General features: G+C 74.2%; 52 protein-coding genes (2 of these 52 only partly in view). 29 read left to right on the forward strand and 23 right to left on the reverse strand.

Features of this window, described 5'->3' with window-relative positions; all coding sequences use genetic code 11:
• On the reverse strand, positions 1–787 hold the 5' portion of the coding sequence (locus tag ACWDXC_RS21665; RefSeq protein ID WP_449984634.1) for a LysR family transcriptional regulator. 215 nt of this gene lie to the left of the window's left edge; 787 of the gene's 1,002 nt are visible here — the first part of the coding sequence; the start codon lies at positions 785–787; its stop codon lies off the left edge, out of view.
• A gap of 63 nt (positions 788–850) precedes the next feature.
• Here ACWDXC_RS21665 and ACWDXC_RS21670 point away from each other — a divergent pair, with 63 nt between their 5' ends.
• Genes ACWDXC_RS21670 through ACWDXC_RS21680 form a run of 3 tightly spaced genes read left to right on the forward strand, consistent with a single transcriptional unit; the run spans position 851 to position 4,017 of the window.
• A complete protein-coding gene (locus tag ACWDXC_RS21670; protein WP_449984637.1) occupies positions 851–2,071 on the forward strand; it encodes an MFS transporter in 1,221 nt (406 codons plus the stop codon).
• 10 nt (positions 2,072–2,081) lie between these two features.
• Positions 2,082–3,185 (forward strand): glycerophosphodiester phosphodiesterase, encoded by a 1,104-nt coding sequence (locus tag ACWDXC_RS21675; RefSeq protein ID WP_449984640.1) that lies wholly within the window; start codon positions 2,082–2,084, stop codon positions 3,183–3,185.
• Between the two features lie 10 nt (positions 3,186–3,195).
• On the forward strand, positions 3,196–4,017 hold the full coding sequence (locus ACWDXC_RS21680; RefSeq protein WP_364179700.1) for a PIG-L family deacetylase: 822 nt from the start codon (positions 3,196–3,198) through the stop codon (positions 4,015–4,017).
• On the opposite strand, the gene ACWDXC_RS21685 is transcribed toward ACWDXC_RS21680, so the two are convergent.
• Positions 3,998–6,343: a DEAD/DEAH box helicase gene (locus tag ACWDXC_RS21685; RefSeq protein ID WP_449984644.1), complete on the reverse strand. Its 2,346-nt coding sequence runs from the start codon at positions 6,341–6,343 to the stop codon at positions 3,998–4,000. The genes ACWDXC_RS21680 and ACWDXC_RS21685 overlap by 20 nt on opposite strands.
• Before the next feature lie 232 nt (positions 6,344–6,575).
• Between ACWDXC_RS21685 and ACWDXC_RS21690 the strand changes: the two genes are divergently transcribed.
• A complete protein-coding gene (locus ACWDXC_RS21690) occupies positions 6,576–7,004 on the forward strand; it encodes an SRPBCC family protein (RefSeq protein ID WP_449984646.1) in 429 nt (142 codons plus the stop codon).
• A gap of 23 nt (positions 7,005–7,027) precedes the next feature.
• Here ACWDXC_RS21690 and ACWDXC_RS21695 read toward each other — a convergent pair whose 3' ends face one another.
• Complete coding sequence (locus ACWDXC_RS21695; RefSeq protein WP_219510041.1) at positions 7,028–7,396, reverse strand: hypothetical protein; 369 nt, start codon at positions 7,394–7,396, stop codon at positions 7,028–7,030.
• 162 nt (positions 7,397–7,558) lie between these two features.
• Here ACWDXC_RS21695 and ACWDXC_RS21700 point away from each other — a divergent pair, with 162 nt between their 5' ends.
• Genes ACWDXC_RS21700 through ACWDXC_RS21725 form a run of 6 tightly spaced genes read left to right on the forward strand, consistent with a single transcriptional unit; the run spans position 7,559 to position 13,601 of the window.
• A complete protein-coding gene (locus ACWDXC_RS21700) occupies positions 7,559–10,345 on the forward strand; it encodes a Na+/H+ antiporter subunit A (RefSeq protein WP_449984649.1) in 2,787 nt (928 codons plus the stop codon).
• Positions 10,342–10,911 carry a Na(+)/H(+) antiporter subunit C gene (locus ACWDXC_RS21705; protein WP_219510043.1) on the forward strand — a complete coding sequence of 190 codons (570 nt, stop codon included), beginning with the start codon at positions 10,342–10,344 and terminating at the stop codon, positions 10,909–10,911. The genes ACWDXC_RS21700 and ACWDXC_RS21705 overlap by 4 nt, the downstream gene beginning before the upstream one ends.
• Positions 10,911–12,461, forward strand: a complete 1,551-nt coding sequence (locus ACWDXC_RS21710) for a Na+/H+ antiporter subunit D (RefSeq protein ID WP_449984653.1) — start codon at positions 10,911–10,913, stop codon at positions 12,459–12,461. Before ACWDXC_RS21705 ends, ACWDXC_RS21710 begins: the two co-directional genes overlap by 1 nt.
• Complete coding sequence (locus ACWDXC_RS21715) at positions 12,458–12,997, forward strand: Na+/H+ antiporter subunit E (RefSeq protein ID WP_449984656.1); 540 nt, start codon at positions 12,458–12,460, stop codon at positions 12,995–12,997. The genes ACWDXC_RS21710 and ACWDXC_RS21715 overlap by 4 nt, the downstream gene beginning before the upstream one ends.
• Positions 12,994–13,254: a monovalent cation/H+ antiporter complex subunit F gene (locus ACWDXC_RS21720; RefSeq protein WP_449984658.1), complete on the forward strand. Its 261-nt coding sequence runs from the start codon at positions 12,994–12,996 to the stop codon at positions 13,252–13,254. The genes ACWDXC_RS21715 and ACWDXC_RS21720 overlap by 4 nt, the downstream gene beginning before the upstream one ends.
• Positions 13,251–13,601, forward strand: a complete 351-nt coding sequence (locus ACWDXC_RS21725) for a cation:proton antiporter (RefSeq protein ID WP_219510047.1) — start codon at positions 13,251–13,253, stop codon at positions 13,599–13,601. Before ACWDXC_RS21720 ends, ACWDXC_RS21725 begins: the two co-directional genes overlap by 4 nt.
• Here ACWDXC_RS21725 and ACWDXC_RS21730 read toward each other — a convergent pair.
• From ACWDXC_RS21730 to ACWDXC_RS21750, 5 genes are read right to left on the reverse strand one after another with little or no spacing between them, the layout of a single operon-like run.
• Positions 13,568–14,089, reverse strand: a complete 522-nt coding sequence (locus tag ACWDXC_RS21730; RefSeq protein WP_364179712.1) for a DUF6328 family protein — start codon at positions 14,087–14,089, stop codon at positions 13,568–13,570. The two genes, ACWDXC_RS21725 and ACWDXC_RS21730, sit on opposite strands and share 34 nt — an antisense overlap.
• Before the next feature lie 57 nt (positions 14,090–14,146).
• Positions 14,147–16,171 carry a xanthine dehydrogenase family protein molybdopterin-binding subunit gene (locus ACWDXC_RS21735; RefSeq protein ID WP_449984663.1) on the reverse strand — a complete coding sequence of 675 codons (2,025 nt, stop codon included), beginning with the start codon at positions 16,169–16,171 and terminating at the stop codon, positions 14,147–14,149.
• Positions 16,168–17,139, reverse strand: a complete 972-nt coding sequence (locus tag ACWDXC_RS21740) for an FAD binding domain-containing protein (RefSeq protein ID WP_449984665.1) — start codon at positions 17,137–17,139, stop codon at positions 16,168–16,170. Before ACWDXC_RS21740 ends, ACWDXC_RS21735 begins: the two co-directional genes overlap by 4 nt.
• Positions 17,136–17,624, reverse strand: a complete 489-nt coding sequence (locus ACWDXC_RS21745; RefSeq protein ID WP_449984668.1) for a (2Fe-2S)-binding protein — start codon at positions 17,622–17,624, stop codon at positions 17,136–17,138. The genes ACWDXC_RS21740 and ACWDXC_RS21745 overlap by 4 nt, the downstream gene beginning before the upstream one ends.
• 35 nt (positions 17,625–17,659) lie before the next feature.
• Positions 17,660–18,439, reverse strand: a complete 780-nt coding sequence (locus tag ACWDXC_RS21750) for an alpha/beta fold hydrolase (RefSeq protein ID WP_449984670.1) — start codon at positions 18,437–18,439, stop codon at positions 17,660–17,662.
• A 115-nt stretch (positions 18,440–18,554) separates the two neighbouring features.
• Here ACWDXC_RS21750 and ACWDXC_RS21755 point away from each other — a divergent pair, with 115 nt between their 5' ends.
• Positions 18,555–19,718 carry an acetate/propionate family kinase gene (locus tag ACWDXC_RS21755; protein ID WP_449984672.1) on the forward strand — a complete coding sequence of 388 codons (1,164 nt, stop codon included), beginning with the start codon at positions 18,555–18,557 and terminating at the stop codon, positions 19,716–19,718.
• Positions 19,719–19,727: 9 nt separating this feature from the next.
• Here ACWDXC_RS21755 and ACWDXC_RS21760 read toward each other — a convergent pair whose 3' ends face one another.
• Positions 19,728–20,585, reverse strand: a complete 858-nt coding sequence (locus ACWDXC_RS21760; RefSeq protein WP_449984674.1) for a tetratricopeptide repeat protein — start codon at positions 20,583–20,585, stop codon at positions 19,728–19,730.
• 178 nt (positions 20,586–20,763) lie between these two features.
• Here ACWDXC_RS21760 and ACWDXC_RS21765 point away from each other — a divergent pair, with 178 nt between their 5' ends.
• A complete protein-coding gene (locus ACWDXC_RS21765) occupies positions 20,764–22,497 on the forward strand; it encodes an ABC-F family ATP-binding cassette domain-containing protein (protein WP_449984677.1) in 1,734 nt (577 codons plus the stop codon).
• Positions 22,498–22,651: 154 nt separating this feature from the next.
• Here the strand turns inward: ACWDXC_RS21765 and ACWDXC_RS21770 are convergent, their stop codons facing one another.
• Entirely contained in the window at positions 22,652–23,665 is a 1,014-nt protein-coding gene (locus ACWDXC_RS21770) for a hypothetical protein (protein WP_449984679.1), read from the reverse strand.
• A gap of 73 nt (positions 23,666–23,738) precedes the next feature.
• Between ACWDXC_RS21770 and ACWDXC_RS21775 the strand changes: the two genes are divergently transcribed.
• Positions 23,739–25,445, forward strand: a complete 1,707-nt coding sequence (locus ACWDXC_RS21775; protein ID WP_449984682.1) for a GNAT family N-acetyltransferase — start codon at positions 23,739–23,741, stop codon at positions 25,443–25,445.
• Here the strand turns inward: ACWDXC_RS21775 and ACWDXC_RS21780 are convergent.
• The gene (locus tag ACWDXC_RS21780; RefSeq protein WP_449984685.1) at positions 25,387–26,100 is read right to left on the reverse strand and encodes an AMP-binding enzyme; all 714 of its coding nucleotides are present in this window, start codon (positions 26,098–26,100) and stop codon (positions 25,387–25,389) included. The genes ACWDXC_RS21775 and ACWDXC_RS21780 overlap by 59 nt on opposite strands.
• 17 nt (positions 26,101–26,117) lie before the next feature.
• Here ACWDXC_RS21780 and ACWDXC_RS21785 point away from each other — a divergent pair, with 17 nt between their 5' ends.
• Entirely contained in the window at positions 26,118–27,095 is a 978-nt protein-coding gene (locus ACWDXC_RS21785; protein WP_364179734.1) for an aldo/keto reductase, read from the forward strand.
• Positions 27,096–27,110: 15 nt separating this feature from the next.
• Here the strand turns inward: ACWDXC_RS21785 and ACWDXC_RS21790 are convergent, their stop codons facing one another.
• Positions 27,111–28,496, reverse strand: coding sequence for an MFS transporter (locus ACWDXC_RS21790; RefSeq protein ID WP_219510062.1), 1,386 nt, complete (start codon positions 28,494–28,496; stop codon positions 27,111–27,113).
• Positions 28,497–28,679: 183 nt separating this feature from the next.
• Positions 28,680–29,345 (reverse strand): TetR/AcrR family transcriptional regulator, encoded by a 666-nt coding sequence (locus ACWDXC_RS21795; protein ID WP_449984689.1) that lies wholly within the window; start codon positions 29,343–29,345, stop codon positions 28,680–28,682.
• A gap of 113 nt (positions 29,346–29,458) precedes the next feature.
• Here ACWDXC_RS21795 and ACWDXC_RS21800 point away from each other — a divergent pair, with 113 nt between their 5' ends.
• Positions 29,459–30,253: an SDR family oxidoreductase gene (locus ACWDXC_RS21800; RefSeq protein WP_449984692.1), complete on the forward strand. Its 795-nt coding sequence runs from the start codon at positions 29,459–29,461 to the stop codon at positions 30,251–30,253.
• Between the two features lie 5 nt (positions 30,254–30,258).
• Here ACWDXC_RS21800 and ACWDXC_RS21805 read toward each other — a convergent pair whose 3' ends face one another.
• Both ACWDXC_RS21805 and ACWDXC_RS21810 read right to left on the reverse strand, forming a co-directional pair.
• Positions 30,259–30,669 carry a hypothetical protein gene (locus ACWDXC_RS21805; protein WP_449984695.1) on the reverse strand — a complete coding sequence of 137 codons (411 nt, stop codon included), beginning with the start codon at positions 30,667–30,669 and terminating at the stop codon, positions 30,259–30,261.
• 379 nt (positions 30,670–31,048) lie between these two features.
• On the reverse strand, positions 31,049–32,302 hold the full coding sequence (locus ACWDXC_RS21810) for a serine hydrolase domain-containing protein (protein ID WP_449984697.1): 1,254 nt from the start codon (positions 32,300–32,302) through the stop codon (positions 31,049–31,051).
• 319 nt (positions 32,303–32,621) lie between these two features.
• Here ACWDXC_RS21810 and ACWDXC_RS21815 point away from each other — a divergent pair, with 319 nt between their 5' ends.
• On the forward strand, positions 32,622–34,181 hold the full coding sequence (locus ACWDXC_RS21815) for a carbohydrate binding domain-containing protein (protein WP_219510069.1): 1,560 nt from the start codon (positions 32,622–32,624) through the stop codon (positions 34,179–34,181).
• Positions 34,182–34,195: 14 nt separating this feature from the next.
• Here ACWDXC_RS21815 and ACWDXC_RS21820 read toward each other — a convergent pair whose 3' ends face one another.
• Positions 34,196–35,506 carry a hypothetical protein gene (locus ACWDXC_RS21820; protein WP_449984700.1) on the reverse strand — a complete coding sequence of 437 codons (1,311 nt, stop codon included), beginning with the start codon at positions 35,504–35,506 and terminating at the stop codon, positions 34,196–34,198.
• A gap of 47 nt (positions 35,507–35,553) precedes the next feature.
• On the opposite strand from ACWDXC_RS21820, the gene ACWDXC_RS21825 reads away from it, so the two are divergent.
• From ACWDXC_RS21825 to ACWDXC_RS21865, 9 genes are all read left to right on the forward strand, one after another.
• Positions 35,554–36,273, forward strand: a complete 720-nt coding sequence (locus tag ACWDXC_RS21825) for an ABC transporter ATP-binding protein (RefSeq protein WP_449984703.1) — start codon at positions 35,554–35,556, stop codon at positions 36,271–36,273.
• Positions 36,270–36,992: an ABC transporter permease gene (locus ACWDXC_RS21830; RefSeq protein WP_364179749.1), complete on the forward strand. Its 723-nt coding sequence runs from the start codon at positions 36,270–36,272 to the stop codon at positions 36,990–36,992. Before ACWDXC_RS21825 ends, ACWDXC_RS21830 begins: the two co-directional genes overlap by 4 nt.
• Complete coding sequence (locus ACWDXC_RS21835; RefSeq protein WP_449984706.1) at positions 36,989–38,179, forward strand: sensor histidine kinase; 1,191 nt, start codon at positions 36,989–36,991, stop codon at positions 38,177–38,179. Before ACWDXC_RS21830 ends, ACWDXC_RS21835 begins: the two co-directional genes overlap by 4 nt.
• Positions 38,179–38,817, forward strand: coding sequence for a response regulator transcription factor (locus tag ACWDXC_RS21840; protein ID WP_449984709.1), 639 nt, complete (start codon positions 38,179–38,181; stop codon positions 38,815–38,817). Before ACWDXC_RS21835 ends, ACWDXC_RS21840 begins: the two co-directional genes overlap by 1 nt.
• A gap of 130 nt (positions 38,818–38,947) precedes the next feature.
• Positions 38,948–39,595, forward strand: a complete 648-nt coding sequence (locus ACWDXC_RS21845; RefSeq protein WP_449984711.1) for an urease subunit gamma — start codon at positions 38,948–38,950, stop codon at positions 39,593–39,595.
• The gene (locus tag ACWDXC_RS21850) at positions 39,588–41,474 is read left to right on the forward strand and encodes an urease subunit alpha (protein WP_449984714.1); all 1,887 of its coding nucleotides are present in this window, start codon (positions 39,588–39,590) and stop codon (positions 41,472–41,474) included. The genes ACWDXC_RS21845 and ACWDXC_RS21850 overlap by 8 nt, the downstream gene beginning before the upstream one ends.
• A gap of 60 nt (positions 41,475–41,534) precedes the next feature.
• The gene (locus ACWDXC_RS21855; protein ID WP_449984717.1) at positions 41,535–42,212 is read left to right on the forward strand and encodes an urease accessory protein UreF; all 678 of its coding nucleotides are present in this window, start codon (positions 41,535–41,537) and stop codon (positions 42,210–42,212) included.
• Between the two features lie 23 nt (positions 42,213–42,235).
• Entirely contained in the window at positions 42,236–42,937 is a 702-nt protein-coding gene (gene ureG, locus ACWDXC_RS21860) for an urease accessory protein UreG (RefSeq protein WP_449984720.1), read from the forward strand.
• Complete coding sequence (locus tag ACWDXC_RS21865) at positions 42,934–43,734, forward strand: urease accessory protein UreD (protein ID WP_449984723.1); 801 nt, start codon at positions 42,934–42,936, stop codon at positions 43,732–43,734. The genes ureG and ACWDXC_RS21865 overlap by 4 nt, the downstream gene beginning before the upstream one ends.
• 28 nt (positions 43,735–43,762) lie before the next feature.
• Here ACWDXC_RS21865 and ACWDXC_RS21870 read toward each other — a convergent pair whose 3' ends face one another.
• Positions 43,763–45,154, reverse strand: a complete 1,392-nt coding sequence (locus ACWDXC_RS21870) for a hypothetical protein (RefSeq protein ID WP_449984726.1) — start codon at positions 45,152–45,154, stop codon at positions 43,763–43,765.
• Positions 45,155–45,199: 45 nt separating this feature from the next.
• A complete protein-coding gene (locus ACWDXC_RS21875) occupies positions 45,200–46,390 on the reverse strand; it encodes an MFS transporter (protein ID WP_449984728.1) in 1,191 nt (396 codons plus the stop codon).
• Between the two features lie 69 nt (positions 46,391–46,459).
• On the opposite strand from ACWDXC_RS21875, the gene ACWDXC_RS21880 reads away from it, so the two are divergent.
• Positions 46,460–47,053, forward strand: a complete 594-nt coding sequence (locus tag ACWDXC_RS21880; protein ID WP_375073465.1) for a TetR/AcrR family transcriptional regulator — start codon at positions 46,460–46,462, stop codon at positions 47,051–47,053.
• Here the strand turns inward: ACWDXC_RS21880 and ACWDXC_RS21885 are convergent.
• Both ACWDXC_RS21885 and ACWDXC_RS21890 read right to left on the reverse strand, forming a co-directional pair.
• Positions 47,042–47,977, reverse strand: a complete 936-nt coding sequence (locus ACWDXC_RS21885; protein ID WP_357592013.1) for a glucosyl-3-phosphoglycerate synthase — start codon at positions 47,975–47,977, stop codon at positions 47,042–47,044. The two genes, ACWDXC_RS21880 and ACWDXC_RS21885, sit on opposite strands and share 12 nt — an antisense overlap.
• Positions 47,978–48,020: 43 nt before the next feature.
• Positions 48,021–49,493: a helix-turn-helix domain-containing protein gene (locus ACWDXC_RS21890; RefSeq protein ID WP_449984733.1), complete on the reverse strand. Its 1,473-nt coding sequence runs from the start codon at positions 49,491–49,493 to the stop codon at positions 48,021–48,023.
• Between the two features lie 226 nt (positions 49,494–49,719).
• On the opposite strand from ACWDXC_RS21890, the gene aceA reads away from it, so the two are divergent.
• From aceA to ACWDXC_RS21905, 3 genes are all read left to right on the forward strand, one after another.
• Positions 49,720–51,006: an isocitrate lyase gene (aceA, locus tag ACWDXC_RS21895; protein WP_219518162.1), complete on the forward strand. Its 1,287-nt coding sequence runs from the start codon at positions 49,720–49,722 to the stop codon at positions 51,004–51,006.
• Between the two features lie 161 nt (positions 51,007–51,167).
• Positions 51,168–51,665: a SigE family RNA polymerase sigma factor gene (locus ACWDXC_RS21900; RefSeq protein ID WP_449984735.1), complete on the forward strand. Its 498-nt coding sequence runs from the start codon at positions 51,168–51,170 to the stop codon at positions 51,663–51,665.
• Positions 51,662–52,975, forward strand: coding sequence for a TolB family protein (locus ACWDXC_RS21905; RefSeq protein WP_449984738.1), 1,314 nt, complete (start codon positions 51,662–51,664; stop codon positions 52,973–52,975). Before ACWDXC_RS21900 ends, ACWDXC_RS21905 begins: the two co-directional genes overlap by 4 nt.
• A 35-nt stretch (positions 52,976–53,010) precedes the next feature.
• On the opposite strand, the gene ACWDXC_RS21910 is transcribed toward ACWDXC_RS21905, so the two are convergent.
• The 3 genes from ACWDXC_RS21910 to ACWDXC_RS21920 form a co-directional block, all read right to left on the reverse strand.
• Entirely contained in the window at positions 53,011–53,829 is an 819-nt protein-coding gene (locus tag ACWDXC_RS21910; protein ID WP_449984741.1) for a siderophore-interacting protein, read from the reverse strand.
• Between the two features lie 61 nt (positions 53,830–53,890).
• Positions 53,891–54,853 carry an alpha/beta hydrolase fold domain-containing protein gene (locus tag ACWDXC_RS21915; protein ID WP_449984744.1) on the reverse strand — a complete coding sequence of 321 codons (963 nt, stop codon included), beginning with the start codon at positions 54,851–54,853 and terminating at the stop codon, positions 53,891–53,893.
• Between the two features lie 95 nt (positions 54,854–54,948).
• Positions 54,949–55,288, reverse strand: the 3' portion of a protein-coding gene (locus ACWDXC_RS21920) for a hypothetical protein (protein ID WP_449984747.1). The gene runs 113 nt beyond the window's last position; 340 of the gene's 453 nt are visible here — the last part of the coding sequence; the start codon falls outside the window, past its right edge — the gene reads right to left on this strand; the stop codon is at positions 54,949–54,951.

A 55,288-nucleotide genomic window follows, 5' to 3' on the forward strand; every position in this document is an offset into this window, starting at 1 on the left:
GCAGGCCGGTGCTGGGCAGGATCGCGACGCCGAGCCCGGCCGCCACCAGCCCGCGCACGGTCTCGGACTCCTGGCCTTCGAAGGCGATCCGGGGCTCGAACCCGGCGGCGGCGCACAGGTCGTCGACGATCCGGCGCAGCCCGTACCCGTGCTCCAGCATGATCTGCTCCTCCCCCGCCAGCTCGGCGGCCCGGACGCTGGAGCGCCCGGCGAGCGGGTGGGCCCGCGGCACCGACAGGACGAGCTCCTGGTCGGTGAGCGCCCGGCAGGCCAGGGCGGGGTCGCCGTCGGGCAGCGGCGCGACGAACACCAGGTCGACGTCGCCTTCGCGGAGCCCGTGCAGCATGTCCTGGCGTGAGCCCTGGACGAGGCTGAACCGCACGCGGGGATGGCGGCGGCGGAAGCTCCGGATGAGGCCCGGCACGAGGGAGCGGCCGAGCAGGTGCAGGAAGCCGAGCCTGACGTGGCCGCTGCCGGGGTCGGCCTCCTCGCGCACCTCCCGCACCCCGGCGGCGACGGTGGCGAGCGCGCGGGCGGCGGAGGCGGCCAGGGTGCGCCCGGCGGCGGTGAGGCGGATGCCGCGCCCGGCGGGGACGACGAGGGGCGCGCCGACGGCGTCGGCGAGGGCGGAGAGGCGTCTGCTGGCGGTGGGCTGGGGGATGCCGAGGAGTTCGGCGGCCCGGGTGACGTGGCCGGTCTCGGCGACGGCGGCGAGCAGCGCGAGGGCCGGGGCGAGCGTGGCGGCGAGCCGGGCGTCGGCGGATTCGTCCATCAATTCATCCAGCACAGTATGAATTATGGCTCATTCCGGTATTAGACGTATTTGTTAGCTTTGCTTAGCGTCGGATGAGTGGTTACCGATCTCCGCGCCCCCGTGAGCACCGGGCGGGTCAGCGCCGCCGTCGCCGCGGCGGGCGTCTCGTCCTTCGCCCTGCTGTACGCGCCCCAGGCGGTGCTGCCGCAGCTCGCCGGGGCGTACGGGCTGGATCCCGGCAGCGCCTCGCTGACGGTGGGGGTGGCCACGACGGCGCTCGCGCTGGCGGTGCTGCCGCTGGCCGCGCTGTCGGAGGTGGTGGACCGCCGGAAGATCATCATCTGGTCGGTGATCGGCTCGGCGGTGCTCGGGCTGCTGCTGCCGCTGGCTCCCGACTACCGGGTGCTGCTGGTCATGCGGGTGTTGCAGGGGGTGGCGATCGCCGGGTTCCCCGGGGTGGCGGCGGCGTACCTGGCCGACCAGGTGGGGGCGGCCAGGCTGCCCGCGGCCGTCGGGGCGATGATCGCGGGCAACTCGGTGGGCGGCATGCTGGGGCGGCTCGGCGCGGGCTTCACGGCCGAGCCGCTGGGCTGGCACGGGGCGCTGCTCGTGGTGGCGGGCGTGTCCGCGGCCTGCGCGGTCTTCGCCGCCGTCACGCTCCCCCGCACCGTGCGGCCCGCGCCCGCCCCCGCGCGGAGCGGGCCGGCGCCGGACCGGGGGTGGATACGGCGCATGGCCGTGCCGTGCGCGGCGGGCTCGCTGGGGATGGGGGCGTTCGTCGCCGTCTACAACGCCGCCGGGTTCCGGCTGACCGCGCCCCCGCTCGACCTGGCCCCGGCGGTGGCGTCGCTGGTGTTCCTGGCGTACGCGACGGGAACCGTCTCGTCGGCGGCGGCCGGGCGGCTGGTGGACCGGCTGGGACGCGGGCCCGCGCTCGTCGCGGCGCTGGCCACGACGGTCGCCGGGACCCTCCTGACGCTGCCGGACGCGGTGCCCGTGGTGGCCGCCGGGTTCGCGATCCTGACCGCCGGGTTCTTCGCCGCCCACACCGTGGCCAGCGCCTGGGTCGCCGCCGAGGCGCCGCCGAGGGCGCGCGGCCGGGCGGCGGGCCTCTACACGCTCTGCTACTACCTGGGCAGCGGCGCCGGAGGCACGGCCGGGACGGCGGTGTACGGGCACGCGGGCTGGCCGGCGCTGGTGGCGCTGATCGCGGGCTGGCTCCTGCTGGCGCTCGTCACCGTCCTGGTGACGCGCCGCCCGCCGCACGGGCGCCGGGGTTCGCCGGCGCGTAACCCGGAGGCCACTTCGGCGCTCTAACGTCGCGCGCATGACGATGCGCGCGTTGATCGCCGGTGTGCTGGCGATGCTGTGCGGCGGTACGGTCGCCGTCGTGGTGTTCCAGACGACTCCCGCCGCCGCCGAGCGCCGCGGCCACGACCCCCTTGTCATCGCCCACCGGGGCGCCAGCGCCCTGCGCCCCGAGCACACGCTGCTCTCCTACGAGACGGCCATCGCCCTGGGCGCCGACTACATCGAGCCCGACCTGGTCTCCACCAAGGACCACGTCCTGGTGGCCCGGCACGAGAACGAGATCTCCGGCACGACCGACGTGGCGTCCAGGCCCGAGTTCGCCTCCCGGCGGGCCACCAAGACGATCGACGGCCGCCCGGTGACCGGCTGGTTCACCGAGGACTTCACGCTGGCCGAGCTGAAGACCCTGCGCGCCAAGGAGCGGGTGCCCGACCTGCGCCCGGGCAACACGGCGTTCGACGGGCTGGCGGAGATCCCCACGTTCGAGGAGGTCGTCCGACTCGCGCGGCGGCACGGCGTCGGCGTCTACCCCGAGACCAAGCACCCGAGCTACTTCGACTCCATCGGCCTGTCGCTGGAGGAGCCGCTGCTCGACGTGCTGGAGCGCCACCGGGTGCGCAAGGCGTACATCCAGTCGTTCGAGACCGCGAACCTGCGCGAGCTGAGCGGCCGCACGCGGCTGCCGCTCATCCAGCTCATCACGTACGGCGGCGCGCCGTACGACTGGGTGGCGGCGGGCGACGGGCGCACCTACGACGACATGGTGACGCCCGAGGGGCTGCGCGAGGTGGCCCGCTACGCCGACGGGATCGGCGTCGACACCCGCCGCGTCATCCCCGTCGGCCCCGACGGCAGGCTCCAGCAGCCCACGACGCTGGTCGCCGACGCCCACCGCAGGCGGCTGGACGTGCACGTGTGGACCGTCCGCAACGAGAACTCCCAGCTTCCCGCCGATCACCGGCTCGGCGATCCGGCCAGCCCGGTGTACGGGCGCGCGACGGGCGACGTGACAGGCTGGCTGTCGCGGCTGCTCGACGCGGGCGTGGACGGCGCGTTCTGCGACGATCCGGGCATCGGCCGGGCGGTGGTGGCGCGCCGTTCTGTCAGGGCCGGCGAGTAGGGTCTCAGGCATGGATCAGCAGCTCACCCTCATGGTCGTGCACGCCCACCCCGACGACGAATGCCTCAGCACCGGCGGCGTCCTGGCCCGCTACGGCGAGGAGGGCGTCCGCACGGTGCTGGTGACCTGCACCAACGGCGAGCAGGGCGACGGCCCCGGCGGCGTCAAGCCCGGCGACCCCGGCCACGACGCCGACGAGGTCGCCGAGCGCCGCCTGGCCGAGCTGCGCGAGTCGGTCGAGCACCTCGGGGTGGAGCACCTGGAGCTGCTCGGCTACCGCGACTCCGGCATGCAGGGCTGGGAGACCAACGAGCACCCCGAGGCGTTCGCCAACGTCGCGGTCGACGTGGCGGCGGCCCGGCTGGGCGAGCTGATGGAGCGCTACCGGCCGCAGGTCGTGGTCACCTACGACGAGACCGGCGGCAGCGGCTACTTCCACCCCGACCACGTGCAGACGCACCGCGTCACGATGGCGGCGGCCGAGGCGACCGGCATCCCGGCCAAGCTCTACCACACGGCCATCCCCCGGGCGGCGATCCAGCGCATGTTCGAGCTGATGCGCGACAGCGGCGTGGAGACCGACTTCGAGCCGTCCGACGACTTCGGCACCCCCGACGAGCTGGTGACGACCGTCGTCGACGTCACCGCGTTCACCGAGCGCAAGCTCAAGGCGCTGCGCTCGCACGAGAGCCAGGGCGAGAACATCTTCCTGCTGAAGATGCCTCAGGAGGCGCAGCAGCAGGCGTTCTCGCACGAGGCGTTCACCCGGGTGTTCAGCCGCGTCAGCGCGCCGTCGCACGAGGAGGACCTGTTCACGGGCCTGCGTCCGTAGCGGCCGGCCCGCCGGTGGCCAGGCGGAGCTGCTCCTCCTCGACGATGCGGCGGGCCAGCTCGCGCTCCGACACGTCGAGCGCCTCGGGCGTCGACTCGGCCAGCTCGCTGCGACGGGCGTAGGCGTCGAAGAGCGCCGTCTTGGCGTGCAGCAGCCGCAGCATGCGCTCGTCCACGCTGTCGGGCGACAGCAGGCGGTGGGCCTGCACGCGGCGGGCCTGGCCCATCCGGTGGGCGCGGGCCACGGCCTGGCTCTCCAGCGTGGGCTTGATCTGCGGCTCGCAGAGGATCACCACGGAGGCGGCCTGGAGGTTGAGGCCGACGCCGCCGGCCTGGATCTGGCTGAGCAGCACCGCGTGGCCGGGCGCCGCCGCGAACGCGTCGACGATCTCCTGGCGGCGCTCGGCCGGGACGCTGCCGGAGATCGGCCCGAAGCAGCCGCCGAGCTCCCCCTCCACGGCGGCGAGCACGTCGCGGAAGTAGGAGAAGACGACGACCTTGTGCCCGCCGCCGGCGGCCTCGCCGACGAGCTCGCGCAGCCGTTCGAGCTTGGCCGACTTCTCCGGCACCGCGTAGGCGGCGCGGCGCATGGCCATGAACCTGCCCGCCTCGACGGCCTCCCGATAGGCGGCGGCGTCGGCGGCGCTGAACTCCTCCCACTCGTCCACATGGACCAGGTCGGGCAGCTCGGTGAGCACGTCCTCCTGGTTGCGCCGCAGATAGACGGGGGCGACCGCGCGCCTGAACGCCCGGGCGCCCGCCACCGCGTCGCTCTCCCGCAGCCCGGCCAGCGCGCCCGGCTGCAGATAGCCGACAAGCGTGCGGAACTCCTCCACCCGGTTCTCCATGGGCGTCCCCGTGACGAACAGCACCCGCTCCACGCGGGCGCACCAGGCGGCGACGGCCAGCGAGCGCCGGGCCTCCGGGTTCTTCACGTAGTGGGCCTCGTCGACGACGAGCATGCCGACCTGCGGCCCGCCGCCGGCCCGCTCGCCGTCGAGCCGCCGCAGCCCCTCGAACGTCGTCACCGCGACGCCGCCGTGCTCGGCCCACTCCGCCTCGGCCAGGGCGCGCTCGCCGCCGTGCAGCCGGTAGGCGCGCAACGTGCTGCGCGTCTCCACCTCGCGCACCCAGTTGACCAGGACGCTCGCCGGGCAGACGACGAGGAAGCGCGTCTCCCCCCGGGCGGCCAGGTGCGCGAGCGCCGCGATGGCCTGGACGGTCTTGCCGAGCCCCATCTCGTCGCCCAGGATGACCCGCCGCTGCGCGAGCGCGAACCGGGCGCCGAACGCCTGGTAGCCGCGGAGCGAGACGCGCAGCAGGGTGTCGTCGAGCTCCTGCCCGCGCACGCGCGCCGACAGGTCGTCGGGCAGGAACCCCTCGGCGGCGGCGCGGTCGCGCGGCTCCACGGCGGCGAGCTCGGCCAGCAGGTTGTGATACTCGGCGGCGCGCAGCTCGTAGTCGATCCACGCCTCCATGCCGCCGGGCGCGGGGCGGAGCAGGTCGGCGGTGGCCTGGTTGATCAGCAGCCGCGTCTCGGTCTCGCCCTCCAGCAGCCCGCCGATCCTCCGCACGGCCTCCGCGGCCGCCGCCCGCCGCCGCCCGCCCGCGACCAGCCCCCGCCACCAGCTCGCGGCCGGCCGCGCCACCGAGACCAGCTCCCCGAGCCCTCCGGCGACACCAGAGGAGGCGCCGGTGCCGCCGGCCGCGACCCCGGGACCGGCGGGCCTCCCAGGGCCGACGGTGGAGGGGGCGGGCCCCGCAGCATCGGCCGGACCGGTGCCGGTGGTGGTAGGGCTGGAGGGCCCGGTGGGGGTGCCGGTGAGGGCGTCGGCGGTGCGGCGGGCGCGGGGGAGGTCGGGGCCGGCGGCGACGAGCCGGTGGAGGGCCGTGAGCAGCGCGGTGGTCTCGGGGTCCTGCCGCTCGACGTCGATGTGGACGGTCTCGGCCGCCTCCGCCGCGCGGGCGATCTCGCGGGCGGCGGCGTGCGCCTGCGCCTGCGTGCGGGGGCCGATGCCGGGGACGCGCTGGAGCTCGTACGGGGTCGCGTCCAGCACGTCGAGGACCGTGGCGTAACCGGCGGCCTCCAGGGCGCCGAGCCGCAGCCGGCCGCCGGTCGCGTCCCTGAGCCTGGTGATCGGGATGGCGGCGAGCCCCGTCCTGGCCTGGCGCCCGCGCAGCACCGACAGGGCGGCGTGCACGGCTTCGCGGGCGGCGTCGTGCTCCTGCCGCAGCGCGCCGGCCTCGTCGAGCAGCCGTGCGGCGCGGCGCAGCAGCTCGCGCACCTCGGCGCGGCCCGGCGCGATCGGGGGAAGGGGGTCGGGCATGGCCTCACTGTGCCACGCCGCCCCCACCCCCCGCGCCGCCGCCCGTGTCGCGCCCCCCTGCCCCACCCGCACCGCGCGCCTCATGGCCGCTCGTGCCGCGCACCTCGCCCGGGCCCTGGCCGGACGCTGCCCGTACGGAGCGTCCCGGGTAGGTCGGGCCCGTGGGCGGGCGGTTTGGGGACGGGGCGGGCGGGCAGGCGGTCGGGCACGGGATGGGGAACGGGGGTCGGTCATGGCGGAGTACGAGGCCACGCGGGGGATGCCGGCGGACAGCACGCTGGTGTACGGGATCGCGTCGGACGTCTCGATGGTGAACCGGTGGCTGCCGCACGGCCTGTGGGTGCGCGACAGCGGGCCGAACACGCTGGAGGCGGGCGGCGAGGTGGTGCCCGGCGAGGGCAGGCACGAGGGCCTGTTCAGCGCCTCGCCGGACCAGCTGCGGGTGGAGTGGGGCGGCCGGGACCACCCTGGTTACGCCGGCTGGCTGCAGGTGGCCGACGGGCAGAGCGGCGCCAGTGAGGTGACCGTGCACATCTCGCTCATGGACGAGCCGGGCGAGAAGACCTCGCGTGACCGGGCCGACGAGGTGCAGGCCATGCTGGAGGACGCGCTGCGCCGGCTGGCGGACGAGGTGAGCCGCCGGGTCACCGACGCGGGCTGAGGCGCGTCGGCCAGGCGCAGCGGTCAGGCGTCCTCGCGGCCGGGGTTCTCCAGCCGGAAGAAGTTGCTCTGCTTGCCGTCCTTCTTGTGCTCCTGGTAGATGAAGTTGAGCCCGCGCTCGTCGAAGGTGCGGAACCAGTCGTCCCAGGAGATCTCCTCCAGGTCGTCGCCGCCGTAGCCGGGGAAGTCGAACCGGAGAACCCCGGCCCGCCCGTCGTGCTCGGTGCCGGGGACGGTGGCGGGGCGGGCGCCGCGCTCGTCGGCCCACTTGCGGATCACGTCGTGGTCGGTGGTGATGAGGCTGCGGCCGGGCCGTTCCTCGTGCTCTCCGGTGGAGCCGATCTCCTGCTCGTACTTGTGCTCGCCCTCGACGGGGCGGTTCTGCTCGGACATGGCGCTTCTCCCCCTGTTGTCGTGCCCCTCCCGATACCCGTGGCTGTGGGCGGCATGTTCATGGGCTGGTGAGGTTCCGGTCAACCCGGGCCGCGCCTGCTCCGTGCCGGGTCCGGCAGGCGGGAGATTGGGGGAAGTGCCCACGCCTGTCCCGAGGAGACCATGGAGTCGCTGCTCATCCTGCACGCGGCAGCCGCCCTCTGCGCTCCATGGCTGACCCGGCTGCTGGGGAGGGACGCGTTCCCGCTGCTCGCGCTGGCTCCGGCGGCCGGCTTCTGCTATTCGCTGTGGGTGCTGGCCTCGGGGGTGCCGGAGGTGTCGAGCTCGTCGTGGGCGCCGGCGCTGGGGCTGTCGCTGTCGTTCCGCGCCGACGAGCCGGGCCTGCTGATGATGGCGCTGGTGACGGGGGTGGGGCTGCTGGTCATGGTCTACAGCTCGCGCTACTTCCCGGCGGGCGACGCGGGGCTGGCCAGGTTCGGCGGGTTCATGCTGGCGTTCGCGGGGGCGATGCTGGGGCTGGTCATGGCCGACGACCTGTTCCTGCTGTACGTGTTCTGGGAGCTGACGACGGTCTTCTCGTGGCTGCTGATCGGCTACGACCCGGAGAGCCGGGCGAGCAGGCGGGCGGCGATGAAGGCGCTGACGCTGACGACGCTGGGCGGGCTGGCGATGCTGGCCGGGTTCGTGGTGATCGGGCAGGCGGCGGGCACGTACCGGCTCTCGGCGATCGTGGCGGACCCGCCGCAGGGCGGGCCGGTGGCGGCGGGCCTGGTCCTGGTGCTGGCGGGGGCGCTGGCGAAGTCGGCGATCTTCCCGTTCAGCACGTGGCTGCCGGCGGCGATGGCGGCGCCGACGCCGGTCTCGGCGTATCTGCACGCGGCGGCGATGGTCAAGGCGGGCGTCTACCTGCTGGCCAGGCTGGCGCCCGCGTTCGGGGACGTGCCGGTGTGGCGGGCGGTGGCGGTGCCGCTGGGCGTGCTGACGATGGTGCTGGGCGGCTGGCGGGCGCTGCGGGAGACGGATCTGAAGCGGCTGCTCGCGTACGGGACGGTGAGCCAGCTCGGCTTCCTGACGATCCTGTTCGGGATGGGCACCCGGGACGCGGCGTTGGCCGGGGTGGCGATGCTGCTGGCGCACGCGCTGTTCAAGGCGGCGCTGTTCCTGGTGGTGGGCGCGGTGGACCACGCGGCGGGCACGCGGGACCTGAACCGGCTGAGCGGGCTGTGGCGGTCGGCGCCGTGGCTGTGCGCGGCGGCGGTGCTGGCGGGCGCGTCGATGGCGGGGGTGCCGCCGCTGGTGGGGTTCGTGGCGAAGGAGGCGGCGCTGGAGTCGCTGCTGACGTGGGAGACCTTCGACACGCTGGCGCTGGCGGGGGTGGTGGCCGGCTCGGCGCTGACCGTCGCGTACACGCTGCGGTTCCTGTGGGGGGCGTTCGGCACGAAGCGGGGGCTGCGGCCGTCGCCGGCGCATCGCACGCCGGCGGCGATGTTCGCGCCGGCGGCGCTGCTGTCGGCGCTGGGGCTGGCGCTGGCGCCGCTGGCGGGCGTGTACGACGCGGCCATGTCGGGTTACACGGGCTCCTTCCGTGACGCGGGGCACGGCACGCATCTGGCGCTGTGGACGGGCGCGGCGGTGCCGCTGCTGCTGTCGCTGCTGATCTTCGCCGTGGGCGGGCTGCTGTTCTGGGCGCGGCGGCCGGTGGCGCGGATCGGCGCGGCGTTGCAGTTCGCCGACTCGGCGACGCTGTTCTGGACGGTGATGCGGCGGCTGGACCTGTTCGCGATCCAGACGACCGGCATCGTCCAGCGCGGCTCGGTGCCGGACTACCTGCTGATCACGCTGGCGTCGGTGGCGGCGCTCGGCCTGTTCTCCTTCCTGTACGTGACGCCGCCGGACCTGGATCTGCGGATCGTCGCCTGGCAGCAGCCGGAGCAGCCGTTCGTCGTGGTGCTGATGGTCGCGGCGGCCGCGCTGGCGCTGGCCGCGCGCGCGTACGTGCTGCTCGCGGTGGTGACCGGGCTGACCGGGTACGGGACGGCGCTGCTGTTCCTGGCGCACGGCTCCCCCGACCTGGCGCTGACGCAGTTCCTGGCCGAGACGCTGAGCCTGGTGGTGTTCGCGCTGGTGCTGCGGCGGCTGCCGATCGAGCCGGTCCAGGCGCGGCTGCGCTTCCCGTTCCGGCTGGCGATCGGGCTGGTGGTGGGGACGGTGACGGCGGGCGCGGGGATGCTGGCGATGGAGGCGCGGCAGGCCGAGCCCGTCGGCGCGCTGATGGCGGGGGCGGCCGAGCGGGCCGGGGCGCACAACATCGTCAGCGCGCTGCTGCTGGACATCCGCGCCTGGGACACGCTGGGCGAGAGCACCGTGCTCGTCGTGCTCACGCTGGGCGTCACGAGCCTGGTGTTCCTGCGGCGCACCTCGTACACGATCGAGCGGGACGAGGGCGGCACGGCCCGGCCGCCGGGGCGGCCGCACTGGCTGAGCTCGGCGCTGCCCCGGGGGGAGCGGGCGCTGGCGTTCGAGGTGGCGGCGCGGCTGACGTTCCACACGGTGCTGCTGCTCTCGGTCTACCTGCTGCTCGTCGGGCACAGCCTGGTGGGCGGCGGGTTCGCGGGCGGCATCGTGGCCGGGCTGGCGATCACCGTGCGCTACCTGGCGGGCGGCCGGTACGAGCTGGCGGCGGCGGTGCCGGTGCACGCGGGCGTGCTGCTGGGCGCGGGGCTGACGCTGACGACCGGCACCGCGCTGGCAGGGCTGCTGTCGAGCGGCGCGGCGCTGACGATGCTGGCCGCCGACGTGACGGTGCCGCTGCTCGGCACCCTGCACCTGTCCACGGGCCTGCTGTTCGACCTCGGCGTGTACGTGACCGTGATCGGGATGGTGCAGGACGTGCTGCGCGCGCTGGGCGCCGAGCTCGACCGTCAGATCGAGAAGGAGGACGCCTCGTGACGATCCCGCTGCTGCCGTTCGCCGCCTCCGGGGTGCTGATCGCCACCGGGGTGACGCTGATGCTGGAGCGGAGCCTGGTCCGGCTGCTGGCCGGGGTGGTGATGCTGGGCAACGGGGTGAACCTGCTCATCGTCACCTCCAGCGGCAGCCCGGGCAGCCCGCCGATCCTGGGCCGGTTCCCGCAGGAGGGGATGGCCGACCCGCTCCCGCAGGCGATGGTGCTGACCGCGATCGTCATCACGCTGGGCGTGACCGCGTTCCTGCTGGCGATGGTGCACCGGTCGTGGCAGCTCACCGGCAGCGACGAGGTGCAGGACGACACCGAGGACCGGCGGGTGCGGCTGCGCGCGCGGGCGGGCGAGCTGAGCGAGGCGGTGCGGCGCAGGCAGGAGGAGTACCGGCGGCTGCTGGCCGAGGAGCGGGTGCAGCGGCCCACGGAGAAGGAGGCCCGGCGGCGGCTGCGGCTGCGGCGGCGCGAGGCGCTGCGGCTGATGCGGCACGCCATCCGGCAGGAGCGGGCGCGGCAGGCGCTGGCGCTGGACCCGGAGCTGGAGGGCGACGACTGATGGAGAGCCTCGTCGCGGTGCCGGTGCTGCTGCCGCTGCTGGCGGCCGGGGTGAAGCTGGCGATCGGCGCGCGGCTGCGCCATCTGCAGTCGCTCATCAGCATCGTGACGCTGACGATCACGGCCGTGGTGTCGCTGGTGCTGCTCGTGGAGGTGGACGCGCACGGGCCGGTGGTCACCGAGCTGGGCGGCTGGGAGTCGCCGGTGGGCATCTGCCTGGTGGCCGACCGGCTGTCGACGCTGATGCTGGTGGTCTCGACGCTGGTGACGCTGTGCGTGATGGTGTACGCGGTGGGCGGCGCGTACGCCGACCAGGAGCACGACGCGCCCATGGCGATCTTCAATCCGGCGTTCCTGGTGATGGTGGCGGGGGTGGCGGACGCGTTCCTGTCGGGTGACCTGTTCAACCTGTTCGTGGCGTTCGAGATGCTGCTGAGCGGCTCGTACGTGCTGCTGACGTTCGGCGGCACCCAGTCGCGCATCCGGGCCGGGGCCACGTACACGGTGATGGGGCTGGCCTCGTCGATGCTGTTCCTCATCGCGCTGGCCGTCACGTACGCGGCGACGGGGACGCTGTCGTTCGCGCAGCTCGCCGAGCGGTTCGGGCCGCTGGACACGCACGTGAAGCTGCTGATCGAGCTGACGCTGCTGCTCGCGTTCGCGATCAAGGCGGCGATCTTCCCGCTGTCGGCGTGGCTGCCGGACTCCTATCCGACGGCGCCCGCCCCGGCGACCGCGGTGTTCGCCGGGCTGCTCACCAAGGTCGGCGTGTACGCGATCATCCGGCTGGAGGCGCTGCTGTTCCCCGGCGGGCCGGTGGCGACGCTGCTGATGTGGGTGGCGCTGGCGACGATGCTGGTGGGAGTGCTGGGCGCGGTCGCGCAGACCGACATCAAGCGGGTGTTCTCCTTCACGCTGGTCAGCCACATCGGCTACATGGTGTTCGGGGTGGCGCTGTCGACCGTGCAGGGGCTCAGCGGGGCGATCTTCTACGTGGTGCACCACATCACGGTCACGACCGGGCTGTTCCTGGTGGCGGGGCTGATCGAGCGGCGGGCCGGCACCACGCGGGTGGAGCGGCTGGGCGGGCTGATGACGGCCACGCCGCTGATCGCGCTGCTGTATCTGATCCCGGCGCTGAACCTGTCGGGCATCCCGCCCATGTCGGGCTTCCTGGGCAAGCTGGCGCTCATCCAGGCCGGGCTCGCCGACGGCAGCCCGCTGGCGCTGCTGCTGGTCGCGGGCAGCCTGGCGACGAGCCTGCTCACCCTGTACGCGGTGGCCAAGGTGTGGGGCAAGGCGTTCTGGCGGGCGCCGGAGCCGTCGGTCACCGGGACGGTGGTGGAGAGCGACGAGTCCACCGGCGAGGACCCGGTGGTGACCACGACCACGATGCCGCTGACGCTCGTCGGGTCCACGGCGGCGCTGGTGGTGCTCGGGCTGTCGTACACGCTGCTCGCCGGGCCGCTGTCGGCGCTGACCGACCGGGCCGCCGCCGAGCTCATGTCCCGGGGGCCGTACGTCTCCGCCGTGCTGGGGAGGGGCGAGTGACGTCGAGGCTGCTCACGCCGAGGGTGTTCGGCAGGCCGGTGCCGGTGCCGCTGGTGGCGTGGCTGACGCTGATCTGGGTGCTGCTGTGGGGCAGCGTGTCGCCGCTCACGCTGGTGGGCGGGGTGGTGGCGGGGGCGCTGGTGGTGTGGCTGCTGCCGCTGCCCGTGCTCGACCCGGGCATCAGGCTGTGGCCGGTCGCGTTCGTGCGGTTCGCGGCGTGGTTCGGGCTGGACCTGGTGACCTCGACGGTGCGGGTGGTGTTCTGGGTGCTGCATCCGGGGCCGCCGCCGACGGGCGTGGTCCGGGCGCCGCTGCGCACCTCGTCCGAGTCGATGATCATGATGGTGATGGTGGCGGTGTCGACCGTGCCGGGGAGCCTGGTGCTGGAGTACCTGCCGGAGCGGCGTGAGCTGGTGCTGCACCTGCTGGGGCGGCGCGGGGACCTGGACGAGATCGGCCGGGCGGAGGTGGCCGGGCTGGAGTCGCGCATCGTCCGGGCGTTCGGCACCTCGGCCGACCGGGAGGAGCTGGGATGACCACGGTTTATCTGGTGACGCTGGCGCTGCTCGCCTGCGGGGCGGCGGCGGCGCTCTACCGGGTGGCGCGGGGGCCGTCGATGCTGGACCGGGCGGTGTCGCTGGACGTGCTGACGTCGCTGGCGATGTGCGGGCTGGGCGCGTTCGCGGCGGTCACGGACGACTATTCGGACGTCCCGATCCTGCTGGTGCTGTCGCTGCTCGGGTTCGTCGGGTCGGTGTCGATCGCCCGCTTCTTCCCCGGCCGGTCGCGGTGAGCGTGCTGGACGTGGCGGCGGCCGCGTGCCTGCTCACCGGGGCGGTGCTGGCGCTGTCGGCGGGGGCCGGGCTGATGCGCTTCCGCAACACCCTCGACCGCATGCACGCCGGCACCAAGCCGCAGGTGCTGAGCGTGCTGCTGGTGCTGCTGGCGATGTGGCTGCGCGAGCCCACCCTGTGGCTCGCCGGGCCGCTGCTGATCGTCGGCGTCTCCCAGGTGATCACGGTGTCGGTGGCCGCGTACGTGATCGCCAGGGCGGCCCACCGCCGCCGCGCCCCCGAGGACGACGACGGCACCGCGCTGCCGCCCGATCACTCCCCCGCGCCGGGCCGCGAGCGGCGCTGAGACCCGCCGTCGTCCCCGTTGGAGTTGTGCCGGTCGATGGCCGGCTGGGCGAACCACGCCCACGCCGCCAGCGCCGCCACGACCCCCGCCGTGCCCCAGGCGAGCGCCGAGTCGAACAGGAAGTCCACGACCAGCATCGTCGCCGCCGTCATCGACATGGCCAGCGCCAGCGCCCCGGCGATCCCGTAGAAGTTGGAGCGCCGCACCAGCCGCTCCTTCAGGCCCTGCCGGAACAGCACCCGGTGCTGGTTGGCCGGCGCGATGTAGCAGATCGACGCGATCGCCGCGCTGACCAGCGCCACGTAGAACAGCCACCGGTCGAACGCGCTCAGCCGGACGAACCCCTGCGAGAACGGCACCGTCAACAGGAACGCGAACAGCACCTGCACCCCGGTGACCGCCACGCGGGCGCCCTGCAGCAGCTCGACGAAATTACGGTCGGCCCGCTCCTGCCGGGTCTCCCTGTCCTGCTCCGGCACCTGTTCCATACCCGCCCTCCCTGACCTCGCGCCTGCCGGGGATCTCCTCTTCCTTGAGGAAGCGGGTCAAAACCCCGCCAGCAGCTTGGCCGGGGTGATCGGCAGGTCACGAACCCGGAGGCCGGTGGCGTGGTGGACGGCGTTGCCGATCGCGGCGGCCGTGCCGACGATGCCGATCTCGCCGATGCCCTTGGCGCCCATCGGGTTGAGGTGCGGGTCGTCCTCGTCGATCCAGTACGCGCGCACGTCCGGCACGTCGGCGCACGCCGGGACGTGATACTGGGCCAGGTCGTGGTTGCCGAACCCGCCGAACTCCGCGTCGGTGACGCTCTCCTCCATGAGCGCCATGCCGAGCCCCATCGTCATGCCGCCGACGAACTGGGAGCGGGCCAGGTCGGGGTCGATGATCCGGCCGGCGGCGAACACGCCGAGCAGCCTCGGCACCCGCACCTCGCCGGTGTCCGGGTCGACGCGCACCTCGGCGAACTGCGCGCCGAACGCGTGCCTGGCGTAGTCGCCGCCCCTCCCCGCCTCCCCGGCGGTGTCGGCGGCGCCGTGCTTCCCGTCGCGCAGCAGCTCCTCGCACGCCCGTACGACGGCAGAGCCCCACGAGGCCAGGCCCATCGAGCCGCCGGCGAGCGGCGCGGCGGGCAGGTCGCTGTCGCCAAGCTCGACCCGCACCCGGCCGGCGGGCACGTCGAGGGCGCGGGCGGCGATGGCGGTGAGCGCCGTGCGGGCGCCGGTGCCGATGTCGGCGGCGGCGATCCTGATCACGAAGGCGTCGTCCTCGGCGGTGGCGGTGGCCTGGGAGGGCCGGGTCATGGCCGGGTAGGTGGAGGCGGCGACGCCGGTGCCGACCAGCCAGCGGCCGTCGCGCCGGACCCCGGGCGCCGGGTCGCGCCCCTCCCAGCCGAACCGGCGGGCGCCCTCGCGCAGGCAGGCCACCAGGTTGCGGGAGCTGAACGGCAGCCCGCCCTCCGGCTCGGCGTCCGGCTCGTTGATCACGCGCAGCTCGATCGGGTCGATCCCGGCGGCCACGGCCAGCTCGTCCATCGCCGACTCCAGCGCGTACATGCCGGGGCACTCGCCGGGGGCGCGCATCCAGGAGGGGCTGGCGACGTCCAGGCGGGCCAGCCGGTGCGCGGTGCGCAGCGCCGGCGTGGCGTACATGGTGCGGGCGGGCACGGCGGCCTGCTCGGCGAACTCGACGAGCGTCGAGCTCTGCACGCGCACCTCGTGGTCGAGCGCGGTCAGCCGGCCGGTCGCGTCGCAGCCGAGGCGCAGCCGGTGGATGGTGGGCGTGCGGTAGCCGGTGACGTCGAAGAGCTGCTGCCGGGTGAGCGCGATCTTGACCGGGCGGCCGGTGGCGCGGGCGGCGAGCGCGGCGAGTATCGCGTGCGGCCGGGTGGTGCCCTTGGAGCCGAAGCCGCCGCCGACGTGCCGCGACACGACGCGCACGCGTTCCGGCGGCAGGCCGAGCGTGCGCGCGATGGTGTCGCGGTCGGCGGCGGCGCCCTGGGTGGAGTCGTAGACGGTCAGCCGGTCGCCGTCCAGGACGGCCAGGGCGGCGTGCGGCTCCATCGGGTTGTTGTGCAGCGGCGGCGTGCTGTAGGTGACGTCCACGGTGACGGCGGCGCCGTCGAGCCCGGCGGTCACGTCGCCCTTCACGGTGTCGGCGGGGAAGGCCGGGTTGACCTTCTCCGGCCGGTAGAGGCCGGGGTGGTCGGCGCGCAGCAGCACGTCGTGCGGCTCGGCCGCGTAGGTGACGCGGACGGCGCGGGCGGCGGCGCGGGCGTTCTCGTAGGTGTCGGCGACGACGGCGGCGACGATCTGCCCCCGGTAGGCGACGTCCCGGCTGCTGAACAGGCGCAGCTCGGGGTCGGCGTCGCCGGCCAGGTCCGGCGGGTCGTCGCTGGACAGCACGGCCAGCACGCCGGGCATCGCGCGGGCCGCCTCGGCGTCGATCGCGGTGACGCGGCCCTTGGCGATCCCGGACTGGACGGCGTAGGCGTGGGCGACGCCGTCCACGGGGTACTCGGCGGCGTACAGGGCTCGGCCGGTGACCTTGTCCCGGCCTTCGACACGGTTCACGGGGTCAGCTCCTTCAGCGCGCGCACGATCACGTTGCGGGCCATCGGCACCTTGTAGGCGTTGCGCGGCAGCGGCCTGGCCTGGCCGAGCTCGGTCTCGGCGGCGCGGGCGTAGGACTCCTCGCCGGCGGGGGCGCCGAGCAGCGCGGCCTCGGCGCGGGCGGCGCGCCAGGGCGCGTGGGCGACGCCGCCGAGCGCGAGCCGGACGCCGGTGACGGTCCCGTCGGCGCCGACGTCGAGCGCGGCGGCGACCGACACCAGCGCGAACGCGAACGAGGCGCGCTCGCGCACCTTGAGGTAGGCCGAGCGGCCGGGCGGCGGGGGCGGCAGCTCCACGGCGGTGATCAGCTCGCCGGGCTCCAACACGGTGTCGCGCTCGGGCTCGTCGCCGGGCAGCCGGTGCAGGCCGGGCATCGGCAGCACGCGCGAGCCGGCCGGGCCGGTCACGTGCACGCGGGCGTCGAGCGCGGCCAGCGCCACCGCCATGTCCGACGGGTGCGTGGCCACGCACGCCTCCGAGTGGCCGAGCACGGCCAGGTGGGAGTGGTCGCCGGGGATGGCCGGGCAGCCGGAGCCCGGCCGCCGCTTGTTGCACGGCTTGGAGACGTCCTGGAAGTACGGGCAGCGGGTGCGCTGCAGCAGGTTGCCGCCGACGGTCGCCAGGTTGCGGATCTGCCCGGACGCGCCCGACAGCACGGCCCTGGCCAGCATCGGGTAGCGGGCCAGCACCAGCGGGTGCGTGCCGAGGTCGCTGTTGCGCACGGCCGCGCCGACGCGCAGCCCGTCGCCGGCCGCCTCGACGCGGTCCAGCGGCAGCCTGCTGACGTCCACCAGGCGCTCGGGCTCGGCCACGCCGAGCCGCATGAGGTCCACCAGGTTCGTGCCGCCGCCCAGGTACATGTCGCCGGGCCGGAAGCCCGCCACCGCGGCGGCCGGGTCGGCGGCGCGCGTGTACTCGAACGCCTTCACCGCGCCACCTCCGCGATCGCGGCCACGATGCCCTGGTAGGCGCCGCACCGGCACAGGTTGCCGCTCATCCGCTCGCGGATCTCCCCGGCGGTCAGCTCGGGCTCGGCGGTCAGGTCCTCGGTGACGGCGCTGGGCCCGCGCTCGGCCAGCATCCCGGCGGCCGAGCAGAGCTGCCCGGGGGTGCAGTAGCCGCACTGGAAGGCGTCGTGCGCGATGAACGCCTCCTGGAGCGGGTGCGGCGCGCCGTCGCCGGCCAGCCCCTCGACCGTCGTCACGGCCTGCCCGTCGCAGGCCACGGCCAGGAGCAGGCAGGAGTTGGCCCGCCGCCCGTCCAGCAGCACCGTGCAGGCGCCGCACTGGCCGTGGTCGCAGCCCTTCTTCGAGCCGGTCAGCCCGAGCCGTTCGCGCAGCAGGTCGAGCAGCGAGGTGCGGGGATCCACGGGCAGCGTGCGCTCGTCTCCGTTCACGCGCAGGGTGATCTCCATGGCCGCTCGACTACCCGGGCGCCGCCGGGGACAAGCTACTCGTCCAGGAAATTCTGGATGACCCTGGCGAACGCCTCGGCCTGGAACTCCAGCGGCACCATGCCGCCCTCGATCACCGCCGTCCGCGCGCCGGGCAGCCGCCCGGCCAGCGCCTTCAGCTCCGGGAAGGCGTACGGGTCGGCCGACGCGCCGACGACCAGCACCGGGCAGCGGATCAGCCCGAGCCGGTCCTCCATCCGGTACGCGGCGACCGCCCGGTGCCCGAGCTCCACGTCGGGCCAGACGGCCAGCGCGTCACGCACGAACCGGGCCAGCAGGTCGGGCCGCTCCGGCGGGTAGAAGCCGGCGCGGCCCGCCCACAGCGCGGTCAGGTGCGAGCCGTCGGCGTTCTCCTCGGCGTGGTCGACCGGCGGCCTCTCGCGCCGCACCCGCCTGCCCTCGGCGTCGACGAGCGGCGTGGACGACAGCACCAGCGCGGTGACCCGCTCCGGGGCCCGGCTCGCCGCCTCGATCGCGATCACGCCGCCGGTGTGGTGCCCGGCGATCGCGGCGCGCTCCAGGCCGAGCGCGTCCATCAGGGCGAGCACGCCGCCCGCGTACGCCTCCACGGTGTGTTCGGGCGGCGACGCCGAGGCGCCGAACCCGAGCGTGTCCATGGCGACGGCCCGGCGCGTGCGCCCGAGCAGCGGCAGCACCTCGCGGTACTCGTCCCACGACCGGGGTGACTGGTGCAGCAGCAGGACGGGTTCGCCCCGCCCGCACGAGGCGTAGTGGATCTGTCCGAACGGCGTGCCGGCATACCCGAACTCGATCATTCGCGGCCCTTCCTGGCGACGTGCTCCCCCGGCAGCGTAAAGGGCGGGCCAGGGCATGTGTCACGCCATGCCTCACGGGTAGCGCCGACGGGGACGGCGATCGGCAGGGAGGAACATGACGGCGCAGGTGTGGGACGGCGGCCCGGCGGCGGTGCTGACCGTGAACGCGGGATCGTCCAGCCTCCGCCTCGACCTGGTCGACGGCGGCAGCGTCGTCGACAGCGCGCACGCCGAGCGCGCCATGGAGCCGGACGCCGCCCGCGAGGAGCTGTCCGCCTTCCTCGGCCGCCACCTGGACCGCGACGTGGCGGCCGTCGCGCACCGGCTGGTGCACGGCGGCGACCTGGTGCGCGCTCCGGTGGTCGCCGATGACGAGCTGGCGCGCGGGCTGCGCGAGCTGACCGGGCTGGCGCCGCTGCACCTGCCGCCCGCGCTGGCGCTGCTGGACGCGGCCCGCGAGCTGCTGCCCGCCGTGCCGCACGTGCTCTGCCCCGACACCGCCTTCCACGCCGCCCTGCCCGACGCCGCCGCCGTCTACCCGCTGCCGCGGCCCTGGCGGGAGCGCTACGGGCTGCGCCGCTACGGCTTCCACGGCCTGTCGTACGCGTGGGCGTCGGGCCGGGCCGCCGAGCTGCTCGGCCGGCCGGTCGCCGACCTCGGCCTGGTGCTGGCGCACCTGGGCGGCGGGGCGTCGGTGTGCGCGGTGTCGAGCGGGCGCAGTGTGGACACGTCGATGGGCTTCACGCCGCTCGACGGGCTGCCGATGAGCAAGCGGTCCGGCGCCGTCGACCCCGGGATGCTGCTGTGGCTGCTGGAGGACGGTCGGCTCACGCCGGACGAGCTGCGCCGCGGCCTGGAGCGCGAGTCGGGGCTGCTGGGGCTGTCCGGCGGGCGTTCCGGCGACACCCGCGACCTGGTCGCGGCCGAGCGGGACGGCGACCGGGCGGCCGGGCTCGCGCTGGAGGTGTTCTGCCACCGGGTCAGCCGGGAGATCGCCGCCGCGGCCACGTCGCTGGGCCGCCTGGACGCGCTGGTGTTCACCGGGGAGATCGGCTGGGACCAGCCGGAGGTGCGCGAGGCGGTCTGCCGCAGGCTGGGGCTGCTCGGCGTGGCGACGCCGGTGCGCGGCAACCGGGCCGACGACGGCCCGGTCAGCGCCCCCGGCGCGGCCGTCCCGGTGCTGGTCGTCGAGGTGCACGAGGAATTGCAGCTCGCCCGCGAGTGCCTGCGCGAGCTGTACGGGCCCGCCGCGCCGCAGGAGGCCGACCGCGGCCCGTGAAGCCGGTGATCACGGGTGGGCCTCGCCCAGATCCGCCCAGTCGCGTCCCGGGGCGCGCCCGCGCCACTCGGCCAGCAGCTCGGCCGCCCGCGACGGCGGCGCCGCCAGCCACATCCGCTGGGTGCCGCCCTCGGCGGCGTGCCGCTCCTGCTCCACGCTGCCCTCGCTGCAACAGGCGCACAGCACCCGCACGTTCCCGGCCGGCTCGGCGCCCAGCCCGGCCGCCGCGAACAGCTCCACCAGCTCCCCCACGTCCGCGCCGCTCCCCGTGACGGTGACCGACAGCGTCGGCAGGTCGGACGTCGCCCACAGCATCAGCTCGTCGAACACCGGATAGCGCACCCCCTCCACCACCCGCTCGCCGCTGGGCGCGCCGTCGTGCAGCACGATCTCGCCGAACCTGCGGTCGGCCGCCAGCGGCACGCTGACGACCCTGGCCCGCGCCGGGCAAACCCGCCGCACCCACACGACCTCCGGCTCGCCGTCCGGCTCCAGCCGCACGCACGCCATGCCGAGATCGGCGTCGATCTCCCCCTCGCCCGGCGGCAGCGTCAGACCGTAGCCGGCCCAGGCGTCCCTGGCGGTCGCCCAGTCACGCATGATCGTGGCGGCGATGCCGAGGTTCCAGAACGCCGGCTCCTGCTCGCCGCGCGGATAGCGGGCCGCCGCCTCCTTGCCGATCTCGTACGCGTGCGCCCAGTCCTTGCGGAACTTGTGCGCCAGCGCCAGGTCGAACCACCACGCCGGGCTCCGCTCGCCGTCGGGCTCCAGCGCCACCAGCTCGGTCAGGCCCCGCACCGCGCCGTCCCAGTCCTCGCGGTCCCACGCGGCGTACGCCGCCCGCTCCAGCTCGCCCGGCGCCGTCATGTGCGCTTCCCTTCCCGTCAGCGATCTGATCGTCCGACGTCATGGCAACCATCTCCCGACATGCGGCCGTGCGGCAACATCACGTAACCTGGTGCCATGTCGACGCCCCGAGTTTCCTAGCTGAGGACCCGCTTCCACGCCAGAAGTGTGTCCTCGAGCTTTCTCGGAGCGTCATCCCATGATCACCGTTCGTGACGTCGAGCTGCGCGCGGGTTCCCGCCTGCTGCTGTCCGGCGTGTCCTTCACCGTCTCCCCCGGCGACCGCATCGGCCTCGTCGGCCGCAACGGAGCGGGCAAGACCACCCTGCTGACCGCGCTCGCCGGTCACGCCCGCCCGGCCGCGGGCACCATCACCACCACCGGCCCCACCGCCTACCTCTCCCAGGACGCCCGCCCCGCCGGGACCTGGACCTCCCCCGAGGATCCGAGAGGGCCCGCCACCCCGCCCTCTCCCGGAGGACCGCGCGGGGCCGCCACCCCGGGCTCGCCCGCAGGGCCGGGCGAGGGCGTCGCGTTTCACTCCCCCGAAGGGTCGGCGCTGACGGTGGCGGGGCGGATCCTCGGGGCGCGGGGGCTCGGGGAGGCCGTGCGGCGGTTGCGCGCCGCCGAGGCCGCGATGGCCGAGGCCCGCGACGAGGCCGCGCTGGAGCGGGCCATGGCGGAGTACGCGCGGGCCGAGGCGGCGTTCCAGGCGGGCGGCGGCTACGCGGCGGAGGCCGAGGCGGCGCGCGTGGCCGCCGGGCTGGGGCTGCCCGCGCGGCTGATGGACCAGCCGCTCGCGACGCTGTCCGGCGGCCAGCGGCGGCGCGCCGAGCTGGCCCGCATCCTGTTCGCCGGCCACGACGGCGTCCTGCTGCTGGACGAGCCGACCAACCACCTGGACGCCGACTCGCTCACCTGGCTGCGCGGCTTCCTCCAGGGGCACCGGGGCGGCCTGGTGGTGATCAGCCACGACACCGGCCTGCTGGAGGCGGTCGCGAACCGGATCTTCCACCTGGACCCGCACCGCGCCACGATCGACGTGCACAACACCGGCTGGCGCGCCTACCTGGCGCAGCGCGGGAGCGACGAGCGGCGGCGCACCCGGCAGCGGGCGAACGCCGAGCGCAAGGCCGCCGCGCTGCACGCCCAGGCGGACCGGATGAAGGCCCGCTCGGCGACCGCCACGATGGCCAGGAGCATGGCCCGCCGCGCCGACCGCATGCTGGCGGACCTGGAGCCGGCCCGCCGGGCTGACCGGGTGGCGCGCATCCGGCTGCCCGACCCGGCCCCCTGCGGGCGTACGCCGCTCGGCGCGATCAGCCTGACCAAGTCCTACGACGGCCACCGCGTCCTGGACGGCGTGGACCTGGCGGTGGACCGGGGCAGCCGCCTGGTCGTGCTGGGGTTCAACGGGGCGGGCAAGACGACGCTGCTGCGGCTGCTGGCCGGGGAGGAGGAGCCGGACAGCGGCCGGGTGGTGCGCGGGCACGGGCTGCGGCTGGGCTACTTCGCCCAGGAGCACGACACGCTCGACCCGGCGCGGACCGTACGGGAGAACCTGGCGGCGGCGGCCCCGCACCTGACGGACGGCGAGGCGCGGGGGGTGCTGGGGGCGTTCCTGTTCTCGGGCGACGACGCCGGCAAGCCGGCCGGGGTGATGAGCGGCGGCGAGAAGACCCGGCTGGCGCTGGCCGGCCTGGTGCATTCCGGGGCGAACGTACTGCTGCTGGACGAGCCGACCAACAACCTCGACCCGGCGTCCCGGGACGAGGTCCTGGCGGCGGTCGGCTCGTACCCGGGGGCGATCGTGATGGTCACCCACGACGAGGGGGCCGTAGACGCCCTGCGCCCGGACCGCGTCCTGCTGCTGCCGGACGCGGAGGAGGACCTGTGGAACGACGACTACCGCGACCTGGTGTCACTCTCCTGACGAGCGCCCCGCCGTCACCCCGTGAGCAGCCGGTGCAGCCTGCGCGCCTCCTGGACGAAGCGGGCGGAGCCGGCGGCCGTGTCACCGGTCTTGACGGTCTTGAGCAGGTCCTCCCACATGGCGGGGACCCTAGCGGCGGCCCCCGACAGTCCGGTCAGGCGCGCAGGTCGTCGATGGCGCGCAGGACGGCGCGCTCGTCCAGCATCACGGAGGCGGTGAGGCCGAGCAGGGCGCTGATCCCGCGGGTGGCGGGGCCGCCGTGGCGGTGCTCGTGGAAGGCGGCGGCGAGCGTGAGCAGGCCGGTCCGCAGCGACGGCCCGGGGAAGGTGACGGCGGGGGCGCAGCGGCGCAGGTGCTCGGCGTGCCGGTCCTGCCAGGGCTCCCAGCGCCAGCCGGGCCACAGCCGCGGCGCGTCGGGGAGGACCTGGGCGAGGTCACGCGTCGTCCACACGCCCGCCGTGCGCGTGTCGGCGTCGAGGTGGATCCCGGCCGTCGGCGCGTCCGGCCAGGCTGAGACGGGCTCCCAGGCCGCGTACGTGTCGAGGGAGGCGGGCCCGTGGCCGATGACGGCGTCGACGGGCGGGCTGACCGGGTAGCCGCGCACGGTCCCGGCGCGGGCGACGGTGACCAGGCACGCGGGCTCGCCCGGCGCGGCCCGCCGCAGCGTGTCGGGCCAGGTGGGCAGGGAGGCGGGCAGCGGGCTCCCGGGCGGGTAGACGGCGGGGTCGAGCCAGAGCATCGGCATCCTGGCCGCAAGCTCCTCGGGCGTGCGCGCGCCGGGCGGCACCGGCATCGACCGGGGCGCGGCCACCCCGGCGGGGTCCTCGCCGACGGCGCGGACCAGGTCGGCCAGGCCGTCGTAGGCCCATTCGACCCGCCAGCCCGCCCAGGTGGTGGCCAGCACGCGCAGCGCCGCGCACCGGTAGGACGGGTCGGCGCGGCACGGCGAGAACCACAGCAGCCGCCGCTCGTCCACGTCGACGAGCGCGGCCCCGGTGCACAGGACCTCGTTCATGAAGGTGGTGTCGGCCCGCTGACGTTCGGCGTGGGCGAGGCCGGCGGCGGGGCCGGGCAGCAGCTCCAGCTCCAGGTCGTAGCCGGCCCACGGGGAGTAGCGCAGGCTCCAGGAGCCGTGCCGTTTGATCACGAAGTGTGCTCGATCACCCACGCAGCGATACTAGAGGCGTCTTCCTCCCCGCATCCGGGTTTTCCCCGTGTTGACCGGCTGACAGCATGCTGGCATGGCGTTACGGCTGAGGGCGGCGCGCGCGGAGGAGGCCGGGTGGCTGAGCGAGCTGGCGGTGCGGTCGAAGGCGTACTGGGGGTATGAGGAGACGTTCCGGGAGGAGTTGCGGCTGCTGCCGGAGGAGGTGGCGGCGCGCCGGGTGACGGTGGCCGAGCGGGACGGCCGGGTGCTGGGGTTCGTCACGGTCGACGGGGAGCCGCCGGACGGGGTGCTGGGCATGCTGTTCGTGGAGCCGGAGGCGATCGGCGGCGGCGTGGGCCGTGCGCTGTACGGGCACGCGCTGCGGGAGGCGGGCCGGGCCGGGTTCGCGCGGCTGACGATCGAGGCCGACCCGCACGCGGTGGGGTTCTACACGGCGATGGGCGCGGAGGAGTGCGGGCCGGCGCGGCTGGTGGCGCGGCTGGTGGCATGGCCACCCGCGCCGGAGCCGTCGTGGGTGGCGGCGTGGACCGGCGGGCGGCCGGCGGTGCACGTGGGGAACGTGGCGGAGTTCAACGGCGCGCCGCCGGGGCCGGACCACTACGCGTGCATGGCGGTGTTCGCGGGGCCGCTGCCGGAGGCGGTGGTGCTGCCGGTGCCGGTGGACCGGGCGTGGATCGACGGGCTGGCGGACGAGCTCGGCTGGGGCGAGGTCGAGGTGCACGACGGCATCGCCCCGGACGGCGCGGTGTCGGCGGCGATCGGGAGGCGGCCCGCGCTGGCGCGGCGGCTGGCGTCGGCGCCGGGGCCGGTGCTGCCGTGGGGCCGGACCGAGCAGTTCGCCCGGATCGTCCCCACGCCGGGCCGGGTGCTGGCCGCGATCGCCCGGTTCGAGTCCAAGCGCGGCGCGCACGAGCTCTTCCGCGCGCTGGCGCCGGACCATCCGGGGATCGTCGTCCCGGCGCAGCGGCCGGTCGGCTCCCGCCGGGCGCTGCGCCGGGAGCTGGCCTCGGGCGTGCCGCTGGTGCTGAAGACCGAGTACGGCGTCGGCGGCTCCGGCACGCTGATCCTCGACGGCGGCACGCGCCGGGCCGGGCGGCGGTGGGCCCGCGCCGGCGTGCTGGTGGAGGAGTACGTGCCCGGCTCCGGGCCGTACCGGGACCCGACGTTCGACGCCGTCGTCGACGACCACGGCGCGGTCCACCCGGTGGGGACCGGGCTGATGCGGGTCGAGGGCCCCCGCTACCGGGGCGTCACCACCGGCCCCGGCGTGCTGCCCGCAGAGCTGACGGCCACGGCCGCACGGTTCGGCACGGCGGTGGGCCGGGCGCTCGCGGAGCACGGCTACCGGGGCTGGTACGACGTCGACTTCGTGACCGACCCGGCGGGACGCCTGGCTCCGACGGAGATCAACCTGCGGCTGACCGGCCCGGCGGCGGCCCACACCCTGCGGGCGCGGCTCGACGCGCTGCGCGGCGGGCGGCATCTGGTCCGGGCGCTGGACCGGCTGCCGCTGGGCGCGCGGCTGCCCCCGGCGGCGCTGCGCGGGCATCTGGACGAGGTCGCGCGGGAGTGCCGGGGGCTCGGCGTGACGTTCCTGCCGACGATCCCGGCGGCCGCGATGGAGCCGTGGCCGTACCTGGGCGTCGCCCTGGCCGCCCGCACGGCGGACGCCCTCGACCGGGCCGAGGCCGCCGTACGGGCCGCCAACGAGGCGCTCGCGTTCACCGAGGTCGGGCGGCCACGAAGGCGACGACCACGGCCGCGGCGATCATCAGGGTGACGTTGAACCCGTACACGAGCGCCGCCTGCAGGGGCCAGTCGGTCTTGGCGGCGAGCCGGTAGAAGTTGTCCTGCGGCCACCAGGCGGCCAGCAGCCACGTGATCGCCAGGTGCGCCGCCGCGCTCACCCCTGGCGGCCTGTCCAGCCGCGCCAGCAGCGTGCGCCCCGACAGCAGGAAGGCCACGCCGAGCCCGAACGCCGCGCACTCGAACAGGTAGAGCACCGTGAACAGGCCCGCCCACGGCGACGGCACGGCCGACAGGTCCGTGGAGTACGGCCACAGCACGTCCGTCAGCAGGTAGGCGGCGACCGCGGCGACCGCGGCGGAGATGGCCATCGCGGCGCCGGTCGAGGGCTGCCAGTCGCCGCCCTTCCCTCCGGAGGGCGTGGCCGTGGCGCGCACCGGCAACGGCAGCGCGCGATGGTCGACCCGCCCGTCGGCCGTGCGCGGCAGCGCCCGCACCAGCGTGACGAACCGCGGCAGCCGCCGCCCCGGCAGCCGCTCCACCAGGTAGGCCCGCAGCTCCTCGCCGGTGACCTCGCCGTCCGGCACCACGTACGCGATCAGCTTCGGCCCTCCGGAGCCGGTCCTGACGCTGACGACGGCGCAGTCGGCCACCGCCGGGTGACGTCGTAACTCCTCTTCGACTGTCATATGACAGGGTTACCCTCATGGAACACCGCGTATTGGGACGCACCGGCCGCCAGGTCGGCGTGGTCGGGCTGGGCGCCTGGCAGCTCGGCGCCGACTGGGGTCAGGTGAGCGAGGACGAGGCGCTCGCGACGCTGGCCGCCGCCGCGGAGGCGGGCGTGACGTTCGTCGACACGGCCGACGTGTACGGCGACGGCCGCAGCGAGCGGATCGTCGGCCGCTTCGCCCAGGGACGCCCGGAGCTGACCGTGGCCACCAAGATGGGCCGCCGGGTGGAGCAGGTGCCGTCGAACTACGTGCTGGACAACTTCCGCGCCTGGAACGACCGCTCCCGCCGCAACCTGGGCGTCGACACGATCGACCTGGTGCAGCTGCACTGCCCGCCGACGGCGGTGTTCTCCGACGACGCGGTGTTCGACGCGCTCGACACGCTGGTGGCCGAGGAGCGGATCGCCGCCTACGGGGTGAGCGTGGAGACGTGCGAGGAGGCGCTGACCGCGATCGCCCGTCCCGGCGTGGCGAGCGTGCAGATCATCCTGAACGCGTTCCGGCTCAAGCCGCTGGAGCGCGTGCTGCCCGCGGCGCGGGAGGCGGGCGTGGGGATCATCGCCCGGGTCCCGCTGGCCAGCGGGCTGCTGTCGGGCCGCTACGACGAGAAGACCACGTTCGCGCCGGACGACCACCGCAGCTTCAACCGGCACGGGGAGGCGTTCGACGTGGGCGAGACGTTCTCGGGTGTCGGGTTCGAGACCGGGCTGGAGGCGGTGCGCCGGCTGGCCCCGCTGGTGCCGGAGGGGGCGACGACGGCGCAGTTCGCGCTGCGCTGGATCCTCGACCAGCCGGGCGTGTCCGTCGTCATCCCGGGCGCCCGCAACCCGGCCCAGGCGGCGGCCAACGCGGCCGCCGCGGCTCTCCCGCCGCTGCCGGAGAGCACGCTGCGGGCCGTACGGGACGTCTACGACGAGCTGATCCGCCCGCAGGTGCACGGGCGCTGGTAGTCAGGCGCCGGTCGCTCAGGCGGAGTCGCGGGCGGCGTCGAGCACGCGCTGGGCGTCGCGTTCGAAGAAGCCGCGCGCGGCCAGGCAGAGCAGGCCGCCGAGCACCATCGGGACGATCAGCACGTACATGGCGGTCAGGAGGGAGCCGCTGCTGTCGGACGAGACGCCGACCAGCAGCGGCCCGAACGCGGCGCCGGCCGTGATGAACAGCTGCAGCACGGCGAAGCCGAGCCCGCGCGAATCGGCGCCGACCACGTCGGCGAGCGAGGCCGTCATGTTCGGGATGGCGGTGGCCGACAGCAGCGACGAGGTCAGCAGCAGCGTCACGAACAGCGGCAGCGAGTCCATGGAGATCGCGGCGGCCTGGGTGAGCGCGCCGAGCGTGATGCCGGTGCCGCCGACGAGGAGCCGGCCGCCCTTGCGGGTGGCGTGCATGCGCCGGCCGAAGTAGGCGCCGATGAGCGTGCCGCCGACGACGCCGGCGACGCTGATCAGGCCGGCCAGCGAGGCGGCGGTGCCGGCGGCGACGCCGAGGTTCCTGACCATGAGGGTCGGCATCCAGAACGCGATCCCGGCCAGGCCGAGGGTGAGCGACATCAGGCCGACGCAGACCAGGGTGAGGGTGGGGATCTTCAGCATGAGGCGGAACTGCCTGCCGAACCGCAGCCGCTCGCTCAGCCGGTCGGACAGCGCGGTGACCTGGCCCGGCCCGGTGGCCTCGGGCACGGGCTGCGGCTGGTCGGAGCGCAGGGCGATCACCCGGTCGAGGAAGCCGCGCGGCGGCTCCCTGAGCCACCACACGAGCAGCGCCGTCAGCGCCCCCGGGATCGCCATGATCATGAACGTGGCCCGCCAGCCCACGGCCTGGCCGAGGATGCCGCCCAGCGCGGTGCCGATGCCGCCCAGGTAGGTGGTGATGCGGACGAGCCCGTACGCCTTGGCCCTGGTCAGCGGCGGGTAGTAGTCGGCGAGCAGGCTTCCGGAGGCGGGGTTGTCGATGTTCTCCGCCGCCGCGAGGAACACCCGCATCGCGAAGAAGATGGCGAACCCGGTGGCGAGACCCGACCCCAGCGTGGCCAGGCTCCAGCAGAACACGACGACGGCGATGATCCGGGTCCGGTTGAACCGGTCGGACAGGTACCCGGCGGGCAGCGCCACGGCGGCGGCGGCCAGCGCGGCGGCGGTCGGGATGGACCCGGCGGCGGTGTCGCTGATCCCCCATTCCGCCTGGAGCAGGGGCAGCACGCCGGACAGCAGGCTGGCCTCGATCCGGTCCACCAGGCCGACGAGGAACAGGACGACCAGGGGCGCCCAGCCGAAGGGCGCGAGATCGGTGGCACTGATTCCCCGGCTGAGTGGCGCTCCCAGGCGCCGGCGCTTCTCCGCAACGACCTCGGCCAACGGGCCCTCCTCACGATTGGAAGGTATTTCTAAAATCCCGTTCTAGAGGAGTGTGACCTGAATGACAAGAGCGTCCCGCTGGTAACGTCCTGGGAATGAGCGGACGCGGCGCCCTGATCACGGGCGCCTCACGGGGCCGGCTACCGGCGGTGACCTGAGCTCCGGCACGCCGGACGCCGCACCTCAGGACCGGCCACCACGGGCGCGCGGCCCCCGTGACGACTCGGGTACTGGCGCGGCGTAGCGGGCGGCGATGGTGCGGACGGCCTCGTCGACCACTTGAGCGACGCGTTCGGCGCTCACCTTCCAGCCCGGCACGAGGAGCGCCGGCCAGAAGACGTAGTTGGAGATCATGCCCAGGAACTGGGTGGCCACGAGCTCCACGTCCTCGATCCGCACCGTGCCCGCCTCGTGCTCGGCCAGGAGGTAGCCGCGCACGGACTCGAAGTAGGGCAGCTTCCCGTGCGAGAACTGCGCATTGGCGAGCTCGGGAAAGCGCGGCAGCTCGGCGATGACGATGCGGAACAGGTCGGCCATCTGGGGGCGGCTCAGCAGCTCGGCGTAGCGGCGGCCGATGGCGCCGAGCCCGGCGACGATGTCGCCTGCCGGCGGAGGATCCTCCTCGTCAGCGGTGGCCCAGGACTCGGTGACGATGGCGTCGAACAGCGCGGCCTTGGTCGGGAACTGCTTGAACAGGGTGGCCCGCGAAACGCCCGAGCGCTCCGCGATCCGCGCCAGCGACGTCCGGTCGTAGCCCAGCTCGAGGAACAGCTCGGTCGCGGCCGTCACGATCAGCGCGCGCTTCTCCTGGGCGACGCGCTGGTGGTACGTCGTCACGACCTTGCTCATGGGCCGAGCATACAAGACGAGTGGCTTGACTCACCATTGCCGCCGATCTACTGTCAAGCAGTGTGGTGAGTCACTCAGCTCACCATCTATCCCTCGTACCGGAGGAACATCCGATGAACCGCTTCGACAACCAGACCGTGCTCGTGACCGGCGGGACCGGCGGCCAGGGCTCGAGCCACGTACGCGCCTTCCACGCGGAGGGGGCGAACGTGGTGATCGGCGACATCGACGCCGGACGGGGCGCCGCTCTCGCCGACGAGCTCGGCCCCCGTGCTCACTTCACCCGCCTCGACGTCACCGACGAGAGCTCGTGGTCCGCCGCCGTGCTGGCCGCCGAGAGCGCCTTCGGCGCCCTGAACGTGCTCGTCAACAACGCCGGCGTCCAGAACCCGCCGGCGCCGATCGAGGACACGGACCAGGCCACCTGGTCACGCATCCTCGGCATCAACCTCACCGGGACCTTCCTCGGCATCAAGGCCGCCGCCCCGGCTCTGCGCCGCGCGGCGGGGGGAGCCATCGTCAACATCGGCTCGACCATGGGCCTGGGCGGCACGGCTCACTACGCGCCGTACGTCGCCGGCAAGTGGGCGGTACGTGGTCTCACCAGGACGGCGGCGCTCGAACTCGGCCGCGACCGCATCCGGGTGAACGCCATCCACCCCGGCGTGATCGCGACCCCCTTCATCCAGGAGCCGGCGGCCGGCGCCACCGTGGCGATCGCCGACTTCTACTCGCCCGAGCCGTTCGCCATCCCCCGCCTCGGCGAGCCGGCCGACGTCACCCGCCTGCTCCTCTTCCTCACGTCATCGGACGCGTCGTTCATCACCGGTTCGGAGTACGTCATCGACGGCGGGCTCCTGCTCGGCCCCGCCCTGCAGCACGCGTCTCCGTCCCCCCTGCGCCGGTGAGCGGTTCAGCCGCATCTGCCCCAGGACTTCCAGCGTGACTTGCCCACGGCGGCGCGGGGCCCGTCATCCTGGATCGACCCCATGTAGCTGACGCACCGGCCCTTGCCGTAGGTCTTCACCGGCCCCAGGTAGTGCTTGACGCTCCGGCCCTCGTTCTCGCCGCTCGCGCGCCCGTTGGCCCCGCGCGTCTGCGTCGTGATCGTGGCCATGACGAAGGTGCGGACGCCGAGGTTCGAGGTCTTGAACGTGGTGACGCAGTTGTAGCCGGTCCTGCGGTTGTACAGCAGGTAGACGTAGCCGAGGACCCGCTTGGAGGGCGTCCGCACGGCCTGCTTGCCGTGGGCGACCCGGGCGAACCCGGAACCGCACACCCGCTCCGGAGTGGCGGCGGAGGCGGCCGCGTACGCGGGGGTCACCAGGCCCCCTCCGATCGACAGTGCCGCGGCAAGGAGGATCGTCGTCGACCCGCGCATTCGGCCAGCCCTTCTCAACCGTCCCCGCCGTCCGGGGACCACCGGCTGATCATCTTGCCGGATCCGGCCCTCGCCGCATGCCCGAATCATCGGACAAGTACGCGGGCGCGATGAATTTTCGCCCGTCCGCCGGTCCGTGTCCCGAGGAGGCAGATCATGGCGAAGATGCTCTATTAGGCGACCATGTCGCTCGACGGCTTCATCACCGGCCCGGGCGGCGACATGTCCTGGCTGACCCCGTACCTCGGTCCCGACCCGATGGCGGACAGGCTCGTGGGCCGGGTCGGGGCGATCCTGGCGGGCGGGCGCCAGCTAGAAGCGGCTAGAAGTAGCGCGGGGTCAGGTCGGTCGTCGGCCAGGAGGACACGCCGCCCGTCGCCGTGCCCAGGATCCCGTCGATCGCGCCGAACGACGGCGCGTCGCCCTCCTGCCTGCGGTTGAACAGCGCGCAGTAGCTCACCCCGTGCTGGATCCTGGCCAGGAAGCCGAACGTGCCCGGCATCGAGCCGGTGTGCCAGGTGTTGAGGCCGCCCACGTTGTTCTCGCGGACCTGCCAGCCGAGCCCGTACCAGGAGCCGCCGGACCCGACGCCGATCTCCGGCTTGGCGAAGACCCGGCCGATCGAGGTGGCGTTCAGCACCGGCCCGGCCCGGTCGAAGGCGAACCCCCACTTGACCAGGTCGACGGCCGAGCCCAGCCAGCCGCCGTTGGCGTCCTGGTTGGCCATGTTGAAGCCGCCGTACGGGTACGGGACCGTCGCGCCGCCGTCGTCGAGCACGCTCTTGCGGGTGTAGACCGACTGGTAGCGCACCTCGGCGGCGTACTGCTGGCCGGACGCCGACCGGCCGAGCAGCATGCGGGTGATCCCGGCCGGCGCCAGGATCCGCTGCCTGACGTACGACTCGTAGCTCATGCCGGAGACCTTGGCGATGATGCGGCCGAGCAGCATGTAGCCGTAGTTGCTGTAGGCGTAGCGGGAGCCGGGCGCGAAGTCGAGCTTCCTGGCCGTGGCGTACCGCATGATCTCCGCGTGGCCGATGGGCAGCGGCACGTCGAGCGCGGCCGAGATGGTGTGGTCGGCCCAGAGCTGGTCGAGGGTGGCGTCCCGGTCCCAGCCGCCGGTGTGCTGCATGAGCCGCCACAGCGTCACGTCCGCCAGGCGCGGGTCGGCGTCGGCGGACAGGCCCAGCAGCTCGGTCACGGTGTCGCCGAGGGAAAGCTTGCCGTCCTGGGCGAGCCGGGCGATCGCGGCGGCGGTGATGCTCTTGCTGAGGCTTGCGATCCGGAACAGCGAGGTCGGCTGCACGAGCCTGACGTAGCGGCCGTAGGTGTAGCTGCCGTAGCCGCGGGCCAGGAGGATCTTGCCGTTCTTCGCCACGGCGAGCTGCGCGCAGCTGATGTCGCGTTCGGCGATGAACTTCTTCATCGCCGCGTCGAAGCCGGCCAGCTGCGCGGGCACCACGCCGGTCGTCGGCAGGGCGGCCGTCCCGGCCCGCGCGGGGGCGGCGCCGAGGGCGAGGGCGGGGACGGCGAGTGCGCCGGACTGGAGGAGGCGGCGTCTGCTGAGCGTGGTCACAAAGGGAATTTCTAACGGATATCGGGCGTCCGTGTCCCGATTTTTCGGACATCCGCTGTCAGACCTGTCAGCTTCTCCCGTACGGCCATCATCGCGACCCCCAGACCCGGCCCGCAAACCGGCGTCCTCGACGGTGCGCAGGGTCATCGGGGCACGATGCCACAGGGAGTGATCGGGTTGCCACCTGGGACGCCATAGACAATAGATAAGATTCTTTACAATAATGGGAGTGACGCGCACCCCCCAACCGTCGCGGCACCCCGGCCTTGCGCCGCGCCCGTACGAGCCCGGACCCCCGGGCCACAGAAGGGTAGTCCCCATGACGCGAACACCGCGCCCGCTCATCTTGGCCGCCTCGTTACTGCTCGCCTTCCTGGGCGTCATCGTCACCCAGACCTCGGCGAGCGCCGCCAACCTGCTGGCCAACCCCGGCTTCGAGTCCGGCTCCCTGTCCCCCTGGAACTGCACCGGCGGCCTCGGATCGGTGGTCGACACCCCGGTCAGGTCCGGCGGCAAGGCCCTCGCCGGGGCGGCCGGCAACTCCGACATCGCCCGGTGCAGCCAGACGCTGACGGTCCGGCCGAACTCCGACTACACGATCTCCGCCTGGGTCCGCGGCAACTACGTCTACCTCGGCGTGACCGGCGGCCGGGCCATCTGGGCCTCCTCGCCGTCGGCGTACACCCAGCTCACGATCCCGTTCACCACGGGCGCGAGCCAGACCACCGCCGAGATCTACCTGCACGGCTGGTACGGGCAGGGCACGTACCACGCCGACGACCTCGTCTTCGACGGTCCCGGCGACCCGCCGACGTCCCCGACGCCGACCCCGACGGTCACGGTCTCCCCCACGGTGACGCCCACCGCCACGGTGAGCCCCACCGTGAGCCCCACGGTGAGTCCGACCGTCACCCCGACGGGCAGCACCTGCGCCGTCAAGGGCAAGCCGGCCGGCAAGGTCCTGCAGGGCTACTGGGAGAACTGGGACGGCGCCTCCAACGGCGTGCACCCGCCGTTCGGCTGGACCCCCATCACCGACGCGCGCATCCGCCAGCACGGCTACAACGTCTACAACGCGGCGTTCCCCGTGATCCGCTCCGACGGCACCGTGCTGTGGGAGGACGGCATGGACAGCACCGTCAAGGTCGCCACGCCTGAGGAGATGTGCGCGGCCAAGGCGGCCGGGGCGACGATCCTGATGTCGATCGGCGGCGCCACCGCCGGCATCGACCTCAGCTCCAGCACCGTCGCCGACCGCTTCGTCCAGACGATCGTGCCGATCCTCAAGCGCTACAACTTCGACGGCATCGACATCGACATCGAGACCGGCCTCGCCGGCAGCGGCAACATCAACCAGCTGTCCGCCTCGCAGGCCAACCTCATCCGCATCATCGACGGCGTGCTCGCCCAGATGCCGTCGAACTTCGGCCTCACCATGGCCCCGGAGACGGCGTACGTCACCGGCGGCAGCGTCGTCTACGGCTCCATCTGGGGCGCGTACCTGCCGATCATCAAGAAGTACGCCGACAACGGCCGCCTGTGGTGGCTGAACATGCAGTACTACAACGGCAGCATGTACGGCTGCTCCGGCGACTCCTACTCGGCCGGCACCGTCCAGGGCTTCGTGGCCCAGACCAAGTGCCTCAACGACGGCCTCGTCATCCAGGGCACCACGATCCGGGTCCCGTACGACAAGCAGGTCCCGGGCCTTCCCGCCCAGCCGGGCGCGGGCGGCGGCCACATGTCGCCCTCGCTCGTCTCACAGGCGTGGAACAGCTTCAACGGCCAGCTCAAGGGCCTGATGACCTGGTCCATCAACTGGGACGGCTCCAAGGGCTGGACCTTCGGCGACAACGTCAAGTCACTCCAGGGCCGCTGAGCGGCCTGCGTTTGTCAGAGCCGGGCCCCCGCGTCGTCCGCGGGGGCCCGGCGGGCTGACGGGAGCAGTGCGGTGAGGGTCGCTGTGAGGACCGGCAGGCCCGCGACCAGGGCGGCGATCAACGCCCACGGGGTGTCGAACGGCGCCCTCGGCAGCGGGTCCCAGCTGTTGGAGGCCGTCCACGGCCAGGCGACCGCCAGCCCGATCACGCACCCGGCGGCCCCGCCCGCGACCGTGGCGAGGGCCGCGAGCGCCCCGGCGCGGCCCGCCGACGCCGGCCGGGGCCGCCCGGCCCCGGCCGTGAGCGCGGCGGCGGCCAGCGCGCCGGCGAGCGCGACGAGGGCCGGCGCCTCGGCGACCGCCCAGCGGCTGCCCCGCTCCTGGTAGCCGCGCTCGACGTGGACGGCGCCGGCGCCCAGGGCGCGGACGAGCCGCTCCTGCTCGGCGGCCGTGACCCGGTGCGCCGACGGGTCGACGACCAGCGCCTCCGGCTCCGGCCGCAGGCCCAGGTCGCGCAGGAGCTTCGCGGGGATGAAGATCTCGTACATCCCGGGGTGGGCGGGCCTGACGGTGGTCGCGGGCACGGTCCGGACGGCGGCGTCGCCGTGCCTGATCTCCACCGTCGCGGCCGTGGCGGCGTCCGTGACCAGCACGGCGGCGCTCTCGTCGTACGGGACGGCGGGATCGCCCGTGAGGTAGCCGAGCAGCGCCCGGTCGCCGATGTAGCTGCGGGGCAGCTCCGAGTCCGGTTCGCCGACCCTGAGGCCGGGCACGTCGTGATCCCGTACGACGGGGACGCCGGGCAGTTCCCGGCGCAGCACGGCGTCGGCCCCGGCGGTGACCTGGACGACCAGGGCGCCCGGCCTGGCCTCGGGCCGGTAGGCGGCCCGCTGCTGGGACTCCCGCGCGGAGTCGAGGATCAGCGCCGTGACGGCGACGGCGGTCGCGGTGAGCGCCACGGCGACGCCCGCGGCCACGCCGCCCGGGAGCCGGTCCGGCAGCCGCAGCGGCCGGGCCGATCGCCCGAGCGCCCACGGCACGAACGGGCCCAGCCCGAGCAGCAGCAGCCCACCGGCCGCCAGGCCGAGCAGCGAGATCACCATCGGCGCCTCCGCATGCCCGTCCTCGCGCATGCTCCACGCCACGAAGGCGAGCGCCCCGGCGCAGAACGCCACCAGGAACCCGCCCAGCACCAGGTAGTCACGCAGGCGGGGCCCACGGGCCACGACCGCCACGAGCGCGACGGCTCCCGCGAGGAGGATCGCCATGATCAGCACGGCCCGATCGTACGCGCCCCGCCCGCCGGGGCGGGCGTCGTTCGTCAACCGATCGGTGGATGCCGCGATCGCCGCGGGGCGGGGATTCTCGGGTCATGACAGTCATCGAGCTCAACGGCCTGACGAAGAGCTATCGGGCACACCAGGCGCTGGCGGGCGTCACGCTCTCGGTGGGGCGGGGCGAGATCTTCGGCATCCTCGGCCCCAACGGCGCCGGGAAGACGACGGTGGTGGAGTGCGCGTCCGGGCTGCGCAGGCCCGACGGCGGCACGCTGCGGGTGCTCGGCCTCGACCCGCGCGAGCGGCGGCGGGAGCTGCTCCAGCGCGTCGGCGTCCAGTTGCAGGAGGCGGCCCTGCCCGACGCGCTCAAGGTCGGGGAGGCGCTGAGGATGTACGCGTCCCTCTACGACAGGCCCGCCGACTGGCGCGCGCTCATGGTGGAGTGGGGGCTGGACGGGAAGCGGCGGACCCGGTTCGGCGCGCTGTCGGGCGGCTGGAAGCAGCGGCTGTTCATCGCGCTGGCGCTGGTCGGCGACCCGGAGGTGGTGTTCCTCGACGAGCTGACCACCGGGCTGGACCCGTCGGCCCGGCGCACGACGTGGGGCCTGATCCGCGACATGCGGGACCGGGGCGTCACGGTCGTCCTCGTCACCCACTTCATGGACGAGGCGGAAGCTCTGTGCGACCGTATCGCCGTGATCGATCGCGGCCGGGTGGCGCACGAGGGCACCCCCGGCGAGCTCGTCGCCAGGAGCGGGGCCGGCGGCACCCTCGAGGACGCCTATTTCGCACTGATCGAGAGGAACGCCTCATGAAGGGCCTCGGCACCGTCATCTCCGTGGAGCTCAGGCTCGCCGTGCGCGATCCGATGTCCGCGTTCTTCGCGCTCGCCTTCCCGGCCGTCATCCTGTGGATGAAGATGCGCAACGGCGGCACGCTGCCGGGCGGGCTGCCGCTGATCGAGGCGTACGTGCCGATGCTCAGCGTGTTCGTCATCGGCCTGGCCACCCTGGTGGTGCTGCCGGCGACGCTGGCGCAGTACCGGGAGCGGCGGGTGCTCAAGCGGCTGAGCGCGACCCCGGCCTCCCCCGCGATGGTGTTCGGGGCGCAGTGGGTGGCGCATCTGCTGCTGGCCGTGCTCGGCAGCGTGGTGCTGGCGGTCCTGGGCCTGGTCGCGTACGGGATGAGCGGGCCGGTCGATCCGGCCGCCGTCGCGCTGGCCTGGCTGCTGGGGGCGCTCTGTCTCGGCTCGATCGGGCTGCTCGTCGGCGCGCTGGCGCCCGGCGGCCGGGCCGCCACGGTCGTGGGCCTGGCGGTCTTCTTCCCGATGGTGTTCGTCTCGGGCGCGATGTCCGCGCGGGAGACGCTGCCGGCGCAGATGCGCGCGATCGGCGAGTGGACGCCGATGGCGCCGGTCGTGCAGGCGGTCCGCGCGGGCTGGGAGGGGCAGGGGCTGCCGCCGGTCGCCGTCGCCGTCATGGTGGCGATCTTCCTGGTGGCGGGCGGGGCCGCGGTGAAGGCGTACCGCTGGTGAGCGGCGCCGGGCGTGACGTCTCACGCTGGGACCGGGCGTGGCCGGCGCTGCCGTACCTGTTCGTGCTGCTTCCGGCCGGGTTCTCGCTGCTGCGGGAGTGGCGGCCGGAGGTGGCGGCGCCGGCGGTGTTCCTCGGGGTGTGGCACTGGTTCATGGTGTCGTCGCGGTTCAGCCGGATCGAGCGCCTGCCGGTGGCGGTGCTCTACTTCGCCGTCATGCTGGCCGCGGTCGGGGTGCTCGTCAGGATCGACTCGGCGTTCGCGGTGGCCGGGCTGGGGGCGTTCGTCCAGGCGTTCGCCGTCCTGCCGGGCTGGAAGGCGTACGCGGGGGTGGCGGCGACGGCGGCGGTGCTGGTCGGCGCCCGGCCGGAGCCGAGGCCGGCGGGCGAGATGATCTTCTCCTTCCTGCTGGCCGTCCTCGTCGCCTCGACGGTCGGCCTGTTCATCCAGACGATCTCCGAGCAGAACCGGCAGCGCCAGGTCATGATCGCGCGGCTGCGGGAGCTGGCGGAGGAGAACGCGAGCCTCCAGGCCCGGTTCCTGACCCGGGCGCGCGAGGCGGGCGTGCTCGGCGAGCGCCAGCGGATGGCCAGGGAGATCCACGACACGATCGCCCAGGGGCTGACCGCCATCCTCACCCAGCTGGAGGTGGTCGACGACCTCGTCGCCGACGTGCCCGCCGCCCGTGCCAGGATCGCCACCGTACGAGCTCTGGCGCGGGACAGTCTCGACGAGGCGCGCCGGTCGGTGCGGGCGATGCGCCCGGCCCCGCTGGAGGAGGCCCGGCTGGCGGCGGCGCTGGAGGACGTGGCGGCCTCGTGGTCGCGGGCGAGCGGGGTGCCCGCGCCGGTGGAGGTGACCGGCGAGGCACGGCCGCTGCATGCCGAGGTGGAGGCGACGCTGCTGCGGGTGGCGCAGGAGGCTCTGGCGAACGTGGCCAGGCACGCCCGCGCCGGGCGGGTCGCCGTCACCCTGTCGTACATGGAGGACGTGGTGGTGCTGGACGTGCGCGACGACGGGGCCGGGTTCGACCCGGGGGCGGTGGAGCCGTCGGCGGCGGGCGGGTTCGGGCTGATCGGGATGCGGCAGCGCGTCGCCCGGCTGGCCGGCGAGTTCGCCGTCGAGTCGGCTCCCGGCCAGGGCACGGGCATCTCGGCCACGGTGCCCGCCGTCCCCGGGGACCGCTGATGGCGATCCGGGTCGTCATCGTGGACGACCATCCGGTGGTCCGTGACGGGCTGCGCGGGATCTTCGCCTCCGACGAGGCGTTCGAGGTCGTCGGTGAGGCGGCCGACGGGCCGGAGGCGCTGGCGCTGACCCGGCAGACCGGCCCCGGCCTCGTGGTCACCGACCTGCGGATGCCGGGGATGGGCGGCGCCGAGCTCATCCGCAGGCTGCGCGAGCAGGCGCCGGACGTCCGGGTGCTAGTCCTGACGACGTTCGACGACGACGCCGACGTGCTGCCCGCGATCGCGCAGGGCGCGACCGGCTACCTGCTCAAGGACACGCCGCGCGCCGAGCTGCTGCGCGCGGCGCGGGCCGCCGCCCGGGGCGAGCAGGTGCTGTCGCCCACGGTGGCCGGGCGGCTCACCCGGGCGGCGCGCGAGCCGGAGCGGCGGCGGCTGAGCCGGCGCGAGCTGGAGGTGCTGGCGCTGATCGCGCGGGGGGCGACCAACCGCGAGGTCGCCGCGCGGCTGTTCGTCACGGAGGCGACGGTCAAGACGCACCTGCTGCACGTCTACGCCAAGCTCGGGGTCAACGACCGGGCGGCGGCCGTAGCGGCGGCCTACGAGACGGGGCTGCTCAAGCCCGCCTCGGAGGCGTGACCGGACCCGCCCGGTGAGGCCGGGTGACGGATGCCTTACCGTCACGGCACGTCACGATCCGTAGCCGTCACGTTACGTTCGGAGACGCCGGGCCGTCCGGGCGCGGCGGAGCGAAGGCGAGGTGGCCGGGGTGCACCTGACTCCCCACGAGCAGGAACGTCTGATGATCCACGTGGCCGCGGACGTGGCCAGGAGACGTAAGGAGCGGGGGGTGCAGCTGAACTATCCGGAGACCGTGGCGCTGCTGACCTCGCTCGTGCTGGAGGGCGCCCGCGACGGCAAGTCCGTCGCCGAGCTCATGCTCCCGCCGGACCCGGAGGTGCTCAGCCGGGACGACGTCATGCCGGGCGTCCCGGAGATGATCTCCAACATCCAGGTCGAGGCGACGTTCCCCGACGGCACCAAGCTCGTCACCATCCGCGAGCCCTTCCCCGAGCAGGCCACGAAACAGGCTGTGCTGCATCCGGGCAAGGTGGACCATCCGGACGGGGCCGGGCCCGTGGCCTTCAACGAGGGCCGTGAGGTCACGACCGTGACGGTGACCAACACCGACGACCGGCCCATCCAGGTCGGCTCCCACTACCACTTCTGGGAGGCCAACCCCCGGCTCGCCATCGAGCCGCGCGAGGCCGCCTACGGCAAGCGCCTCAACATCCCGGCCGGCAGCTCCGTGCGGTTCGAGCCACGCTGCACCCGCGAGGTGACGCTCGTGCCCATCGAGGGCAAACGGGTCGTCGCCGGGCTGCGCGGCGAGGTGGGAGGTGCCCTCGATGGATGAGTCCGTGACGGACCCGGTGGCCATCCCGCTGGCGGACGCGGTGCCCAGGGAGCGGATCGCCCCGCCGGACGAGCGCCCGGTGGACGCCCCGCTGAGCCGGGCCGACTACGCCGACCGGTACGGCCCGACGACCGGCGACCGGATCCGGCTGGCCGACACCAACCTGCGGATCGAGGTGACCGAGGACTGGTCCGGCGGCCCCGGCCGCAGCGGCAACGAGGTCCTCTTCGGCGGCGGCAAGGTGATCCGCGAGTCGATGGGCCAGTCGCACGCGCCGCGCGACCCGGCGGCGTTCGGCGCGCCGCGGCCGCCCGACACCGTCATCACCGGCGCCGTCATTCTGGACCACTGGGGCGTGGTCAAGGCCGACGTCGCCATCCGCGACGGCCGCATCGTCGCGCTCGGCAAGGCGTACAACGACGATCTCATGGACCGGCTGCACGACGGGCACGAGCGGGCGACAGACTTCCTCATCGGCCCGGAGACCGAAATCATCGCCGGCAACGGCAAGATCCTCACCGCGGGCGGGGTCGACACGCACGTGCACTTCATCTGCCCGGAGCAGGTCCACGAGGCGCTGGCGGCGGGCGTCACCACCCTGATCGGCGGCGGCACCGGGCCGGCCGAGGGCAGCACCGCCACCACCGTCACGCCGGGCTCCTGGCACGTGGCGCGGGCGTTCGAGGCGCTGGACCACTTCCCGGTCAACGTGGGGCTGCTCGGCAAGGGCAGCACGATGTCCACCGAGTCGCTGCTCAACCAGGTGAAGGGGGGCGTGCTCGGGTTCAAGATCCACGAGGACTGGGGGGCCACGCCCGCCGTCCTGCGCAGGTGCCTGGAGGTGTGCAAGGCCACCGGGGTGCAGCTCGCGCTGCACGCCGACTCGCTGAACGAGGCGGGCGCGGTCGCCGACACGATCGAGGCCATCGGCGACCACCCGATCCACATCTTCCACGTCGAGGGCGCGGGCGGCGGCCACGCGCCCGACATGATCACGATGGTGTCCCTGCCGAACGTGCTGCCGGCCTCCACCAACCCGACCCGGCCCTTCACCGTCAACACGGTCAAGGAGCACATCGACATGGTGATGGTCTGCCACCACCTCAACCCGCTGGTGAAGGAGGACCTGGCGTTCGCCGAGTCGCGGATCCGGCCCTCGACGATGGCGGCCGAGGACGTCCTGCACGACCTGGGCGCCATCTCGATCATGTCGTCGGACGCGCAGGCGATGGGCCGCATCGGCGAGATGATCATCAGGACGTGGCAGACGGCGCACGTGATGAAGGCCCGGCGCGGCCCGCTCGACGGCGACGGCGACGCCGACAACCACCGCGCCCGCCGCTACGTCGCCAAGTACACGATCAACCCGGCCGTCGCGCACGGGATCGACCACGTGGTCGGCTCGGTCGAGGTGGGCAAGCTCGCCGACCTGGTGCTGTGGGAGCCGAAGTTCTTCGGCGTCCGCGCCGACCGGGTGATCAAGGGCGGCCAGCTCGCCTACGCCCAGGTGGGCGACGCCAACGCCTCCATCACCACCCCGCAGCCGGTCCTGCCCAGGCCCGTGTGGGGCGCGACCGGGCGGGCCCCGGGCGCCAACTCGGTCAACTTCGTCACCGAGCACGCCATCGCCGCGGGCCTGGCCGAACGGGTCAAGGTCGGCAAGCCGTTCACGGCCATCCGCGACACCCGCAAGGTGTTCAAGGCCGACATGCGGGAGAACGACGCCCGGCCCGACATCCGCGTCGACCCCGACACGTTCACGGTGGAGATCGGCGGCGCGATCGCCAAGGACGTGAAGACGGAGATCGACGACGAGCTCGTCGAGGGCGACCAGTACGCCACCGAGCTGCCGATGGCGCAGCGCTACTTCCTCTTCTGACCACCGCGCCGGCTGACCGCCTCGCCCCATCTGACCCCCCTGCGTCGAAGGAGCCCGTACATGACGGACCGTGCCGCGCTGCTCGTGCTGGCCGACGGGCGCTTCCCCGCCGGCGGGCACGCCCACTCCGGCGGGGCCGAGGCGGCCGTCTCGGCGGGGCTCGTCCGCGACGTGGCGGGCCTGGAGGAGTTCTGCCGCGGCCGGCTGCACACCGCCGGGCTGGTCGCGGCCGGCCTGGCCGCCGCGGCCGCCGCCGGCTGCGACGCGCTGCCGCTCGACGAGGCCGCCGACGCCCGCACCCCCTCCCCCGCCCTGCGGCGGGCCTCGCGCAGGCTCGGGCGGCAGCTCCTGCGGGCCGCCCGCGCGATCTGGCCCTGCGGCGACCTCGACGCGCTGGCGGCGGCGCGGCCACGGGGCGCGCACCAGCCCGTCGTCCTCGGGCTCGCCGCCCGCTCGGCGGGCCTGCCGGCGCTCGACGCGGCGTACGCGGCCGCGTACGAGAGCGTCAGCGGGCCGGCCGGCGCGACGGTCCGGCTGCTGCGGCTGGACCCCGTCGACGCCGCCGGCGTGCTCGCCCGCCTCGCCGAGGACGTCGACCGGGTCGCGGCGCGGGCGGCCGGGGCCGCGCGGCGGGTCGCCGCCGAGGGCGTCGAGGCGCTGCCCGCCGTCTCGGCGCCGCTGCTCGACATCTCCGCCGAACGGCATGCCGCCCTGCCGGTACGCCTGTTCGCCTCCTGACCCTCAGACCATCCGGAGCACCCATGCACCTGAACCACGGCGACTCCTTCCCCGACGGCCACCCGCACGGCCCCGGCGGCTCTCCCCCGCAGCGCCCGGGCGGCGGGCGGCGGGCCCTGCGCATCGGGCTGGGCGGCCCGGTCGGCACCGGCAAGACCGCCACGGTCGCCGCCCTGTGCCGGGCGTTGCGCGACGAGGTGTCGATCGCCGTCGTCACCAACGACATCTACACCCGCGAGGACGCCGAGTTCCTGCTGCGCGAGGCCGTCCTGCCGCCGGAGCGGATCGCCGCGGTCGAGACGGGCGCGTGCCCGCACACCGCCATCCGCGACGACATCTCCGCCAACCTCGAAGCCGTCGAGGACCTGGAGGACCGGATCGGCGCGCTGGACCTGATCCTCGTCGAGTCTGGCGGCGACAACCTGACCGCCACCTTCTCCAGGGGCCTCGTCGACGCGCAGATCTTCGTCATCGACGTGTCGGGCGGCGACGACATCCCGCGCAAGGGCGGCCCCGGCGTGACCGCCTCCGACCTGCTGGTGGTCAACAAGACCGACCTGGCCCCGTACGTTGGCGCCGACCTGGAGGGCATGGCCCGCGACGCCAAGGCGCAGCGCGGCGACCTGCCGGTGGCGTTCACGGCGCTGAAGGCCGAGGGCGGCGTCACGCCGGTGGCCGACTGGGTGCGCGGGCGGCTGGCCGCCTGGGGCGCGGGCGCCGCGTGACGCTCACGGCGGCCACCGCGCGCCGGGCCGGTCGTCCCGGGCCGGGCGTGCACGCCACCGCGCGCATCAGGGCGGTGCGCGCGGGGACCGTCACGGCCCTGCCCGTGCTGGCCGGGGACGGCCCGTTCGACCTGCGGCGCGGCCGTTCCGACGGGAGCCAGGCGCGGGTGTGCGTCATCGGCGCCATGAGCGCGCCGCTGGGCGGCGACCGGCTGCGCATCGAGGTCGGCGTCGAGGAGGACGCCCACCTGCGCGTCACCTCGGCCGGGGCCACCGTCGCGCTGCGCGGCCCCACGTCCGGGCACGCCGCCTACGACGTGCGGGTGAGCGTCGCGGCCGGGGCGAGCCTGCAGTGGCTGCCCGAGCCGCTGATCTCCGCCGCGCGCAGCAACCTGCGGCAGACGTGCGTCGTCGACCTGGCGGCCACGGCGCGGCTCGTGCTGCGCGAGGAGCACGTCCTCGGCCGCGTCGGCGAGCCGCCGGGCCGGCTGTCGGCCCGCCTGACCGTCCGGCGCGGCGGGCGTCCCCTGCTCGACCTGGAGAGCCGGTACGGGCCGGACGCGCCCGGGTGGGACGGCCCGGCGGTCCTGGCCGGTCATCGCACCGCCGGGCAGATCCTCGTCGTGGACCCGGGCCTCGACGGGCGGGCGCCGGCGGTCCGGCTCGCCGGCGACGATCCCGGCGAGGGGCAGGCGGTGCTCACTCCGCTCGCCGGGCCGGCCTTCCTGGTGAGCGGCGTCGCCCCGGACCTGGTCCGGCTGCGCCGCCTCCTCGACGCGGTCTCACGGATCGCGTGACCCCCGGCGACCGGCAGGGCAGGCCGGGTCATCTCGCCGGTCTGAGCGCCGCCAGGGCCGCCGCGAGCGCCGGGAGCCCGGCTGCCAGGGCGGCGACCAGCTCCCACGGGGTGTCGAAGGCCACCCGTGGCGGCACGTCCCATTCGATCGAGGTGGTCAGCGGCCAGGCCAGCAGCAGGCCGGCGACGGCGCCGCCGGCCGCACCCGGCAGCGCGCCGCACGCCGTGACCAGCCCCGCGCGGCAGGCCGCGTACCGTCGCGGGGACCCGCCGGCGCGCCGCAGCACGCGCGCCCGCCGGGAACCGCGCGCCGCCAGGGCGGTGGCGGCCAGCCCGCCGCCGAGGGCGAGCAGGATGAGCGCCCCGGCGGCCGGGATCCAGCCGGTCGCCGGTTCGTACCCCCGCTCGACGTGGACCTCGGCGATGTCGCTGAGCCGGTCGGTGAGCCGCTCCTGCTCGACGCGGGTGGTGCGATGGGCGGCGGGGTCGACGAGGAACCTGCCCGCCTCCAGGTCGAAGCCCAGCCCGCGGACGACCTTCGCGGGGACGAAGAGCGCGCTCAGGCGCGGGTCGGCCGGTCTGGCCGTGATCGCGGGAATGGTCTTGGTCAGGTACTCGCCGGGGGGCGTGGTCATGCTGTAGTGGAGGTCGATCGTGGGGTCGGCGCCCGGTTCCGTGGTGACGAGGACGGCCGTGTCCTCGTCGTAGGGCGTGGCCGGGTCCCCGGTCAGGTAGCGGAGCAGCGTCTCGTCACCGACGAAGGCGTCGAACCCCGACCAGCCGTCGCCGGCGTAGGTCACGTGGCCGCTCCCGGCCGTCTCCTCGCTGCGCAGCACGGGGACGCCGGGCGGGAGCTCCTCCCGGACGGCGGCGCCCACGGCGTCGGGGTCGTCGGTGTAGAACGTGTCCACCTGGAGGGCGCCGGGCCGGGCCTGCGGGAGGTAGTGGGCGCGGTTCTGGGTGGTGACGGCGGCGGCCGAGATCATCAGGGTGACCGCCAGGCCGGTGGCGAGCATCACCGCCGCCGTTAAGGCCGCCGCGCCGCGGGAGGCGCCGGCCGCCTCGCGCGCCGCCAGCCGGACCGTGACGGGCAGGCGGGCGGCGTGCCGGGCCGGGAGTTTCAGCGCCCACGCGACGAACGGCCCCAGGCCGAGGAACAGCAGGGCGGCGCCGAGCATGCTCGCGTAGAGCTGCACGGCGGAGCCGAAGTCGTCGTAGTGGACGTCCTCGCGCGTGGCCCAGGCGTTGCCCGCGAGGACGGCGAGGCCGAGCGTCGCCAGGACCGCCCCGTGGGCGAGGGCGAGCCGGCTCACCGGGCGGTGACGTTCGCGCGGCGTCGACCGGGCGGCCAGCACCGCCGCGCCGCCCGCCAGTCCCAGGGGGATGGCGAGCACGACGGCGAAGAACGCGATCAGGTCCACGGGGGCGATCGTACGCAGCCATACCCGGAATTCGCCGCGAAAAGATCAAACCGGGACACCACCCCGGCCGCTCACCAGCGCGACGGCCAGGGCGGACAGGCCCATCGCCGCCGCGAGGGCGTACAGGAGCGGGGTGAAGCCGCTGAAGAGGGCGGCGACCTGCGGGCCGGCGCTGCCGCCGACGGCGAGCGAGAAGGAGAACAGCGCCAGCGCCGTGCCGCGCGAGCGGCCGGCGCGGGCGGAGATGGACTCGTTCAGGCTGGGCAGGCCGGCGGTGATGGCGACGGCGTACACGGCGAGCAGGAGCACCAGGCCGGGCCCGGCGGCGCCGGTCAGGGCGGCGGCGGCGAGCACCAGCGCGCCGCCGGCCAGCATCACGGCGGCCCGGGTGACGGGCGCGACTCGGCCGAACCAGGGCATGAGCAGCGGCACCGCGATCATGGCGGGCAGCCCGGCGGCGCGCAGCGCGAGCAGTTCGCCGGACGACGGGGTGACGCCGTAGAGCTGCAGGCCGGTGTAGACGGCCACGAACCCGGTCAGCACCACGACCGAGGCCGCGTACCGCGCCAGCAGCGGCCGGTCGCGCAGCAGCTCCGGCAGCGGCCGGTAGGCCGCGAGCAGCCCGCCGCCGGTCGGCGCCTGCGGGGTGCCGGGCAGCATGGTGGCGCGCAGGCCGAGGCCGGACAGGGCCAGGGCGGCGCCGGAGATCAGGAACAGCCCCCGCCACCCGGCGGTGTCCACCAGGAGCTGGGCGAGCACCTGCAGGAGCACGGCGGAGGCGAGGAACGCGCCGGTCACCGCGGAGATCGCGACCGCGCGCCGGCGCGGCTCGATCCGCTCGGCCAGGTACGCCAGCCCGGCGGGCGGGAACGTGGCCACGGCCAGCCCCTGGACGGCACGCAGCACGAGGGCGGCCTCCGGCGAGGGCGCGGCGGCGACAAGCGCGGTGGCGAGGGCGGCCAGGGGCAGTCCGGCGAGCACCAGCCGCCTGCGCCCGAACCGGTCGGAAAGCGGGCCGAAGATCAGGAATCCCACCCCGTATCCGGCGCCGAACGCGGTCACCAGCCAGGTCAGCTCGCCCGGGACGGTCCCCCAGGTCGCGGCCATGTCGGGCAGCAGCGGGATCACGATGTAGAGCTGGCCGCTGACCAGCACGGCGGTGAGCACGAAGGACAGCAGGGTGGACCCGAACGGCGCCGTGGCGGGCGGCGCGGGGCGGAGGGAAGTGGTCGTCATGTGCCGGGACGCTACACCAACCAACTAGTTGGATGTCAACCAACTAGTTGGTCGAGGTAGGATGGCCGCATGCCAGCCAAGGTCTCGACCACCGCCACCAGGGCCGCCCTGCTCGCCGCCGCCCGCGAGGAGTTCGCCGCGTACGGCGTCGCGGGAGCGCGCGTGGACCGGATCGCCGAGCGCGCCGGCGTCAACAAGGAGCGCATCTACGGCCATTTCGGCAGCAAGGAGAAGCTGTTCGACGCGGTCATCACCGAGGCGATCGACGACCTGACCGCGCAGATCGCGCTGCCCGGCAGCGACCCGGTCGACTACGTGGCCAAGCTGTCGGCCTACTACCAGGCCCATCCGGAGCTGGTGCGGCTGCTGATGTGGGAGGCGCTCAACTACCGGGGCCAGGAGCTGCTGCCCGGCCAGGAGGCGCGGGTCGAGCGGTGCGCGCGCAAGACCGCGTCAATGAGCGAGCGGCCCACGGACGCGACGGCGCGCACGGTGTTCCTGCTGACGGGGCTGGCGCTGTTCCCGGCGATGATGCCGCAGCTCGCGCGCATCCTCCTGGGCGAGGCGGCGGGCGACCAGGAGGCGATGCGCGAGCACGCCGCCGCCTTCGCCGCCGCGGCGCTGCGCGACGGCCTGCCCGGGGAGGGCCCGTCAGGCGGCTGACGCGGGCACGGTGACCATCGGCGGGCGTTCGGCGACCGAGATGTCGCTGGTCAGGACCTCGTGCCCGGCGCTGACGCGGCGGAACTGGTCGAGGCGGCACGACGGGTCGTGGCAGGTCTGGATCTTGCCCTGGCGGCACAGGCGGGACCAGGCGGCGAGCATGATCTGCCCCGCCATGCCGCCCAGGGCCTCGGTCGACTGCGGGGCGTGCTCGCGCGTGCCGAGGTCCACCTGGGCGAACGCGTCGAGCCCGGCCAGCTCCAGCAGGTCGATGAGCAGGCCGATCTCGACCCCGTAGCGGGTCAGGAACGGCACCCGTTCCAGCGCGGCGCGCCGGCCGGCGTACTCGCCGGCGAGCGGCTGGACGAAACCGGCCAGCTCGGGCCAGTGCAGGTTGATGAGCGGGCGGGCGACGAGCTCGGTGACCCTGCCGCCGCCGGTGGGCGCGCCGTCGAGCGGGCGGTCGTAGCAGCCCTTGACGTACGCGACGGAGGAGTCGCTGAGGAGCGGGCCAAGCAATCCGCTCACCAAGGTGGAGCGAAATTTCCGGATATCGGCGTCGACGAAGGCGACGATGTCGCCGCTGGTGACCGCCAGGGACTTCCACAGCGCCTCGCCCTTGCCGTCGAGCGGCGCGAGGCCCGGCAGGATGGTGTCCTGGGCGTGCACGACGGCGCCCGCCCGCGCCGCCACCTCCGCCGTGTCGTCGGTGGAGCGCGAGTCGATGACCACGACCTCGTCGACGACCGCGCCGAGCTCCCCCATGATGACGGCGACGATCTCCCCCACGGTCTCCCGCTCGTCACGCGCCGGGAGCACCACGCTGACCGTCGCGCCGCCCTTGGCCTCGGCCAGCGCCGCGACCGGCCAGTCCGCGGCCCGCGAGCTGCGGCGCCGCATCCAGCTCTGAACTTCAGGCAGCATGCGAACCACCCCCGTTCATCCCCGCCCCCAGGATAGGCGAAGGTCAGCCGGCTCCCGCGTGGCGCTCCAGGAACGTGTAGACGTCGGCCTCGTCGACCCCCGGGAACGACCCCGGCGGCAGCGCGGCCAGCACGTGGGAGTTGGCGCGGGCCGACGGCCAGGCGTAACCCTCCCAGCGCTCGGCCAGATCGGTCGGCGGGCGGCGGCAGCAGTCGCCGTTGGGGCAGAGCGACCGGGTCCGGTTGGTGGTCTCCCGGCCCCGGAACCAGCGCGACTCCCGGAACGGCACGCCGAGCGTGATGGCGAAGTCGCGCTCGCGTGACGGGTCGACGTGCGCGACGCAGAAGTAGGTGCCGGTGGGCGAGTCGGAGTACTGGTAGAAGACGGAGAAGCGGTCGGGCGAGGTGAAGACCTGGCGGCCCGACCACTGCAGGCACATCCGCTGGCCCTCGATCGCGCCCTGCTCGTCGGCCGGGAAGACGATGCCGTCGTTCTCGTACGCCTTGTAGATGATGCCCCCGGCGTCGTTGCGCACGAAGTGGCAGACGAGGCCCAGGTGGTGGGTGGCGAGGTTGGTGAAGCGGTGGGCGGCCATCTCGTAGGAGACGGCGAACACGTCGCGCAGGTCCTCCACCGACAGCGCCCGGTCGGCCTTGGCCTCGCGCAGGTAGACGGCCGCGGCCTTCTCCGGCACGAGCACCGCGGCGGCGAAGTAGTTGGCCTCGGTGCGCTGGCGCAGGAAGTCGGCGAAGTCGCGCGGCTTGTCGTGGCCGAGCGCCAGGTGGCCGAGCGTCTGGAGCAGGATCGTGCGCGGGGTGTGCATGCCGAGCTGCTCGTGCTTGACGTAGATGCGGCGGTTGCGCAGGTCGGTGATGGAACGCACCGAGCGGGGCAGGTCCTGGGCGGTGTGCACGGTGTAGCCGAAATGCGTCACCAGGCTCTGGATCATGCTCTGGGACAGGGCCCCGGTGCGGTAGCCGACCGCGGCCAGCGCCTCTGCGGCGGCCTTCTCGATGTCGGGGAAGTAGTTGCCGCGCTCACGCTGCCTGCGCCGGAGCTCGGCGTTGGCGGCCCTGGCCTCCTCCGGGGTGGCGGTGCCCCTGGCCTGCCGGGCGCGCAGCTCGCCGTAGAGGCCGAGCAGGTGCTCCAGCACGTCGTTGGGCACCCGCGCGGACACCTTGAGCCTGGGCAGGCCGAGCCCCGCGTACAGGGGGTCGCGCTGCGCCTCCTCCAGGGCGATCTCCAGCTGGGCGCGCCGGTTGGGCGGCTGGCGGCGCAGCAGCTCCTCCACCGGGACGCCGAGCGCGGCGGCGAGCGACTTGAGCAGCGACAGCTTCGGCTCGCGTTTGCCGTTCTCCAGCAGGGAGAGCTGACTGGGGGCGCGGCTGACGCGCGAGCCCAGGTCGGACAGGGTGAGGCCACGCTGTTTGCGCAGGTGGCGCAGGCGCTGCCCGAACGCGATGAGATCGAGCTCTTGCGTCAAAGACAGCGGTTCTTCGCCTAGCAAGGACGCCATGCAGGCATCTTAGACGGAAAATCCGCCCATCTTCTAGTCACAGCAGGTTAAGGGTGAATGGTCTAGGCCAACAGGAAAAGTCGCGATTTCTTCTGCAGCGAACAGGCGGCAAGAGTTGCGATTTATGCGAAATTTCGTCGTTCTTCTCTGAATCGACCCCTATGGCGGTGGGGTGGTCAGGGCACAGACTCGGCATGAGCCCCAGGGGACGACAAAGGAGACAACGATGAACGATCGCCTCAAGGGAGCTGCCGAGCAGCTGCGTGAAGAGTGGGACAACGACCCTCGCTGGGCCGGCATCGAGCGCACCTACAGCGCCGAGGACGTGGTCCGGTTGCGTGGAAGCGTCCAGGAGGAGCACACGCTGGCCCGGCTCGGCGCCCAGCGGCTGTGGGACCTGCTGCACACCGAGGACTACGTCCACTCCCTCGGGGCGCTGACCGGCAACCAGGCCGTGCAGCAGGTGCGGGCCGGGCTGAAGGCCATCTACCTGTCCGGCTGGCAGGTGGCCGCCGACGCGAACCTCGGCGGGCACACGTACCCCGACCAGAGCCTCTACCCGGCCAACTCGGTGCCGGCCGTCGTGCGCCGCATCAACAACGCGCTGCTGCGCGCCGACCAGATCACCTGGTCGGAAGGCGCCGAGAACGCGCCGTACTGGCTCGCGCCCATCGTGGCCGACGCCGAGGCCGGGTTCGGCGGCGTGCTCAACGCCTTCGAGCTCATGAAGGGCATGATCGCCGCGGGCGCCGCCGGCGTGCACTGGGAGGACCAGCTCGCCTCCGAGAAGAAGTGCGGCCACCTCGGCGGCAAGGTGCTCATCCCCACCGGCCAGCACATCAAGACGCTCAACGCCGCCCGCCTCGCCGCGGACGTCTGCGGAGTCCCCAGCCTGATCATCGCGCGGACCGACGCCCAGGCCGCGACGCTCCTGACCAGCGACGTGGACCCCCGCGACCAGCGCTTCACCACCGGCGAGCGCACCGCCGAGGGCTTCTACCGGGTCCGCAACGGCATCGAGGCGTGCATCGCGCGCGGCCTGGCCTACGCGCCGCACTCCGACCTGCTCTGGATGGAGACCGGCACGCCCGACCTGGACGTGGCCCGCGAGTTCGCCGAGGCGATCAAGGCCGAGTATCCCGACCAGATGCTCGCCTACAACTGCTCGCCGTCGTTCAACTGGAAGAAGCACCTCGACGACTCCACCATCGCCAAGTTCCAGCGGGAACTCGGGCACATGGGGTACAAGTTCCAGTTCATCACGCTCGCCGGGTTCCACTCGCTGAACCACTCCATGTTCGCCCTCGCCCAGGGGTACGCGACCGACGGCATGACCGCGTACGTGGACCTCCAGGAGGCCGAGTTCGCCGCCGAGGCGCGCGGCTACACCGCCACCCGCCACCAGCGCGAGGTCGGCACCGGCTACTTCGACCTGGTCAGCACGGCCGTCGCGCCCGATTCCTCGACGACCGCGCTCAAGGGCTCCACCGAAGAGGAGCAGTTCACCCACTGATGTCCCGAACTCGCCGGCCACCTCCAGGGCATGGGACGGTTCCCCCGGCGAAACGGCCGCGCCAGACACCCCCCGGCCTGGCGCGGCCATTTTTTCGTGCAACAGATTCCCCGCGATCCCTCTCTCGGAGGTGACAGATAACGACGAGAGGCAGAGGCAGCGTGGATGAGGAGTCCAAGTTCGCGGAGTTCGTCGCCCGGCGGGGTGACGCGCTGATGCGGTACGGATACGTGCTGACCGGCAATCCGCACGACGCGGCGGACCTGGTGCAGGAGGCGCTGCTCAAGATGCGGGCGGCCTGGCCGGGGCTGCGGTCGAAGGACAACCCGGAGAGCTACGCGCGCACCACGATGGCCCGGCTGCACATCGCCGCCTGGCGGCTGCGCCGGCGCGAGCAGGTGATGTGGCAGCCGCCGGACCGCGAGCACCACGACACGCTGCCCGGCGGCGACGAGCAGGCGCTGTGGCAGGCGCTGGCCGGGCTCCCCCGCAAGCAGCGGGCCGTGCTCGTGCTGCGCTACTACGAGCAGCTCAGCGACGCGGAGATCGCCGAGACGCTCGGCGTGTCCCGGGTCACCGTGCGCAGCCAGGCGCACCGCGCGCTCGCCAAGCTGCGCGCCACCGTCCCCGCCCACCTGATCCCCGGAGGCGCACGATGACCGGACCGACGACCGGACCGAACGAGCACGACCGGGACGGGGCCGGCGCCACCGTCCTGGAGGAGACCCTGCGCAGGACGCTGGAGCGCGCCGCCGACCGGGCGCCCGCGCTGCCCGCCGCGGTGGCCGCCCGCCTGGCCGGGCCTCCTCCCCGGCGCGCGCCGCGCGCGCAGGCGCTGCTCGCCGCCGCGGCGGTCGTCGTGGTGGCCGCCGGGGTGAGCGTGGCCGTGACGGCCGGCCTCGGGGGCCCGGCCGAGCCCCGCCCCGCCGGCCCGGCGGCCACCGCCTCGGCCGGCGTGTCCACCAGCGAGCCCACCGCAGGGCCCACCGGCGAGCCCACGGGTGAGCTCACTGGCCTCCAGGCGCCGCCGCCGATCGAGGAGGTGTGGCCGCAGGCCGTCCACAAGCTCCCCGCCACCGGGGGCGAGCGGCTGCGCCCGATCCAGTTCCTCGACGACCGGACGCTGCTCGTCTCCACCTGGTCGAGCTTCGAGAAGACCAACGCCCTGTACGCCTACGACCTCGGCACCCGGGAACGACGCGAGATCACGAAGGTGCCGACGCCCAAGGGCACGGTGCTGTTCGCCTCCGACTTCCGCACCGGCGGCGACCGGGTCGTCTGGTGGAACCGGCTCAAGGACGGCGCCACCCAGATCTGGTCGGCCCCGCTGTCGGGCGGCGAGGCCGCGCTCGTCACCACCGTGCGGACCGACGAGAGCGGGCTGGACGGCGTGCAGATCGCCGGCGACCGGGTCGTCTTCTCCGCCCGCTCCGGCGGCGTCCACGCCGCCCCCCTGGCGGGCGGCCCGGCCACCCCGGTCGAGGGCGGCGCGTCGATGCACGTGCTGGAGTGGCCGTGGATCGGCGAGCCGGGCCCGTACGGCCAGCCCGTGGGACCCAGGTTCGGCCGGATCCGCAACGTGGAGACGGGCGAGACGCGCACCGTCACCACCCGGGCGGGCGACGAGCTGCTCGGCTGCTCGATCACCCACTGCGTCGGGCACCGCAAGGGCGCCATGTTCCTGCGCCTGCGCGACGGCTCGGGCGAGCAGCCGCTGCCGGGCTCCATGGGGCGGATGGACCGGCTGGCGCAGGACCGCTTCCACGTGGCCACGCTGAGGGACCGCACCGGGTTCGTCGCCGTCGCCCTGTACGACCTCGCCGGCGGCCGCTCGGCCGACCTGGGCATCGAGGCGGAGCAGCGGGAGAACGGCTTCTCCGTCCAGTCGCCCGGCTTCGACTCCGCGGGCAGGCTCCTGTCCTACGAGGTCGGGGACACGCTGTACGTGGTCGACGTGACCAAGATCTGACCGAGTTCTGACCGGGGTCGCGGCCGGGGGCGGGCTCAGCCGAGTTCGGCGGCCTCCTCGGTCTCGACCTGGCGGTTCCAGTCCTTCTTGACCGCACGCCACCCCTCGTCGTCCACGCCTGCCCGCCAGTAGCCGGAGATCGACAGCCGCTCCAGCGGCACGCCCTTCTCCACCCGCAGGTAGCGGCGCAGCCGCTTGACGAATCCGGCCTCGCCGTGGACGAACGCGCACACGTCGCCGGGCGGGAAGCCGAACGCGAGCACCGCCTCGACCAGCGCCTCGCCGACGGGCCCGCCGTCGCGGTAGAGCCAGGTGACGCGGGCGTCGGCGAGCGTGCCCAGCTTGAGCTCGTCCTCGGGCGACTCGACCTCGACGAACACGTACGCGAGCGCGTCCTCCGGCAGCGCCTCCAGGGAGGCGGCGATGGCGGGCAGCGCGCTCTCGTCCCCGGCGAACAGGTGCCAGTCGGCCTCCAGGGCCGGCGCGTAGCTGCCGCCGGGGCCGAGCATGAGCACCTCGTCGCCGGGCCTGGCCCGCGCGGCCCACGGCCCGGCCAGCCCCTCGTCGCCGTGGTGGACGAAGTCGAGCGTCAGCTCCCGGGTGTCGGGGTCCCAGGCGCGCACGGTGTAGGTGCGCAGGCGGGGCCAGAACTCCCTCGGCATGGTCTCGCGCACCTGCCGCACGTCGAACGGCTGCGGGTAGTCCACGCCCTCGTGCGGGAAGACGACCTTGACGTAGCTGTCGGTGGCTCCGGAGAGGGCGAAGTCACGCAGGCCGTCACCGCCGACGACGACACGGATCATGTGTGGCGAGATGCGTTCGGTGCGCAGGACGACACCGCGGTGATCGGTCATTCCAACGACCCCCTCCAGAAGTTAGGCATACCTAACCTACACCCTGCCCGGGGGAAGACCGTCAGGCCGCGTCCTCCATCGGCGGCCGCTCCCCCGCGGCGGCCAGGAACCCCGCCATGTGCCGGAAGGCCAGCCGCGCCTCCGGCAGCACGTCCGCGAGCAGCGGGAACACGTGCGGCATCCGCGGCCACTCCTCGTACGTCACCGGCACCCCGGCCCGCCGGGCGCGCAGGGCGACGCGGCGCGCCTCGTCCCTGAGCACCTCGGTGGACCCGGTGACGATCATCAGGGGCGGCAGCCCGGTGAAGTCGCCCAGCACCGGCGACACCAGCGGGTCGCGCGGGTCGAGCCCGTCGGTCCAGCGGCGGGCCAGCCAGCGCACCCGCCCGGCCGGCAGGATCGGGTCCTGCCAGCGGTTGGCCCGGCGCGGGAAGTCGGTCAGGTCGGCCCACGGCGACAGGCAGATGCCCGCCGACGGCAGCGGCAGCCCCCGGTCACGCAGCGCCAGCAGCGTCGCCAGCGTAAGATGGCCGCCCGCCGAGTCGCCCGCCACGATCACGTCGGCCGCGTCGTACCCGCGTTCGAGCAGGCACCCGTACGCCTCCAGGGCGTCGCTCAGCGAGTCGGCGAGCTTGTGCACGGGCCCCTGCCGGTAGTCCAGGGCCAGCACCGGGCGGCGGGCCGCCGCCGACAGCCGCCAGGTGATCGGCCGGTGGGTGCGCGGCGAGCACCAGAAGTAGCCGCCGCCGTGCAGGTAGAGCAGCACCTTGCCCTCGTCCAGCTCCCGCCCGGCGCGCACCCACTCGCCGCCGCACGCGGCGAAGGCCGCCGGGGTCACGGTGACGTGCTCCGGCACCGGCACGGCTCCCGCGAGGCCGCCGAGCCGCGAGGCGCAGTCGAGCGCGAGCGGGTGGCGCAGCAGCAGGTGCGAGGCGGGCTTGAGGGTGCCCCGCATCAGGCCGGTGAGCGCGCGGGCCTGCCAGCTCAGCGGGTAGTCAGGCGTGACGTCGCGGTCCAGGCTCATGACGAGTCCTCCGTGACCTGTACATACCCGCACTACTCACCGGTAACCAGGGGGCTTCCGGGCCGGCGCCCTTTACAAAGTAGATCGCAGCGGGGTCAGTAGTAGCCGCCCTCCTGCGTGCTCTCGTACTCGTCGTCCTCGTCGTCGTCGCGCGCCCAGCGCGAGGGCATCAGGACGGGGATGAACAGCGCCACGCCGAGCAGGGCGAAGGCGCCGGAGGTCAGCAGCAGCCGGTCGCCGGCGGCGGCCTCCCGGACGAGCTGGTGCACCGACGGCTCGTCCGGGAGGAGGCTGAGCGCGCGGTTCATGTCGAGGGCGTAGACGACGGTCCAGGCGAGCAGGACCAGCGACGGCGTGAAGGTGGCCAGCGGCGAGACCCGCCCCGCGACGACGAGCCCGACGACGAGGCCGACGGCGGCCATCGAGCCGAGCGCG

The sequence above is a fragment of the Nonomuraea sp. NPDC003214 genome (assembly GCF_053590035.1).

What these genes read in the sequence shown, in the direction of transcription:
- ACWDXC_RS21850 (WP_449984714.1), top strand. Translation starts at nt 39,588, where the DNA reads ATGGATGAGTCCGTGACGGACCCGGTGGCCATCCCGCTGGCGGACGCG.
- ACWDXC_RS21720 (WP_449984658.1), top strand. Translation starts at nt 12,994, where the DNA reads ATGACCACGGTTTATCTGGTGACGCTGGCGCTGCTCGCCTGCGGGGCG.
- ACWDXC_RS21775 (WP_449984682.1), top strand. Translation starts at nt 23,739, where the DNA reads ATGGCGTTACGGCTGAGGGCGGCGCGCGCGGAGGAGGCCGGGTGGCTG.
- ACWDXC_RS21855 (WP_449984717.1), top strand. Translation starts at nt 41,535, where the DNA reads ATGACGGACCGTGCCGCGCTGCTCGTGCTGGCCGACGGGCGCTTCCCC.
- ACWDXC_RS21700 (WP_449984649.1), top strand. Translation starts at nt 7,559, where the DNA reads ATGGAGTCGCTGCTCATCCTGCACGCGGCAGCCGCCCTCTGCGCTCCA.
- ACWDXC_RS21750 (WP_449984670.1), bottom strand. Translation starts at nt 18,439, where the DNA reads ATGATCGAGTTCGGGTATGCCGGCACGCCGTTCGGACAGATCCACTAC.
- ACWDXC_RS21755 (WP_449984672.1), top strand. Translation starts at nt 18,555, where the DNA reads ATGACGGCGCAGGTGTGGGACGGCGGCCCGGCGGCGGTGCTGACCGTG.
- ACWDXC_RS21680 (WP_364179700.1), top strand. Translation starts at nt 3,196, where the DNA reads ATGGATCAGCAGCTCACCCTCATGGTCGTGCACGCCCACCCCGACGAC.
- ACWDXC_RS21840 (WP_449984709.1), top strand. Translation starts at nt 38,179, where the DNA reads ATGGCGATCCGGGTCGTCATCGTGGACGACCATCCGGTGGTCCGTGAC.
- aceA (WP_219518162.1), top strand. Translation starts at nt 49,720, where the DNA reads ATGAACGATCGCCTCAAGGGAGCTGCCGAGCAGCTGCGTGAAGAGTGG.
- ACWDXC_RS21815 (WP_219510069.1), top strand. Translation starts at nt 32,622, where the DNA reads ATGACGCGAACACCGCGCCCGCTCATCTTGGCCGCCTCGTTACTGCTC.
- ACWDXC_RS21910 (WP_449984741.1), bottom strand. Translation starts at nt 53,829, where the DNA reads ATGACCGATCACCGCGGTGTCGTCCTGCGCACCGAACGCATCTCGCCA.
- ACWDXC_RS21890 (WP_449984733.1), bottom strand. Translation starts at nt 49,493, where the DNA reads ATGGCGTCCTTGCTAGGCGAAGAACCGCTGTCTTTGACGCAAGAGCTC.
- ACWDXC_RS21785 (WP_364179734.1), top strand. Translation starts at nt 26,118, where the DNA reads ATGGAACACCGCGTATTGGGACGCACCGGCCGCCAGGTCGGCGTGGTC.
- ACWDXC_RS21825 (WP_449984703.1), top strand. Translation starts at nt 35,554, where the DNA reads ATGACAGTCATCGAGCTCAACGGCCTGACGAAGAGCTATCGGGCACAC.
- ACWDXC_RS21830 (WP_364179749.1), top strand. Translation starts at nt 36,270, where the DNA reads ATGAAGGGCCTCGGCACCGTCATCTCCGTGGAGCTCAGGCTCGCCGTG.
- ACWDXC_RS21795 (WP_449984689.1), bottom strand. Translation starts at nt 29,345, where the DNA reads ATGAGCAAGGTCGTGACGACGTACCACCAGCGCGTCGCCCAGGAGAAG.
- ACWDXC_RS21765 (WP_449984677.1), top strand. Translation starts at nt 20,764, where the DNA reads ATGATCACCGTTCGTGACGTCGAGCTGCGCGCGGGTTCCCGCCTGCTG.
- ACWDXC_RS21710 (WP_449984653.1), top strand. Translation starts at nt 10,911, where the DNA reads ATGGAGAGCCTCGTCGCGGTGCCGGTGCTGCTGCCGCTGCTGGCGGCC.
- ACWDXC_RS21730 (WP_364179712.1), bottom strand. Translation starts at nt 14,089, where the DNA reads ATGGAACAGGTGCCGGAGCAGGACAGGGAGACCCGGCAGGAGCGGGCC.
- ACWDXC_RS21905 (WP_449984738.1), top strand. Translation starts at nt 51,662, where the DNA reads ATGACCGGACCGACGACCGGACCGAACGAGCACGACCGGGACGGGGCC.
- ACWDXC_RS21875 (WP_449984728.1), bottom strand. Translation starts at nt 46,390, where the DNA reads ATGACGACCACTTCCCTCCGCCCCGCGCCGCCCGCCACGGCGCCGTTC.
- ACWDXC_RS21685 (WP_449984644.1), bottom strand. Translation starts at nt 6,343, where the DNA reads ATGCCCGACCCCCTTCCCCCGATCGCGCCGGGCCGCGCCGAGGTGCGC.
- ACWDXC_RS21915 (WP_449984744.1), bottom strand. Translation starts at nt 54,853, where the DNA reads ATGAGCCTGGACCGCGACGTCACGCCTGACTACCCGCTGAGCTGGCAG.
- ACWDXC_RS21760 (WP_449984674.1), bottom strand. Translation starts at nt 20,585, where the DNA reads ATGACGGCGCCGGGCGAGCTGGAGCGGGCGGCGTACGCCGCGTGGGAC.
- ACWDXC_RS21675 (WP_449984640.1), top strand. Translation starts at nt 2,082, where the DNA reads ATGACGATGCGCGCGTTGATCGCCGGTGTGCTGGCGATGCTGTGCGGC.
- ACWDXC_RS21880 (WP_375073465.1), top strand. Translation starts at nt 46,460, where the DNA reads ATGCCAGCCAAGGTCTCGACCACCGCCACCAGGGCCGCCCTGCTCGCC.
- ACWDXC_RS21690 (WP_449984646.1), top strand. Translation starts at nt 6,576, where the DNA reads ATGGCGGAGTACGAGGCCACGCGGGGGATGCCGGCGGACAGCACGCTG.
- ACWDXC_RS21780 (WP_449984685.1), bottom strand. Translation starts at nt 26,100, where the DNA reads ATGACAGTCGAAGAGGAGTTACGACGTCACCCGGCGGTGGCCGACTGC.
- ACWDXC_RS21695 (WP_219510041.1), bottom strand. Translation starts at nt 7,396, where the DNA reads ATGTCCGAGCAGAACCGCCCCGTCGAGGGCGAGCACAAGTACGAGCAG.
- ACWDXC_RS21800 (WP_449984692.1), top strand. Translation starts at nt 29,459, where the DNA reads ATGAACCGCTTCGACAACCAGACCGTGCTCGTGACCGGCGGGACCGGC.
- ACWDXC_RS21745 (WP_449984668.1), bottom strand. Translation starts at nt 17,624, where the DNA reads ATGGAGATCACCCTGCGCGTGAACGGAGACGAGCGCACGCTGCCCGTG.
- ureG (WP_449984720.1), top strand. Translation starts at nt 42,236, where the DNA reads ATGCACCTGAACCACGGCGACTCCTTCCCCGACGGCCACCCGCACGGC.
- ACWDXC_RS21885 (WP_357592013.1), bottom strand. Translation starts at nt 47,977, where the DNA reads ATGCTGCCTGAAGTTCAGAGCTGGATGCGGCGCCGCAGCTCGCGGGCC.